The 55972-nt window shown below is 70.9% G+C and carries 52 protein-coding genes, 1 tRNA gene, 1 other RNA gene and 1 pseudogene (2 of these 55 only partly in view); 12 read left to right on the top strand and 43 right to left on the bottom strand.

The features are described 5' to 3' along the window. Positions 1 to 766: the beginning of an immune inhibitor A domain-containing protein gene (locus ACWD3E_RS00480; RefSeq protein ID WP_451385335.1), read on the bottom strand. The gene continues 1586 nt to the left of window position 1, outside the view; the window shows 766 of its 2352 coding nt (coding positions 1-766); it begins with the start codon at positions 764 to 766; its stop codon lies off the left edge, out of view. Between the two features lie 372 nt (positions 767 to 1138). On the opposite strand from ACWD3E_RS00480, the gene ACWD3E_RS00475 reads away from it, so the two are divergent. Continuing rightward, complete coding sequence (locus tag ACWD3E_RS00475; protein WP_451385334.1) at positions 1139 to 1375, top strand: hypothetical protein; 237 nt, start codon at positions 1139 to 1141, stop codon at positions 1373 to 1375. Positions 1376 to 1407: 32 nt separating this feature from the next. On the opposite strand, the gene ACWD3E_RS00470 is transcribed toward ACWD3E_RS00475, so the two are convergent. After that, positions 1408 to 2121, bottom strand: coding sequence for an RDD family protein (locus ACWD3E_RS00470; protein WP_451385333.1), 714 nt, complete (start codon positions 2119 to 2121; stop codon positions 1408 to 1410). Between the two features lie 74 nt (positions 2122 to 2195). Next, positions 2196 to 3593, bottom strand: coding sequence for an RDD family protein (locus tag ACWD3E_RS00465; RefSeq protein ID WP_451385332.1), 1398 nt, complete (start codon positions 3591 to 3593; stop codon positions 2196 to 2198). Between the two features lie 234 nt (positions 3594 to 3827). Here ACWD3E_RS00465 and ACWD3E_RS00460 point away from each other — a divergent pair, with 234 nt between their 5' ends. Beyond that, positions 3828 to 4241, top strand: a complete 414-nt coding sequence (locus ACWD3E_RS00460) for an SsgA family sporulation/cell division regulator (protein ID WP_451385331.1) — start codon at positions 3828 to 3830, stop codon at positions 4239 to 4241. Positions 4242 to 4297: 56 nt separating this feature from the next. Here ACWD3E_RS00460 and ACWD3E_RS00455 read toward each other — a convergent pair whose 3' ends face one another. Beyond that, positions 4298 to 5719, bottom strand: a complete 1422-nt coding sequence (locus tag ACWD3E_RS00455) for an FAD-binding oxidoreductase (protein ID WP_451385330.1) — start codon at positions 5717 to 5719, stop codon at positions 4298 to 4300. Positions 5720 to 5822: 103 nt separating this feature from the next. On the opposite strand from ACWD3E_RS00455, the gene ACWD3E_RS00450 reads away from it, so the two are divergent. Then, positions 5823 to 7343 (top strand): tetratricopeptide repeat protein, encoded by a 1521-nt coding sequence (locus tag ACWD3E_RS00450; protein WP_451385329.1) that lies wholly within the window; start codon positions 5823 to 5825, stop codon positions 7341 to 7343. Between the two features lie 4 nt (positions 7344 to 7347). On the opposite strand, the gene hppD is transcribed toward ACWD3E_RS00450, so the two are convergent. Next, a complete protein-coding gene (hppD, locus tag ACWD3E_RS00445) occupies positions 7348 to 8493 on the bottom strand; it encodes a 4-hydroxyphenylpyruvate dioxygenase (RefSeq protein WP_451385328.1) in 1146 nt (381 codons plus the stop codon). A 122-nt stretch (positions 8494 to 8615) separates the two neighbouring features. On the opposite strand from hppD, the gene ACWD3E_RS00440 reads away from it, so the two are divergent. The 3 genes from ACWD3E_RS00440 to ACWD3E_RS00430 all read left to right on the top strand — a co-directional run bounded on the left by ACWD3E_RS00440 (position 8616) and on the right by ACWD3E_RS00430 (position 9944). After that, positions 8616 to 9092, top strand: a complete 477-nt coding sequence (locus tag ACWD3E_RS00440) for an Lrp/AsnC family transcriptional regulator (protein WP_451385327.1) — start codon at positions 8616 to 8618, stop codon at positions 9090 to 9092. A gap of 70 nt (positions 9093 to 9162) precedes the next feature. Continuing rightward, a complete protein-coding gene (locus tag ACWD3E_RS00435) occupies positions 9163 to 9750 on the top strand; it encodes an ArsR/SmtB family transcription factor (RefSeq protein WP_451385326.1) in 588 nt (195 codons plus the stop codon). An 11-nt stretch (positions 9751 to 9761) separates the two neighbouring features. Continuing rightward, the gene (locus ACWD3E_RS00430) at positions 9762 to 9944 is read left to right on the top strand and encodes a hypothetical protein (RefSeq protein WP_451385325.1); all 183 of its coding nucleotides are present in this window, start codon (positions 9762 to 9764) and stop codon (positions 9942 to 9944) included. Positions 9945 to 10021: 77 nt separating this feature from the next. On the opposite strand, the gene ACWD3E_RS00425 is transcribed toward ACWD3E_RS00430, so the two are convergent. The 6 genes from ACWD3E_RS00425 to ACWD3E_RS00400 form a co-directional block, all read right to left on the bottom strand. After that, positions 10022 to 10813, bottom strand: a complete 792-nt coding sequence (locus ACWD3E_RS00425; protein WP_451385324.1) for a S16 family serine protease — start codon at positions 10811 to 10813, stop codon at positions 10022 to 10024. A 126-nt stretch (positions 10814 to 10939) separates the two neighbouring features. Further along, a complete protein-coding gene (locus ACWD3E_RS00420; RefSeq protein ID WP_451385323.1) occupies positions 10940 to 11581 on the bottom strand; it encodes an IclR family transcriptional regulator in 642 nt (213 codons plus the stop codon). A gap of 288 nt (positions 11582 to 11869) precedes the next feature. Beyond that, complete coding sequence (locus ACWD3E_RS00415; RefSeq protein ID WP_451385322.1) at positions 11870 to 13663, bottom strand: DEAD/DEAH box helicase; 1794 nt, start codon at positions 13661 to 13663, stop codon at positions 11870 to 11872. Between the two features lie 120 nt (positions 13664 to 13783). Beyond that, a complete protein-coding gene (locus ACWD3E_RS00410) occupies positions 13784 to 14167 on the bottom strand; it encodes a type II toxin-antitoxin system death-on-curing family toxin (RefSeq protein WP_451385321.1) in 384 nt (127 codons plus the stop codon). Positions 14168 to 14170: 3 nt separating this feature from the next. After that, the gene (locus ACWD3E_RS00405; RefSeq protein ID WP_451386465.1) at positions 14171 to 14368 is read right to left on the bottom strand and encodes an Arc family DNA-binding protein; all 198 of its coding nucleotides are present in this window, start codon (positions 14366 to 14368) and stop codon (positions 14171 to 14173) included. A gap of 22 nt (positions 14369 to 14390) precedes the next feature. Then, positions 14391 to 15842 carry an MFS transporter gene (locus tag ACWD3E_RS00400; RefSeq protein WP_451385320.1) on the bottom strand — a complete coding sequence of 484 codons (1452 nt, stop codon included), beginning with the start codon at positions 15840 to 15842 and terminating at the stop codon, positions 14391 to 14393. A gap of 218 nt (positions 15843 to 16060) precedes the next feature. Between ACWD3E_RS00400 and ACWD3E_RS00395 the strand changes: the two genes are divergently transcribed. After that, positions 16061 to 16135, top strand: a tRNA-Cys gene (locus ACWD3E_RS00395). A 24-nt stretch (positions 16136 to 16159) separates the two neighbouring features. Here the strand turns inward: ACWD3E_RS00395 and ACWD3E_RS00390 are convergent. The 8 genes from ACWD3E_RS00390 to ACWD3E_RS00355 all read right to left on the bottom strand — a co-directional run bounded on the left by ACWD3E_RS00390 (position 16160) and on the right by ACWD3E_RS00355 (position 25369). Further along, a complete protein-coding gene (locus ACWD3E_RS00390; RefSeq protein ID WP_451385319.1) occupies positions 16160 to 17323 on the bottom strand; it encodes an SUKH-4 family immunity protein in 1164 nt (387 codons plus the stop codon). Between the two features lie 142 nt (positions 17324 to 17465). Next, positions 17466 to 17600 (bottom strand): hypothetical protein, encoded by a 135-nt coding sequence (locus ACWD3E_RS00385; RefSeq protein WP_451385318.1) that lies wholly within the window; start codon positions 17598 to 17600, stop codon positions 17466 to 17468. After that, positions 17597 to 19900 (bottom strand): xanthine dehydrogenase family protein molybdopterin-binding subunit, encoded by a 2304-nt coding sequence (locus ACWD3E_RS00380; protein WP_451385317.1) that lies wholly within the window; start codon positions 19898 to 19900, stop codon positions 17597 to 17599. Before ACWD3E_RS00380 ends, ACWD3E_RS00385 begins: the two co-directional genes overlap by 4 nt. Then, the gene (locus ACWD3E_RS00375; RefSeq protein ID WP_451385316.1) at positions 19897 to 21564 is read right to left on the bottom strand and encodes a 2Fe-2S iron-sulfur cluster-binding protein; all 1668 of its coding nucleotides are present in this window, start codon (positions 21562 to 21564) and stop codon (positions 19897 to 19899) included. Before ACWD3E_RS00375 ends, ACWD3E_RS00380 begins: the two co-directional genes overlap by 4 nt. Continuing rightward, complete coding sequence (locus ACWD3E_RS00370; protein ID WP_451385315.1) at positions 21561 to 22454, bottom strand: FAD binding domain-containing protein; 894 nt, start codon at positions 22452 to 22454, stop codon at positions 21561 to 21563. The genes ACWD3E_RS00375 and ACWD3E_RS00370 overlap by 4 nt, the downstream gene beginning before the upstream one ends. Before the next feature lie 252 nt (positions 22455 to 22706). After that, a complete protein-coding gene (locus ACWD3E_RS00365) occupies positions 22707 to 24332 on the bottom strand; it encodes a beta-N-acetylhexosaminidase (RefSeq protein WP_451385314.1) in 1626 nt (541 codons plus the stop codon). A gap of 153 nt (positions 24333 to 24485) precedes the next feature. Further along, entirely contained in the window at positions 24486 to 24767 is a 282-nt protein-coding gene (locus ACWD3E_RS00360) for a DUF3039 domain-containing protein (protein ID WP_451385313.1), read from the bottom strand. 29 nt (positions 24768 to 24796) lie between these two features. Next, a complete protein-coding gene (locus ACWD3E_RS00355) occupies positions 24797 to 25369 on the bottom strand; it encodes a YqgE/AlgH family protein (protein ID WP_451386464.1) in 573 nt (190 codons plus the stop codon). A gap of 230 nt (positions 25370 to 25599) precedes the next feature. Here ACWD3E_RS00355 and murA point away from each other — a divergent pair, with 230 nt between their 5' ends. Further along, positions 25600 to 26940 (top strand): UDP-N-acetylglucosamine 1-carboxyvinyltransferase, encoded by a 1341-nt coding sequence (gene murA, locus ACWD3E_RS00350; protein ID WP_451350354.1) that lies wholly within the window; start codon positions 25600 to 25602, stop codon positions 26938 to 26940. Positions 26941 to 27091: 151 nt separating this feature from the next. Here murA and ACWD3E_RS00345 read toward each other — a convergent pair whose 3' ends face one another. From ACWD3E_RS00345 to ACWD3E_RS00290, 12 genes are all read right to left on the bottom strand, one after another. Beyond that, entirely contained in the window at positions 27092 to 27373 is a 282-nt protein-coding gene (locus tag ACWD3E_RS00345) for an HU family DNA-binding protein (RefSeq protein ID WP_018549700.1), read from the bottom strand. 291 nt (positions 27374 to 27664) lie between these two features. Then, positions 27665 to 29092 (bottom strand): malic enzyme-like NAD(P)-binding protein, encoded by a 1428-nt coding sequence (locus ACWD3E_RS00340; protein WP_451385312.1) that lies wholly within the window; start codon positions 29090 to 29092, stop codon positions 27665 to 27667. Between the two features lie 367 nt (positions 29093 to 29459). Next, positions 29460 to 31763, bottom strand: a complete 2304-nt coding sequence (locus tag ACWD3E_RS00335) for a HelD family protein (RefSeq protein ID WP_451385311.1) — start codon at positions 31761 to 31763, stop codon at positions 29460 to 29462. Between the two features lie 118 nt (positions 31764 to 31881). After that, entirely contained in the window at positions 31882 to 32661 is a 780-nt protein-coding gene (locus ACWD3E_RS00330; protein WP_451385310.1) for an anti-sigma factor family protein, read from the bottom strand. A 47-nt stretch (positions 32662 to 32708) separates the two neighbouring features. After that, a complete protein-coding gene (locus ACWD3E_RS00325) occupies positions 32709 to 33293 on the bottom strand; it encodes a sigma-70 family RNA polymerase sigma factor (protein ID WP_451350358.1) in 585 nt (194 codons plus the stop codon). Between the two features lie 199 nt (positions 33294 to 33492). After that, the gene (locus ACWD3E_RS00320) at positions 33493 to 34086 is read right to left on the bottom strand and encodes a CGNR zinc finger domain-containing protein (RefSeq protein WP_451385309.1); all 594 of its coding nucleotides are present in this window, start codon (positions 34084 to 34086) and stop codon (positions 33493 to 33495) included. Positions 34087 to 34190: 104 nt separating this feature from the next. Next, the gene (locus tag ACWD3E_RS00315; protein WP_451385308.1) at positions 34191 to 34832 is read right to left on the bottom strand and encodes a hypothetical protein; all 642 of its coding nucleotides are present in this window, start codon (positions 34830 to 34832) and stop codon (positions 34191 to 34193) included. A gap of 4 nt (positions 34833 to 34836) precedes the next feature. Next, positions 34837 to 37083, bottom strand: a complete 2247-nt coding sequence (locus ACWD3E_RS00310) for a hypothetical protein (RefSeq protein WP_451385307.1) — start codon at positions 37081 to 37083, stop codon at positions 34837 to 34839. 2 nt (positions 37084 to 37085) lie between these two features. After that, positions 37086 to 37544 carry a hypothetical protein gene (locus tag ACWD3E_RS00305; protein ID WP_451385306.1) on the bottom strand — a complete coding sequence of 153 codons (459 nt, stop codon included), beginning with the start codon at positions 37542 to 37544 and terminating at the stop codon, positions 37086 to 37088. Positions 37545 to 37841: 297 nt separating this feature from the next. Further along, entirely contained in the window at positions 37842 to 38462 is a 621-nt protein-coding gene (locus tag ACWD3E_RS00300; RefSeq protein WP_451385305.1) for a TetR/AcrR family transcriptional regulator, read from the bottom strand. A 40-nt stretch (positions 38463 to 38502) separates the two neighbouring features. After that, positions 38503 to 39612, bottom strand: coding sequence for a redoxin domain-containing protein (locus ACWD3E_RS00295; RefSeq protein ID WP_451385304.1), 1110 nt, complete (start codon positions 39610 to 39612; stop codon positions 38503 to 38505). Between the two features lie 28 nt (positions 39613 to 39640). Further along, positions 39641 to 40858 (bottom strand): MFS transporter, encoded by a 1218-nt coding sequence (locus ACWD3E_RS00290; protein ID WP_451385303.1) that lies wholly within the window; start codon positions 40856 to 40858, stop codon positions 39641 to 39643. 91 nt (positions 40859 to 40949) lie between these two features. Between ACWD3E_RS00290 and ACWD3E_RS00285 the strand changes: the two genes are divergently transcribed. Then, complete coding sequence (locus ACWD3E_RS00285) at positions 40950 to 41501, top strand: CGNR zinc finger domain-containing protein (RefSeq protein ID WP_451385302.1); 552 nt, start codon at positions 40950 to 40952, stop codon at positions 41499 to 41501. Positions 41502 to 41558: 57 nt separating this feature from the next. After that, a pseudogene (locus tag ACWD3E_RS00280) lies at positions 41559 to 41678 on the top strand (helix-turn-helix domain-containing protein); the annotation flags it as partial. Positions 41679 to 41897: 219 nt separating this feature from the next. Here the strand turns inward: ACWD3E_RS00280 and ACWD3E_RS00275 are convergent. The 3 genes from ACWD3E_RS00275 to ACWD3E_RS00265 form a co-directional block, all read right to left on the bottom strand. Further along, complete coding sequence (locus tag ACWD3E_RS00275; protein ID WP_451385301.1) at positions 41898 to 43049, bottom strand: uroporphyrinogen-III synthase; 1152 nt, start codon at positions 43047 to 43049, stop codon at positions 41898 to 41900. A gap of 130 nt (positions 43050 to 43179) precedes the next feature. Beyond that, positions 43180 to 44553, bottom strand: coding sequence for a nitrate/nitrite transporter (locus ACWD3E_RS00270; RefSeq protein WP_451385300.1), 1374 nt, complete (start codon positions 44551 to 44553; stop codon positions 43180 to 43182). Between the two features lie 178 nt (positions 44554 to 44731). Further along, positions 44732 to 45712 (bottom strand): LysR family transcriptional regulator, encoded by a 981-nt coding sequence (locus ACWD3E_RS00265; RefSeq protein ID WP_451385299.1) that lies wholly within the window; start codon positions 45710 to 45712, stop codon positions 44732 to 44734. An 84-nt stretch (positions 45713 to 45796) separates the two neighbouring features. Between ACWD3E_RS00265 and ACWD3E_RS00260 the strand changes: the two genes are divergently transcribed. Further along, positions 45797 to 47029 carry an MFS transporter gene (locus ACWD3E_RS00260; protein ID WP_451385298.1) on the top strand — a complete coding sequence of 411 codons (1233 nt, stop codon included), beginning with the start codon at positions 45797 to 45799 and terminating at the stop codon, positions 47027 to 47029. 44 nt (positions 47030 to 47073) lie between these two features. Here ACWD3E_RS00260 and ssrA read toward each other — a convergent pair. The 5 genes from ssrA to ftsE all read right to left on the bottom strand — a co-directional run bounded on the left by ssrA (position 47074) and on the right by ftsE (position 51095). Next, positions 47074 to 47442, bottom strand: a transfer-messenger RNA (tmRNA) gene (ssrA, locus tag ACWD3E_RS00255). 111 nt (positions 47443 to 47553) lie between these two features. Then, entirely contained in the window at positions 47554 to 48096 is a 543-nt protein-coding gene (smpB, locus tag ACWD3E_RS00250) for an SsrA-binding protein SmpB (protein ID WP_451386463.1), read from the bottom strand. Positions 48097 to 48200: 104 nt separating this feature from the next. After that, positions 48201 to 49370, bottom strand: a complete 1170-nt coding sequence (locus ACWD3E_RS00245) for a S41 family peptidase (protein ID WP_451385297.1) — start codon at positions 49368 to 49370, stop codon at positions 48201 to 48203. A gap of 67 nt (positions 49371 to 49437) precedes the next feature. After that, the gene (gene ftsX, locus ACWD3E_RS00240; RefSeq protein ID WP_451350379.1) at positions 49438 to 50355 is read right to left on the bottom strand and encodes a permease-like cell division protein FtsX; all 918 of its coding nucleotides are present in this window, start codon (positions 50353 to 50355) and stop codon (positions 49438 to 49440) included. 50 nt (positions 50356 to 50405) lie between these two features. Next, the gene (gene ftsE, locus ACWD3E_RS00235) at positions 50406 to 51095 is read right to left on the bottom strand and encodes a cell division ATP-binding protein FtsE (protein ID WP_451350380.1); all 690 of its coding nucleotides are present in this window, start codon (positions 51093 to 51095) and stop codon (positions 50406 to 50408) included. 257 nt (positions 51096 to 51352) lie between these two features. On the opposite strand from ftsE, the gene ACWD3E_RS00230 reads away from it, so the two are divergent. Beyond that, positions 51353 to 51544: a hypothetical protein gene (locus ACWD3E_RS00230; RefSeq protein ID WP_067001570.1), complete on the top strand. Its 192-nt coding sequence runs from the start codon at positions 51353 to 51355 to the stop codon at positions 51542 to 51544. A 112-nt stretch (positions 51545 to 51656) separates the two neighbouring features. On the opposite strand, the gene ACWD3E_RS00225 is transcribed toward ACWD3E_RS00230, so the two are convergent. From ACWD3E_RS00225 to ACWD3E_RS00210, 4 genes are all read right to left on the bottom strand, one after another. Beyond that, positions 51657 to 52547 carry a hypothetical protein gene (locus ACWD3E_RS00225; protein WP_451385296.1) on the bottom strand — a complete coding sequence of 297 codons (891 nt, stop codon included), beginning with the start codon at positions 52545 to 52547 and terminating at the stop codon, positions 51657 to 51659. A 306-nt stretch (positions 52548 to 52853) separates the two neighbouring features. Then, on the bottom strand, positions 52854 to 53960 hold the full coding sequence (gene prfB / locus ACWD3E_RS00220; protein WP_451385295.1) for a peptide chain release factor 2: 1107 nt from the start codon (positions 53958 to 53960) through the stop codon (positions 52854 to 52856). A gap of 87 nt (positions 53961 to 54047) precedes the next feature. After that, positions 54048 to 55283 carry a serine/threonine-protein kinase gene (locus ACWD3E_RS00215; RefSeq protein ID WP_451385294.1) on the bottom strand — a complete coding sequence of 412 codons (1236 nt, stop codon included), beginning with the start codon at positions 55281 to 55283 and terminating at the stop codon, positions 54048 to 54050. Between the two features lie 112 nt (positions 55284 to 55395). Further along, positions 55396 to 55972, bottom strand: partial view of a serine/threonine-protein kinase gene (locus ACWD3E_RS00210; protein WP_451385293.1) — the end only. The gene runs 1073 nt beyond the window's last position; the window shows 577 of its 1650 coding nt (coding positions 1074-1650); its start codon lies off the right edge, out of view; the stop codon is at positions 55396 to 55398.

Genomic DNA, 55972 nt, shown 5'->3' with positions numbered 1-55972 from the left:
GGTCCCACTGGTCGTACTTGGCCAGGTCCGCCTTGATGTCGGCGTCGGACTTGCCGGCCGCCTTCTGCTTGGCGACCCAGGCGTTCAGGCCGTCGCTGACGACGTTCCACACGCTCGGGCAGTTGGTGGAGCCGCAGGCGTTGTTGCCGTAACGGGCCTCGTTGTAGGGGACCTTGACCCAGTCCGTGACCTCGCCGTCGACCGAGTAGCGGCCCGAGGACTGCTTCTCGTAGTACTTCTTCAGCGACTGCGTCTTGCTGCCGGTGCCGAAGTAGAGGTCCTGGTAGTGCTTCTGGTTGTAGTCCGCCTGCCAGGCGGTGCTGTTGTTGTTGGTGCGGTCCGGCGCGGCGATCTGGTTGTGCAGCGGGCCGGGGGTGCCGCCGTACTTCGGGTCGGTCTGGTCGCCGAACTCCACCAGGATCGTGAAGATCTTGTCGGTCCGCTCGCGGCTCAGCTCGACGTACTTGCTGTCGCCCTTGCGGCCCTTGAGCTGGACGACCTTGGAGCCGTTGCGCTCCTGCGCCTTGGCCTTGCCCGATATGAGCTGGTTCAGCGCCTCCTGGCGCTGGGCCCGCTGGGTCTTGCTCATCGGACCGTCGAGTTCGTCCGACTTCTGCTTCACCGCGGCCGGGTCATGCCGGTTCTCGGCTGCGGACCGGGCGGTGGTGCTCGCCTCCGCGACAGCGAAGGTCGCGAAACCGGCGGAGGCCGCGGCGAGCGCCACACCGATCGCCGCAGCCCTGAACGTCCAGGTTCTACTGGTCACTTGAGATCCTCCCCCGCGCCGCGCGCACGGACAGGGGGTCCTGGTCAATGGAGGGTCCGCGCACGCACGAACAGCGCGTGTTCAAGTGACGTCATTTGACTAGAGGTTTAGAAGAAAAGACAGACCTTGACTTGAGCAGGACAAGTGCACTATGCGGAGGTGAAGTTCGTTTTACGAACAACCTTGTGTCTCGCTCAACGGGCGCAGGAGTCCGGCCGCTTGCCGGATGCGATGACTCCGTGCGCCCCCCGTGCACCTGTACCCTGGGTTAGGTCAGGCTTACCGGGCGTCCGGCTCGGGCATGCACGCGAAGAAGAGTCCCTTGGCACCCGCCCCCCGCAACTGCCGAAATCTTCCGAGGACACGATTGCCATGCCTCGTCCGACCGCCGCACAGCTCGCCTACGGTTCGTGCACCGTGACCTTCTCGACACTCGCCATGCTGCTGCTGTCCCAGACGAGTTCAGCCCTCGGCATCACCGTCATCGCCCTCGCCGCGCTCGCGCTGGGGCTACTGGTCGCCATGACGGCGTCCCTGCCGAGATCCCGCACGGCCGAAGCGCCGGCGGAGGCCCCGGCCGGTGAGGAACGGGTTCCGACGACGCTGTGACCGAATGCCCCCTTTGTGTCAGCCGAGGCTGATCAACTGGTGCTGACCACCACCGTCTTGGCCGCCTTGTCGTGCAGACCCTGCTTGTACGGCTTGTCGAAGAAGCTCCAGCCGCCCGAGATCGCGGTCCAGATGCAGGCGCAGCAGAAGGCGAACGGCACCCACAGCACCAGGGCGCGGATCAGCGAGGTCTGCACGGAGGGGGTGGCGCCGTTGTCCAGGTTGGCCACCCGCATGCTGAGCCACTTCTTGCCCAGGGTCTGGCCCGTCTTGGCGATCATGATGGTGTCGTAGCCGACATAGAGGACGGCCGCGGTGAAGGACTGCGCGACCGATCTGCCGACCTCGACGCGGTCGCCGTTCACCGTGTACTCGCGGACCCCGAACGCCCAGGTGAGCAGCCAGACGACGATGCCGACGAGGATCATGTCGATGATGCGCGCGAGGGTGCGCTTGGCGCTGTCGGCGAGCGGGGGCATCCCGGCGAGGGGGTCGGTGGGATAGCCGCCGGCGCCGTAGGGGCCGCCGCCGTAGGGGGGTTGGCCTCCGCCATGGGGCGGCTGACCGCCGTACGGGGGCTGGGCGCCGCCGGGGGGCGGGGGCTGCTGGCCGCCGTAGGGGGGCTGGGCGCCGCCGGGGGGCGTGTCGTACGGCGAGCCCGACCCCTGGTCCGACGGGGGCCGTTTCTTGAACGGGTCGTCTTCCGGAGGCTGCGGTCCGGAGCCGGGGGGCGGTTCGCTGCTCATGGCCCGAGTGGATCGCGAACGCCCCGGCTCCGCACGCCGCGGACGGCCGGACGGGTGTACGGCCGGCCGTCGCCTCAGTCCGCGACGAAGGTGTGGGCCGCCTTGTCGTGCCAGCACTGGCGCCAGGGCCGGTCGAACAGGCACCACAGGACACCGACGAGCCCGATGCCGAGCAGGCCGGGGACGACGTACACCAGCCAGCGGCGCAGGGCGCGGCCGAAGGTCGGGGGCTCGTGCCCCTCGATGTCCCGCACCTCCAGACCGCACAGCTTCTTGCCCAGGGTGCGGCCCCACTTGGCGGTGGGCAGCGCCTCGTACAGGACGCCGAAGACGAGGAGGACGGCGAGCACGATGCCGAGGCCGGCGCCGGTCGTGCCGTCGAGCAGCCAGACGGTGACGGTACGGCCGGACAGCTTGGCCTGGTCGATCTTGTCCTGGATGTGGTCGGCGGCCCGGATGCCGAGCGGGACCGCGGCGGCGGCGGTCACGGCGCCGACGACCAGAGTGTCGATCAGCCGGGCGGCGAGCCGCTTGCCCAGTCCGGCCGGGCGGGCGGCGGCCTGCCGGCGCGCGGCGGCCTGGAACACGTCCTCCACCGGCGGCTTCCACGGAGCCACCGGCTGCTCGTCCCCGGCCCCGGCCAGCTGGTGCACCTGCTGCGCCCACGAGGCCTGACCACCACCGGGGCCGCTGGTCACCGGGGTGACGGGGGCGGCACCTTGCGGCGGCACGGACTGCGCCGGGGTGGCCTGCGGGGGCATGGCCTGCGGGGGCACGCCTGGCTGAGGCCCGCTGGGCTGCGGCACGTTCGGCTGAGGGCCGAGGTGCTGGGGTCCGCCCTGCCGCGGTCCTCCCTGCTGGGGCACCGAAGGGGCCACGGCGGCCTGGTGGGCCTGCGCGGCAGCTGCCTGCGCGGCCGAGGTGGGCGTCCCCACCGGCCCCTGGGCCCTGACCCCGGACGCGCCGGAGCCCTGGGCCTGGGCCGGCACGGAGGCCTGACCCTGCGGGCCGTTGCCCGGTTCCACCTTGCGGAAGGTCATCGTGCCGTCGTCCGGCTGGGACGCCGGGCCGGGGGTGGGGCGGCGGAAGACGAAGGTGCCGCCGGTGTCGGGGGTGGTGCCCTCCTCCGCGGCCGGAGTGTCCGCGGGGATACGCGGGTCCGTGCCCCAAGGGGCCTGGGCCTGGGCCTGGTTGGCGGAGGCCCGGGAGCCCGGAGTCTCCTGCCCGGAGGGTCCGGGCTCCGGTTGCGGGTCCTCGTCGAAGAAGTGCGGGCCCGTCTCCTCCACGGCCGGCACCGCGGGGCGGACGCCGGGCGGCGGGGTGAGCGGCTCGCCGTCCTTCGGCGCGGGGCGGCTGGTGCCGGGCACCCAGGAGGCGCCGTTCCAGTACCGGACGTAGCCGGGGATGGACGGATCCGGGTAGTAGCCCTCGCGGGGCCTGTCGTCACCTGGGGCCGGGGTTGGGGCGCTCATGTCCGTCGTCCCGTATCTGCTCGGGGGTGGGATGGGGGCCTCCACATCTATCAGACCGGGGCATGCCACGGCGCCAGTCCCGCCGGACCGACTCCTTTCCGGGCAACGCCGCGCGCGGCTCTCACAGGTCCGCGGAAAAAATTTCTCCGAACCCGCGTAATGCCCGCGCCCCTGCCCTCTCTCTCCTGGCACGGGCCCACCCGAGGCGGCCCCGAACGGAAAGGAACGCAGGTCATGCATCACACCGTGGTGGAGCGGGAGCTGGAGCTGAAGCTCATCCTGTCGCCGGAGCACAGCATCCCGGTCCCGGCGCTCCTCAGCTACCGCTCCGACGACCCGTACGCCGTCCACATCACCTTCCACATCAACTCCGAGCACCCCGTCGACTGGACGTTCGCCCGCGAACTCCTGGTGGAGGGCGTGTTCCGGCCGTGCGGGCACGGGGACGTGCGGGTGTGGCCGACCAAGGTCGAGGGCCGCAGCGTCGTGCTGATGGCGCTCGGTTCGCCCGACGGCGACGCCCTGCTGGAGGCGCCGACCCCCCAGGTGTCGGCCTGGCTGGAGCGGACGCTGCGGGTGGTGCCTCCGGGGACCGAGGGCGGGCAGCTGGGCATCGACGACGCGCTCGACCAGCTGCTCGCCCAGTGAGGCCGGGAAGGGAGAAGGCGAAGGAGTCGGAAGAGGGCGAGCCGGAAGAGAGGGAGTCAGAAGAGCTTGCCGGGGTTGAGGATGCCCAGCGGGTCGAAGGCCTGTTTCACGGCCCGCTGCATCTCCATCCCGACCGGGCCGAGCTCCCGGGCCAGCCACTCCTTCTTCAGGACACCCACGCCGTGTTCCCCGGTGATGGTGCCGCCGAGTTCCAGGCCGAGGGCCATGATCTCGTCGAAGGACTCGCGGGCCCGCCGGGACTCGTCGGGGTCGAGGGCGTCGAAGCAGACGGTCGGGTGCGTGTTGCCGTCACCGGCATGCGCGCACACGCCGATGGTCAGGCCGTACTTCTCGGCGATCCGCTCGACGCCCGCCAGCATCGCGCCGAGCCGCGAGCGGGGTACGCACACGTCGTCGATCATCGTCGTGCCCTTGACCGCCTCCAGCGCGGTCAGCGAGAGCCGCCGGGCCTGGAGGAGGAGTTCGGACTCGGCGGCGTCCTCGGCGGGGACGACCTGGGTGGCGCCGGCGGCCTCGCACAGCGCGCCCACCGCGGCGAGGTCGGCGGCCGGGTCCGGGGTGTCGAAGGCGGCCAGCAGCAGGGCCTCGGTGGTCTCGGGCAGCCCCATGTGGGCGAGGTCGTTGACGGCCTTGACGGTCGTACGGTCCATCAGTTCGAGGAGGGACGGCACATGGCCGCTCTCCATGATCCGGCAGACGGCGGCGCAGGCGTCGGCGGCGGAGGCGAACTCGGCGGCCAGCACGAGCTGCTGGGGCGGCTTGGGCTTCAGGGCGAGGACGGCGCGCACCACGATGCCGAGCGAGCCCTCGGAGCCGACGAACAGGCGGGTGAGGTCGTAGCCCGCGACGCCCTTCGCGGTGCGGCGGCCGGTGGACATCAGGCGGCCGTCGGCGAGGACGACGTCGAGTCCGAGCACGTACTCGGCGGTCACTCCGTACTTGACGCAGCACAGGCCGCCGGAGGCCGTGCCGATGTTGCCGCCGATGGTGCAGCTCTCCCAGCTGGAGGGGTCCGGCGGATAGTACAGGCCGTGTTCCTCGACGGCGCGGGAGAGGGCGGCGTTGACGACGCCCGGTTCTACCACGGCGATCCGGTCGACGGGGCTGATCTCCAGGATGCGGTCCATCTTGGTGAGGGACAGCACGATGCAGCCGTCGGTGGCGTTGGCGCCGCCGGACAGGCCGGTGCGGGCGCCCTGCGGGACGACCGGGACGCGCAGTTCGGTGGCGGTGCGCAGGACGTGCTGCACCTGTTCGACCGTGCGCGGCAGCACGACCACGGCCGGGGCGCCGGCCGGGCAGAAGCTGGCCATGTCGTTGGCGTAGGAGGCGGTGACGTCGGGGTCGGTCAGGACGGCCTCGGCGGGCAGGCCGGCCAGGAGCCGGTCGGTGAGGTTGCCGGCCGCCTGCTCGCTGGGTGCTTGGTCGCTGGGCGCTTCGATGCGGCTCATGATCACAGCGTGGCACCCGGGGCCATCGGTGTGAACCCGTCGGCCGCACCCTTGGGCCACCCGGCCGTGCTCGTCGTATCTACGGGTCGTACGACGCACAGTGAGCGGCATGGAGAACCGACCGAACGGGCAGTCCGCGCCGGGCACGTCCCTGGTGGCCGAGCCGCCCGCGCCGCAGCGTCGCCGCCGATGGCCACGGCGGGTGCTGGTCGCCACGCTGGTCACCGCAGCGGCGGGCGGGGCCGCGGCGGGCGCGCTGCTGTTGCTGCCGTCGCACGGGCCGCGCCGGACGAATCCGCCCGCTGCCGGTCCCCAGGCGCAGGCGCAGGCGCAGGCGCAGGCGCGGGCGCGGGCGCAGGAGCTGACGCTGGCGGCGGTCACCTCCGGGGTGCCGGCCGCGCTGCCCGAGGTGACGGCGCTCATCGGACGGCAGGAGAGCAGGGTGCGGGCCCGGCCGCAGGACGCGCGGGCGTGGGCCGTGCTGGGGGCCGCCTACGTGGAGCGGGGGCGCCGGACGGCCGGCGCGGAGGACTATCCGAAGGCCGAGCAGGCCCTGCGCAAGGCTTCGCAGCTGGCCGGCGACAGGGACGCGGCGGCCCTGGACGGGCTGGCCGCGCTGGCGAACGCGCGCCGGGACTTCCCGACGGCGAAACAGTACGGCGAGCAGGCGCTGAAGCTGGCCCCGAAGCAGTGGACGGCGTATCCGCCGCTGCTCGACGCCTACACCGGCCTGGGCGACTACAAGGCGGCCCAGCAGATCCTGGACAAGCTGCTGGCCCTGCACCCCGGAGCGGCGGCCCGGCCCGCGGTGATGGCGCAGGCCTCGGCGGCGTACCGGGACCGGGGCTGGCGCGAGGACGCGGTGGCCCAGCTGACCGAGGCGGCGGCAGCCGCCCGTACGCCCGCCGAGCAGGCCGCGTATCTGACCGGGGTGGGGCAGCTGGCCTGGGAGCGGGGCGACCGGGAGGACGCGCTGCGGCACTTCGAGGCGGCCGTACGTCTCGACCCCGACCAGCGGGCGGCGTACGCCGGGCAGGGGCGGGCGCTGGCCGCGCTGGACCGTACGACCGAGGCGCTGGCCGCGTACCAGCGGGCCCAGACGAAGCAGCCGAGTCCCGAAATCGCCTTGGAGCTGGGCGAGTTGTACGAGTCGCTGGGCATGGCCCGGTCCGCCCGGGAGCAGTTCGACCGGATGCAGGAACTGGTCCGGCAGGCTGTGGCGGCCGGAGTCGACGAGGAGCTGCTGCTCGGGCGGTTCGAGGCGGACCACGGGAAGGCCGAGGAGGCGGTGGACCGGTTGCAGGCGGAGTGGCGGCGCCAGCCGGGCATCGAGGTGGCCGACGCGCTCGGCTGGGCGCTGCACAAGGTCGGTGACGACGAGGCGGCGCTGAAGTACGCCTCGGCCGCGACGGACAAGGAGAAGGGCGGCGGGGTGCGCAGCGCCCTCCACGCATTCCACCGCGGGGTGATCGAGAAGGGCCTGGACCGGACGGCACCCGCGCGCCGGCATCTTCAGGAGGCGCTGCGGATCAACCCGTACTTCTCGCCGCTGCGGGTGCCTGCGGCCGAGGCGGCGCTGCGGGGGCTGGGGGACGTACCGAACAAACCCCTGCCCCCGCAGATCCCCTGAGACCTCAGAGGTTGCCCCGCTTCTCCTGCTCGCGCTCGATCGCCTCGAACAGGGCCTTGAAGTTGCCCTTGCCGAAGCCCATGGAGCCGTGCCGCTCGATGAGTTCGAAGAACACGGTCGGGCGGTCCTGGACCGGCTTGGTGAAGATCTGCAGCAGGTAGCCGTCCTCGTCGCGGTCGGCGAGGATCTTCAGCTCGCGCAGGGTGTCGACCGGCACGCGGGTGTCGCCGACCCACTCGCCGAGGGTGTCGTAGTAGGAGTCCGGGGTGTCGAGGAACTGGACTCCGGCCGCGCGCATGGTGCGGACGGTCTGCACGATGTCGTTGGTGTTCAGCGCGATGTGCTGGACGCCGGCGCCGCCGTAGAACTCCAGGTACTCGTCGATCTGGGACTTCTTCTTGGCGATCGCGGGCTCGTTGATCGGGAACTTGACCTTGAGGGTGCCGTCCGCGACGACCTTCGACATCAGGGCGCTGTACTCGGTGGCGATGTCGTCGCCCACGAACTCCTTCATGTTCGTGAAGCCCATGACCTTGTTGTAGAACGCCACCCACTCGTTCATGTGGCCGAGTTCGACGTTGCCGACGCAGTGGTCGATGGCCTGGAAGGTGCGCTGGGCGGGGGGTTCGACCATCGGGGCCGCGGCGACGAAGCCGGGCAGGTACGGGCCCTCGTAGCCGGTGCGTTCGACCAGGGTGTGGCGGGTCTCGCCGTAGGTGGCGATCGCGGCGAGGACGACGGTGCCGTGCTCGTCCTTCACCTCGTACGGCTCGGTGACCGGCTGAGCGCCGTGCTCGACGGCGTAGGCGAAGGCGCGGCGCGCGTCCGGGACCTCGATGGCCAGGTCGATGACGCCGTCGCCGTGCTCGGCGACGTGCCGGGCCAGGAAGTGGCCCCAGTCGGTGCTGGGCTTGATCACCGAGGTGAGGACGAACCGGGCGGAGCCGTTCTCCAGCACGTAGCTGGCGGTCTCGCGGCTGCCGTTCTCCGGTCCGGAGTAGGCGACCAGCCGCATGCCGAAGGCGGTCGAGTAGTAGTGCGCCGCCTGCTTGGCGTTGCCCACGGCGAAGACGACCGCGTCCATTCCCTTGACCGGGAAGGGGTCGGCCGCCCGGGCGGTGTCGGGAGTGTGGTGTGTGGTCTGCGTCATAAGCGAAGCGTGGACCCGGCCTGCAAGGTGCGCAATAGTTGCCGTAAGCGCTGGACAATCTGCTCAGTGATCCAGCCGCTTCAGCCCTTGATCTGTACAGGATGACCATCTCTGGAGGTCCCGTGGCGATCGATCATCTGGACGGCCGCATCATCGTGCTGCTCGCCCGGGAGCCGCGCATCGGCGTACTGGAGATGTCCCGGCGGCTCGGGGTCGCGCGGGGCACGGTGCAGGCGCGGTTGGACCGGCTTCAGTCGAACGGAGTCATCCACGGATTCGGCCCGCAGGTGGACCCGGCGGCCCTCGGCTACCCGGTCACCGCGTTCGCCACGCTGCAGATCCAGCAAGGCCAAGGGGCCGACGTACGGGCGCACTTGGTGACCGTGCCGGAGGTGCTGGAGCTACTGACGACCACCGGCACCGGGGACATGCTGTGCCGCCTGGTGGCCCGCTCGAACGCCGATCTCCAGCGGGTGATCGACCTGGTTGTCGGTTTCGACGGCATCGTCCGGGCCTCCACGACGATCGTCATGGAGACCCCCGTTCCGCTGCGGGTCATCCCGCTGGTGGAGCAGGCGGCCCGGGACAACGAAGGGTGACGGGACTTACAAAGAAGTTCTTGCAAAGGACTGCTTGCAAAGAGGTCTTTGCATAGCTATCTTTGTACGCATGACGGAGGAACCACAGCAGCCCAAGGTCCGCGAGCTGGACGCCCGTTCGCTGAAGGGGCTGGCTCACCCGCTGCGCATGGAGCTGCTCAACGCCCTGCGCCGCGGCGGACCGGCCACGGCTTCCCAACTCGCCGAGAAACTGGGCGAGTCGAGCGGGGCGACCAGCTACCACCTGCGGCAGCTCGCGGTGTACGGCTTCGTCGAGGACGCCCCCGAGCAGGGCAAGGGGCGCGAACGCTGGTGGCAGGCGGCCGACCAGGGCCTGAGCATGAGCGACGACCTGATCAGCAGCCCCGACCCGGCGGTGCGCGGCGCGGCCGACTTCTTCCTGCACGAGGCGCTGGCCGCCCACCACCGCGAGCTGTCCACCTTCATGGCCACGCGCCAGGACTGGCTCCCGAAGTGGTCCGACGCCTCCGACATGAGCGACATGACGCTCCGGCTCACGCCCGAACTGGCCGCCGAGCTGATCCAGAAGATGCACGCCCTGATCGACGGCTACCGCGACCGCGTCACCGACGCGGACACGCCCGACGCCGAGCAAGTACGCGTCCACACGCACCTGTTCCCCATCGATACGGACTGAGAGGCACCCTCATGAACGCCACGACCCAGCTCGCCGCGTCCCACAGCGCCGACCTGCACACCCAGGCCGCCGCCCACCGCCTCGCCACCGAGGCGAAGCCCCCGGTCGAACTGCGCGCCCGCGTCGGCTGGACCCTGGTGGAACTCGGCCTGCGCCTCGCCTCCACCCCCCGGCCCGTCGCGGCGGTGGCCTAGGGTCCTTCTTCCGGATCAGGCCGGCTCCAGCCCACCGGGCTTCCCGGCCGACCCCGGCAAGATCCGGAAGACAGGCCCTAGCAGCTCGGTACCGAGCCCTTCCCCTTCTCCAGCGCCACCAGGGAGTTCACCGCGCCCTTCAGCGTGGTGACCGGCACCAGCCGCAGCCCCTTGGGCAGCTCGGCCTTGGCATCGGCGCACTCGGCCTTCGGGACCAGGAAGACGGTCGCCCCGTCCCGCCGGGCGGCCTGCGTCTTGAGGCCGACCCCGCCGACCGCGCCGACCTTCCCGGCCGCGTCGATCGTCCCCGTACCGGCGATGGTGCGGCCACCGGTCAGGTCGCCGCCGCTGCCGTCGCCGTCCAGCTTGTCGATGATCCCCAGGGTGAACAGCAGCCCGGCGCTCGGCCCGCCCACGTCGGCGAGCCTGAGCGAGACCTTCACCTTGTCGGGGCTCAGGTCGAGGTACTTCAGCGCGGCCACGGCCGCGGCGTCCTGGGACTGCCGCATCTGCGCCGCGTTGTGCTTCTCGATCTCCTTCACGCTGTTGCCGCTCGGGTAGACCGAGTCGCGCGGCATGACGGCGCGGTCGGTGCGGAACCAGCCGTCGATCACGTCCCCGAGCGAGACCCGGGTGTTCGGACCGGTCGCCACGATGGTCACCATCCGCAGCTGCCCGCTGGTCCGCCGGACCGGGGCGCCGGAGACGGTGATCACCTCGGTGCCCTTGTTCTTCCCGAGCACGTTCGCCGTCATCCCGGGCTGCGCCACCGAGAACGGCAGCGGCGCGAACGCCGCGATGGCGAGCAGCGCCGCGACGGGCACGGCGCTGACGGCGATGGCCTGGAGGCGTGTGAGACGTGAGAGCACGCAATCAATCTAACGACAACGTGCGAACACTGCGGACCGAGGCCTCCCTCTCACCCTGCAGCGGGCACCCCGCAAGCGCGGGCGAGCGAAGCCGGCCCCTGGCCGGCGCCAACGCCGGGTGCCTTGTCAGCGCAGGGCCTCCGCGACTTCCTTGGCCGCCTCCACCACCCTGGTTCCCACCCGCTCCGGCACCGAGTCCGCCAGCATCACCACGCCCACGCTCCCCTCGACCCCCGTCACCCCGACCAGCGGCGCCGCCGCCCCGCTCGCGCCCGCCTCCAGTTCTCCGTGCGTGAGGGTGTAGCCGGGCTCGGCCGACGGGGAGTGCCGGGCCGTGAGGATCGCCCTGCCGGCCGCCCCCCGGTCCAGCGGATGCCGGAAGCCGGCCCGGTACGCCACGTGGTAGTCGGTCCAGGTCGGCTCGACGACCGCGACGGCCAGCGCCTCCGTACCGTCGACCAGGGTCAGGTGCGCCGTCGCCCCGATGTCCTCGGCGAGCGAGCGCAACGCGGGCAGCGCGGCCTCGCGTACCAGCGGATGCACCTGGCGGCCGAGGCGCAGCACCCCGAGCCCGACACGGGCTCGCCCGCCCAGGTCACGTCGTACGAGCGCGTGCTGCTCCAGCGTGGCGAGCAACCGGTACACCACGGTCCGGTTCACGCCCAGTTTGGTGGATAGCTCGGTGACGGTCAGCCCGTGGTCCGTGTCGGCCAGCAGCTTGAGGACACGCAGTCCCCGGTCGAGCGTCTGAGAGGTCTCCGCGGTCACGACGCCCACTCCTTTGGTGGTGAGGTCGGCAGCCTCCGAGCACGAACCGCGTCACCGAGTCCCGTCGGCGACGCGCCTCAGAGGCCGCCGATCGGCAGGACGGCCCGGCGGCTCCGGACCGTGTCGCTTCACGGCTGCGCTCCGCGGCGGCGCTGCCACGGGGCGTGTGCGTAGCGGGACAGTAGCGAAGCCGGTTCGCTGAGCGGAAGCCTTCGTCCAGAATCCGGGCAAGGCCCGATCCGGCCTGCCTGCATTCGTCCGGATACGCACACCGAGGCCGAACCGGCCTCACCGCATGCGGGTCGCCCACTCCTGCACCTTGGCGATGCGCTGCCGCAGCTGCCCCGCCGTCGCCTCCGCGCTCGGCGGTCCGCCGCACACCCGGCGCAGTTCGGTGTGGATGACGCCGTGCGGCTTGCCGCTCTGGTGGACGTACGCGCTCACCATGGTGTTGAGCTGCTTGCGCAGCTCCATCATCTCCTTGTGGCTGACCACGGGACGCCGCTCGGCGGGCAGCTCCAGCAGGTCGGCCTCCGCGTCCGGCTTCTTGCGGCTGTGCGCGATCTGCCGGGCCTGCCGCTTCTGGAGCAGCATCTGCACCTGCTCGGGTTCGAGGAGCCCGGGAATCCCCAGGTAGTCCTGCTCCTCCTCGCTTCCCGGGTGGGCCTGCATGCCGAACTCGGCGCCGTCGTAGAGGACCCGGTCGAAGACGGCGTCGGACTCCAGCGCCTCGAAGGGCAGCATGTCCTGCTCGCCGGTGTCCTCGTCCTGCTGCTTGTTCGCCTCGTCCATCTCCTTCTCGGACTCGGCGTACGGGTCCTCCTCACCCTCCTTCTTCGGCTTGTCGAGGGCGTGGTCGCGTTCCTTCTCCATCTCATTGGCGAAGGTCAGCAGGTCGGGGACGGTCGGCAGGAACACGGACGCGGTCTCGCCGCGCCGCCGGGAGCGCACGAAGCGTCCGACGGCCTGCGCGAAGAAGAGGGGGGTGGAGATGGTGGTGGCGTACACCCCGACCGCGAGCCGGGGCACGTCGACGCCCTCGGACACCATGCGCACCGCGACCATCCAGCGGTCGTTGTTCTCGCTGAACTCGTCGATCCTCTTCGAGGCGCCGGCGTCGTCGGACAGGACGAGGGTCGCCTTGTTGCCGGTGATCTCGCGGATCAGCTTGGCGTAGGCGCGCGCGGAGTCCTGGTCGGAGGCGATGACGAGGGCGCCCGCGTCCGGGATGGCCTTCCTGACCTCGGTGAGCCGCTGGTCGGCGGCGCGCAGCACGCTGGGCATCCAGTCGCCGCGCGGGTCGAGCGCGGTGCGCCAGGCCTGGCTGATCGCGTCCTTGGTCATGGGCTCGCCGAGCCTGGCGGCGACCTCGTCACCGGCCTTCGTGCGCCAGCGCATGTTGCCGCTGTAGGAGAGGAAGATGACAGGCCGGACGACGTGGTCGGCGAGGGCGTTGCCGTAGCCGTAGGTGTAGTCGGCGGCGGACCGCCGGATCCCGTCCTGCCCCTCCTCGTACGTCACGAAGGGGATGGGGTTGGTGTCGGACCGGAACGGCGTACCGGTCAGCGCGAGCCGCCGGGTCGCGGGCTCGAAGGCCTCCAGGCACGCCTCGCCCCAGGACTTGGAGTCACCGGCGTGGTGGATCTCGTCGAGGATGACGAGGGTCTTGCGCTGCTCGACGCGGTTGCGGTGCAGCATGGGGCGCACGCCGACACCGGCGTACGTGACGGCGACCCCGTCGTAGTCCTTGCCGAGCGGGCCGGCACTGTACTCGGGGTCGAGCTTGATGCCTATCCGGGCCGCGGCCTCGGCCCACTGCTTCTTCAGGTGCTCGGTGGGCGCGACCACGGTCACCTGCTGCACGACGTGGTGGTGCAGCAGCCAGGAGGCCAGCGTCAGCGCGAAGGTCGTCTTGCCGGCGCCGGGCGTGGCGACGGCGAGGAAGTCGCGCGGCTGTTCCTGGACGTACTTCTCCATCGCCCCCTGCTGCCAGGCACGCAGCTTGCTGGCGGTACCCCAGGGCGCACGGCCCGGGAAGGCGGGGGAAAGGTGATGGGAGGCGGTGGCGGCGGTGGTAGTCACGGTCTCCGTGGTCAGTGGGTAGGGGCGGCTCGGCTACGTATGACAACCGGGCCACCCTACCGGCGCCCCACCCCCGTCAACGCGCGAACGAGGCCGCACCGCCCGCGGGTGGGACCCAGTTCACATCGCCTCGTGCAGCGCCCTCAAACGCCGGGCGATCATCCCCACGTCCTCGAGGCTGCCCGACGCCACCTCGATGACGAGCTTGTAGGCCTCGTCCTGGTCGACACCGACCATGTCCGTGCCGTTGAGGTCGAGATGGACGACGGTGGACATCCACGCCATGCGCTTGTTGCCGTCCACCAGGGGATGATTGATGGCCTGCGAGTGCAGCAGTGCGGCGGCCTTCTCGAACGGATCGGTGTACGCCTCGACGCCGAACATCTGCGACTGGGGGCGGTGCACGGCCGAGCTGAGCAGACCCGGATCGCGCACGGCGACCTCCTGTCCCCCGCACGCCAGCTCCGCCAGTTCCAGGACCTCCGGGACCGTGAGGTACTTCATCCGCTACTCCCCCAGCCTCCGAAGCAGGTCGGCGTGCGCCGCCGCGTACTTCGCCCCGAGGCGACGCACCGTTTCCCGGTCCGTCTCCTGCTCCAGATACCGGTCGACGGCCTGGAGCACTATGGCGTGCATGCTGCGCCCCTCCGTCTCGGCCCGCAGCCTGAGCGCCTCCTGCTGGTCGTCACGCAGACGAAGGTTCATAGCCATATCAGGACGGTACCGATCATGGCGCCACCGTGGTACCGAATTCGGACACCCCCCGCAAGCGCGTCGTCACCCAGGCCCCCGCCAACGCCACCCCCACCATCGGCAGGAACACCGCGGCGAAGGCGACCGGATGGCTGCCGTCCGCTGTCGTGGCTGTGGTGCTGCCGCCGCCCAGGGCCGCGAAGGCCGCACCGGTAGCCGCCAGGAGGACGACGTTGGAGAGGGCGTCGGAGATCTGGAGGGCCGCGGAGTTGGTGCCGGCCTCCTCCGGGGGCGACAGCTTGAGCAGGAGCACGCTGGCGGAGGCGAGCACGAGGCCCATGCCGAAGCAGCCGAAGCCCCAGGCGACCGCCACGGTCCAGACGGGCACCGCATCCACGAGCACACTCGGCACGGCGGCGATCGAGGCGGCGACCAGCACCATCCCGAACGTCATCAGCCGCTCCCGGTACGGCTCAAGGCGTGGCCGGGACTGCACCCACGAACCCAGCGCCCAGGTGGCGCCGCCCGCCGCCAGCGAGAACCCGGCGAGCGTCGGCGACAGCCCCCGCTGGGTGACCAGCATCAGCGGCACGAACGACTCGGCGGCGATGAAGGCCCCGTCGGCCAGCCCGCGCAGCAGCACGACGGAGGGCAGACCGCGGGCGGCCCGGTAGGTGCCGCGCGGCAGGAGACCGAGGACGGCGGGCACGAGGAGGGCCGCGCCGGCCAGCCCGGGCAGGAGGGAGAGGAGGCGGAGGTCCTGGGCGGCGTACTGGAGGAGCCCGGCGCCGAGCGAGATGCCGAGGGCGAGGCGGATCCGGCGCCGGTCGAAGGCCGCGGCACCGGCCTCCGGGTCCAGCGGTCCCGCCGCCCTCCGCCGTATCTGCGGCAGCGCGAGGGCGAGCGGGAGCACCACGAGGACCGGGATGCCAAGGAACACCCAGCGCCAGCCGATCCGCTCGGTCACGGCACCGGCGGCGAGGGGGCCGACGATGGACGGCACCACCCAGCCGGCGGCGAAGGCGGCCATGATGGCGGGCCGCAGCCGCTCCGGGTAGGCGCGGCCGACGACGACGTACAGGGCGACGATGACCAGCCCGCCGCCGAGTCCCTGTACGGCCCGGCCGAGGATGAACACCCACATCACCTGGGCGGTCCCGGCCACCACCAGCCCCGCCGCGAAGGCCGCGATGCCCGTGGTCAGCGGCGCGAGCGGACCGCGCCGGTCCGACCACTGACCGGAGAGCACCATGCCGAACAGGCTGGTGGTGAAGTACCCCGAGAACGCGAACGCGTACAGCGCCACACCGTGCAGCTCCCGGGCCGCGACCGGCATCGCGGTGCCGATGGCGGTGGCCTCGAAGGCGATGAGGAAGATCACGGAGACGAGGCCGATGCTGAGCGCCCGGTACGACCGGCTCAGCACGCTGTCGTCGTCTCTCTCGGCGTCCACGACGGCAGCGTCGCGGGGTTCCAGGGCGGTCATGGTCGTCAGAGTAAGGCGCACAACGTGGTTTGACCCCTGTCGGTGGTCGCACTCCCGCTCCGACCATGGTCGTACGCCCCAGGCGTTTCATGAACGCCGCATGGCAGCCTTGTTGCAGCCCCGCCCGTTGCCTTGAACGCCGCTCCGGCGGGCCCGTACGTTCGTTTCCGAGAACGAGAACGAGCAAGAACAAGAACAAGAACAACCAGCAAGAACACGGCCGTGTGCCCGAGTGGCCCAGGGGCTCCCCTGCAAAGGGAGATACGCGGGTTCGAATCCCGCCACGGCCTCCAGAACACCCGCCCTGGTTCCGGGTGTCAGAGAACCCCGCCCGCCTCGTCCTGGAACAGCTCCGTCCAGTAGTGCCAGTCGGTGAGCGGGGACATCCCCGTCGGGTCGACGGTGTTCAGGGTGTGGATCATTGCGGCGGCGAGCTGGTCGTAGGCCTCGGTGCTCAGTTCGTTGCCCAGATGCTCGTCGATGGTGCGCTCGTGGTGGAGGAGCCAGAGCGTGAAGGCGAGGGTGGAGACGTCGGTGTTCAGCGGGTAGAGGGTCGCCTCCGGCTCGCTGAACGTCAGCACCGCGCCCGTTCTGCCGTCGATCACCAGGCTGTTGTCCTCGACCAGGTGGCCGACCCTGATCAAGTGGTCGGCGTGGGCGGGGAGTTCGTGCAGCGGGTAGTCGCCGTCCGTGCGCTCGTCGGTGAAGTACTCGCGCAGGGTCGGCAGGGGCACGTCCGTGTCGGCGTCGAAGAGGACCGTCTCCTCCGGCAGCCCGGTCTCGCGCAGGAAGCGGCGGGTCGGCTCGTGGGTGAGCGTCGCCGGGAAGTCGACCTCCTCGAAGCGGACCACGCGGCCGTGGCCGAACTCCTGGTCCAGGAGGCGGGCGGGGACATCCAGGGTGAGGCCTCCGGCCGTGCCGGGGCCGGTGACGAGGGCGAGCGGGCGGATCAGCGCCGCCGCCTTCCAGTACGGCGGGACGTCGCCGTCCGTGCCCTCCGCGAAGAGCGCGAGGAGGAGCCGGGACGCCTCGGTCGCCGTCTGGGGGCCGTACTGGCCCGCCAGGGCGGCGAACCGGCCGCGCAGGCCCGCCAGTTCCTCGGTGACCGCGGCGAAGCGCAGCAGGGTCGCCAGGGAGGGCGCGAAGGGGCGGGGGTCGGACGGGGCGAAGAGGTAGGCCGTCGTCAGCTCGCCGGTGTCGCCGTCGAGCAGGATCGACTCGCGCTCCATGCCTGCCGGGTTGAGGAGTTCGCCGATCACCAGGCGGTCCCGCAGCTCCTCCGCGAGGTGCAGAGGGCCGTCGGTGGCGTCGGCGAGGGTGCGCAGGCCGCTCGTGCGCAGCGGGGAGAAGGTCAACAGGCCGGTGTCGGCGGGCAGTCCGGGGCCGGTGAGCAGGCCGCGGGTCGGGGCGTGCGTGACGTAGCGGTCCAGCTCCGCCTCGGTCAGCGTGATCGCCGGAACCCCGGCGTCGGTCGTGCTCATCGCTCCCCCGCGATCCGGTCCTGGTGCGTCGGGAACGGCCGTCCCCCACTGCTCGGAACACTACGCCGCCCCACTGACAACGCCCTCCACCTGGGAGGACGTCAGACGGTGCAGCCGCGTTCCGTTCCAGCCGAACACGAATTCACGTGAAGTAGACGCCGCCCAGGACAACGGCCAGCGCCGCCACGACGAACAGCAGGATCCAGAGGAACAACTTGCCGAGCGCGGGCGGAGGTTCGTAGCGCGGCTCTTCGGGAGGGTTCGGAGGAGTGGTCATCGGTCCGTCACCACCGCGGCCTGCGGGCGGATGGGCAGGCGGTTGACCGGGCGGCCGGTGGCCGCGCGGACGGCCGAGGCGATCGCCGCGGGGGCCGTCACGACCGGGACCGCGCTGACCGACTTGGCGCCGAAGGGGGCGACCACGTCCCGTTCCTCGACCAGTTTCACGATCCGGATGTCCGGCGCGTCCAGGGCGGTCGGCAGGGCGTATCCGGTCAGGTCGGGGTGGCGGATCAGGCCGCGCGGGGTGCGGAGGTTCTCGGTGAGGGCGATGCCGATGCCCTGCGTGACGCCCGCCTCGATCCGGGCCTCCAGCTGCGCCGGGTTGAGGATGCGGCCCACGTCCTGGGCGAGGGCCAGCTCCACCACCCGGACCGAGCCCAGCTCGACGTCCACGTCCACCACCGCGCGGATCGCGCAGAAGGCGAGCCCGACGAAGGCGTCGCCCTGGCCGGACTCGTTCAGCGGCTCGGTGGGGTGCGGGCGGCACTGGGCCGTGGCCCACAGCTCCTTGCCCTCCATCGCCTCGGTGACGGTCGTCGACAGCACGCCGTCGTACGAGGTGATCTTGCCGTCGGTGATCTGGAGCAGTTCGGTGGACATGCCGAACTTGTGCGCCAGGGGCTGGAGGAGCTGGGTGCGGACCATCTTGGCCGCCCGTTCCACCGCGCCGCCCGACACCCAGGTGTGCCGGCCCCGGCAGCCGCCGCCGGCCGGGGGCTGGTCGGTGTCGACCGGGGCCACGTGGACCTCGTCGATGCCGAGCGTCTCCTGGACGATCTGCCGGGCCAGCGTGGTGAAGCCCTGGCCGGTCTCCACGGCCGCGCACAGCACGGTCGCGACGCCGTCGTGGACCTTCACGGTCGCCGTGGACACCTCGTCGGTGCCCTCCGCGCCGAGCATGTGCACCATGCCCAGGCCGTAGCCGACGCCCCGGCGCACCGCGCCCGGCTCGCCCGCGCCCTCGGGGCCGCCGGGCAGCAGCCACTCCTCCTCGGGCGTGTCCTTGGGCAGCGCGGGCAGCGGGAAGTCCCGTACCGCCTGCAGGAGTTCGGCCACCGGCGCCGGGCAGGTCACCGTCTGGCCGATGGGCAGGACGTCGCCGGTCGCGAGCGCGTTGCGCAGGCGCAGCTCGGCCGGGTCCAGGCCGAGCCTCTTCGCGAGCTTGTCCATCTGCGCCTCGTAGGCGGCGCACACCTGCATGGCGCCCTCGCCGCGCACGTGCCCGGAGGGCGGGTTGTTGGTGCGCACGGCCCAGCCTTCGATGAAGGCGTTCGGGACGACGTACGGGCCGCAGGCGAAGGAGACGGCGGCGGCCAGGGCCTCGGCGGAGGTGTCGGCGTACGCGCCCGCGTCCAGCAGCACCTGCGCCTCGACCTTCACCAGCTTGCCCTCGGCGTCGGCGTGGTGGCGGTAGCGCAGGAGGGTGGGGTGGCGGTGGACGTGGCCGAGGAAGGACTCCTCGCGCGTGGCCGTGAGCTTCACCGGGCAGCCGGTCTTCAGGGCGAGCAGGCCGAGCGGGAGCTGGAAGCCCTGGTCCTCGCGGTCGGCGGTGGCGCCGGGCACCCCGGTGACGACGATCTTCACCCGATCAGGGGACAGGCCGTAGCAGGCCGCGGCCGTGTTGCGGTCGGCGTGCGGGTCGGTGGAGGCCAGGTACAGCTCCACGCCGCCGTCGGGGCGGGGCACGGCGAGGCCGGCCTCGGCGCCGATGGGGGCCGGGTCCTGGCGGCCGATGCGGTACAGGCCCTCGACCACGATCTCGCCGACCGCCTCCGGGTCGCCGTGGCGCAGCGGGATGTGCCGGATCAGGTTGCCGTCCGGGTGCAGCGGTTCGGCCTCGAAGGCGTGCTCCGGGTCGGTGACCGGGTCGAGTACCTCGTACTCGACGATGATCGCCGCGGCGGCCATCCGCGCGGTGTCCGGGTGGTCGGCGGCGACGGCCGCGATGGGCTCGCCGTGGTGCCGTACGACCTCGGAGGCGAACACCGGGCGGTCGGGCGTGCCCCGGCCGTGGCGCGGGGTGCCGGGCACGTCCTCGTGGGTGACGACGGCCCGTACGCCGGGCATCTCGCGCGCGTGGGTGGTGTCGACGGAGACGATGCGCGCGTGCGCGTGCGGGGAGCGCAGCACGGCCGCCCACAGCAGGCCCTCGGCCCACAGGTCGGCCGCGTACGGGAAGGTGCCCTCGGTCTTGGCGCAGGCGTCGGCGTGCGGCAGGGAGGCGCCGAGGCCGTGCTGCGGCTCGGCGGCGGGAGCGGGTTCCGCGGTGGTGGTCGCGGCGGCTTCGTTGCTCACGCCTGGCCTCCGTCCTGGCCGTAGTGCTGCTCGTGCGGTGCCGGCACACCGAAGGTGCCGGGGCTGTCGAAGACGCTGGGCGCCTCGAACGCCGACGGGTTGACGCCTCCGGAGCCGGGGCCCGCCTGGTGCGGAATACGTGCCTCGTCGGCGTCCGTCCCGGCGTCCGCGGCGGTGAGCGCCTCGCGCTCGGCGACGACCTCCTTGACGGCCTGGACGACGCCCCGGTAGCCGGAGCAGCGGCACAGGTTGCCGCACAGGGCCTGCCGGGTCTCCAGCTCGGTCGGGGCGGGGTTGCCCTCCAGCAGGTCGTGCACGGTCATCGCCATGCCGGGCACGCAGAAGCCGCACTGCACGGCACCGCACCGGGCGAGCGCGCGCTGCACGTCGGAGGGCTGTCCGTCGACGGCGAGGCCCTCGACGGTGCGCACCTCGGCGCCGGCCGCGGTGACCGCCGGGACCAGGCAGGAGGCCACCAGCCGCCCGTCGACCTGCACGTTGCAGGCCCCGCACTCGCCCTGCGAGCAGCCGTCCTTGGCGCCCGCGAGACCGAGCCGCTCACGCAGGACGTACAGCAGCGACTCGCCGATCCAGGCGTCGGTGACGGGCCGGTCGGCGCCGTTGACGCGCAGGACGAATGAGGCGAGGGGGTGGTCGTCGAGCGGGGGCAGGGGCGTGGGCTCGGGGTCCTCCGGGGCGCCGTCCTGCTCCGGGTCGGCCGGGGCCGCCGGGGCGGACGCCTCAGGCTCCCCGGGCTCGGCCGCCGGCGCCGGGGGTTCCTCCTGCGCGGGCGCGGAGTCAGCGAGGTCCGCGGGGCTTTCGGGCGTGTCGGCCGGGGCCGCGGGTGCGACGGATTCGGCGGCTACGGCCGCTTCGGCCGTGTCCGGCGTTTCCACGGCCTTCGGTGCGGTTGCCGGGGCGCCGGAGGTCTCAAGGTGCGCGGGGCTGTCAGCGGGCCGCTCAGAGGCTTCCTCGGGCGCGTGGGCGCCGGGGCTCTCCGGGTACGGCTCGTCGTACTGCGGGGCGTACGGCTCGGCAGGCGCGTGCCCCTCGGGCGCCGGGATCCCGTGCGCGGGCGTCTCGGTGGCCTGCGCGAGGGACTCGGCGGCCTGCGCGAGCGCCTCCTGCTGGCCCCACGTCTGGCCGGCGCCGTCCGTCGCCCAGGGCGCGGGCGCGCCGCCGGGGAGCGTGGCGGGCGGGGTGCCGCCCCACTGCTCGACCAGCGAGGACGTGGTGAACTCGCCCGATTCGTCCGGGAGGTCGCCGCCGGCGACGGGGATGGACCACTGCCCGGTGACGTCGTGGCCGGACGCAGGCGGGGCGGCGGGCTCCTCGAACGTCCACTGCTGCGTGGCACCGGGGTGGTACGTGAACCGGTCGTCGGCGACCGTCTCCTGGGGCACGGCGTTCGGGTCGGGCCACTGGGCGCCCTCGGCCGCCGGCCAGGTCCCGGTGGTGACGTCGGCGGGCGCCGCCGTTATGGGCGGCGGCACATAGCCGTGTCCGGGTGCGGCCAGCGGGCTGTCGCCGGACAGCAGGGCGTCGATGCCGCCCTCGGGGAGCTTGACGAAGGCGGTGGCGCCGTCGTCGTAGTCGCCCTGGGGCAGCGGGTCCCAGCGCCCGCCGCTTCGGGGCGTGCCCTCTCCGTGCTGGTCGTCGGTCACGACAGTGCCCTCCCCAGTGCTCGTCGGGCCAGCGCGGCGACGGTGCGCCGCAGGTGCAGTACGGCGGGCGGAAGCGGCGGGACGATGCCGTCCGCCTCCGGTGCCGGGTCGGGGATGCAGGCCGCGGCGACGTACTCCCCGAAGGCCTCCAGGGCCTCCGGGACGAGCGCGCGGTCGTTGTCCCAGTCGATGAGCTGCGCCACCCACTGCTCGGCCTCCAGGGGCCTGAGCGGCATCGGCGCTATGGCCCCGACGGCGCAGCGCACGCCGCGCCGGGCGGGGTCGAGGACGAGGGCCACGGAGGCCAGCGCGCGGCCCGGCCCGGTGCGTCCCGTCGCCTTCAGGAAGACCTGCGGGGCGTGCAGCAGCGGTACGCGCACGAAGCCGATGAGTTCGCCGCCGCGCAGCATCTCCACGCCGGCCAGCAGGTGCGACACCGGGACCTCGCGGCGGGCGCCGCCCGGGCCCGCGACGATCAGGGTCGCCTCCAGGGCGGCCAGCACCGGCAGCGCGTCCCCGGTGGGAGCCGCGGAGGCGATGTTGCCGCCCAGGGTGCCGGCGTTGCGGATGTGCGGCGGGCCCGCGGCGCGCGCGGCGGCGGCGAGCGCCGGGATCAGGGCCGCGAAGTCGGGGCGGCCCATGCGCGCGTGTGTGAGGCCCGCGCCGAGCAGCGCGTGGCCGTCCTGGTACTGCCAGCCGCGGATCTCGCTGATCCGCCCGAGGCCCACCAGGGCCGCGGGCCGGAGCTGGCCGGAGTTGACGGTGGCCATCAGGTCGGTGCCGCCCGCCACGGGGACGGCCGTGGGCAGGGCGGTGAGGGCCGCCACCGCCTCGTCCAGAGTCGTGGGCAGCGTGACGGCCTGCGCCGCCTGCGGTGCGTGCGTGGTCAAACCGGCTGCCCCTTCCCGCTGCCCCACCTGGTCCCGCCTGTGCGCCGTACGGTACGTGCTGACAGGGCGGACGTGGCAACTCTGGCACATCTTCGCAACACCCGAACGCGGGGGTCCGCCAGGAGGCATTCGCGCATCTCATCGGGGGGATGGTCCGTTTTCGCACGGCAGCACCGGTGCGCACGAATTGCCACTCTTCGGTGATAGTGCCGGGGTTTTTCCGTTGTCTGTTCGGGGCGGCCGGCTGTTCGACTATCTGTTCGGAGGCGGTCCCTCGATCGGTCGGCCGAGGACACCGGGGCGCCGCTGCCAGGGCCGGGGACCGGCGGGTGGCCGGTATGCGACCCCCAGGGCGTCAAGTCGCCCGTAGTGGGCGGCCATACGGCGTTCGAAGTCCGCGAAGTCCCGTTCCGCCGGGGCGGGCAGCCGGCTCCAGGCGACCTCGGCGAAGGCGGCGAGCCTCGGGAAGGTCTGGTAGTCCACGCGCGCGGCGTCCTCCAGCACCTCGGTCCACACGTTGGCCTGGGTGCCCAGCACATGCCCGGCTTCCTCGGGGGTGAGCTGGGGCGGAACGGGCTCGAACCGGTAGACGTCCTCCAGGGTGCGCACGAAGCCGATCGGCACGGGTTCGTCCTCGCCCGGAGCCTGGCGGTGGTCCAGGTAGACGTACTGCTCCGGGCACATGACGACGTCGTGCCCGGCCTGCGCCGCCGCGACGCCGCCGCCGTAGCCGCGCCAGGAGGAGACCGCCGCGCCGGGTGCGAGACCGCCCTCCAGGATCTCGTCCCAGCCGATGAGCCGGCGCCCGCGCGCGGACAGCCACCGGTCGAAGTGGCCGATGAACCACGACTGCAGCTCGTCCTCGTCGGCCAGCCCGAGATCCGCGATACGGGTCTTGGCGGCCACCGACTCGCGCCACTGCTCCTTTCGGCACTCGTCGCCGCCGATGTGCACGAACTCTCCGGGGAACAGTTCCAGGACCTCCTCCAACACTCCCTCGTAGAAGCGCAGAGTGGTCTCGGTGGGAGCCAGTACGTTCGAGGAGATCCCCCAGTTGTCCAGAACGGTGAGGGCGGTCGTGTCGATGACGTCGGTGTTGCCGAGTTCCGGGTACGCGGCGATGGCGGCCTGCGAGTGGCCCGGTACGTCGATCTCCGGGACGACGGTGATGTGCCGCTCGGCGGCGTAGGCGACGATCTCCCGGATGTCGTCCTGGGTGTAGTAACCGCCGTGCGGCTTCTCCTCCCACAGCGGCGAGGCACGGTGACCGATTTTCGACCGCGCCCGCCAGGAGGCGACCTCGGTCAGCTTCGGGTACCGCCTGATCTCGATCCGCCAGCCCTGATCGTCCGTCAAGTGGAAGTGGAAGACGTTGAGTTTGTGCGCGGCCATCAGATCCAGGTAGCGCAGCACCCCTTCCTTGGGCATGAAGTGCCGTGCGACGTCGAGCAGCAGACCGCGCCAGCCGAACCGCGGCGCGTCCTCGACGGTGACCCGCGGCAGCTCCCAGTCCCACCCCGGCCGCACCGGCGCCCGGCGGAAGGCGTCGGCACCGAGCAGCTGCCGGAAGGTCTGCGCCCCCCAGAAGACACCGGCCGCGCTGCCGCCCTGGATGCGGTACGGCCTCTCGCCGCCGACGAGCCGGTAGCCCTCCGGGGGCAGGTCCGGCTCGATGCCGAGCACGATGCGGTTGCCGGGGTCGGCGGGATCGGCCGCCTCCGGGAACGGCAGCCCGGTCGCCGCGCCGACCGTCGCCCGCAGCCAGCGCGCGACCCCCTCCGTACCGGGCCGCGCCTCCAACGCCGTACTGCGATCGAGCCTCGCGCGTCCGACGACGTCCTCGGAACAACGAACCGGAACCGGAATCAGATCCACCATGCCCGGAGGCTAGGAGCCCGGGGACAAGCCGACAAGAGGTCTCGACCACTTCGCGCCGGCGGCACACGAAAGCCCCCGGGGTGCACCGAGCCGCACACCCCGGGGGCCTCGCACCGAACGGACGTACGTCAGACGTACATCAGGCGGGAGGGGCTACTTTCCGCCGTCCTTGCCCTCGTCGCCGCCGGCGCCCATGGACTCGTAGATCTCCTTGCACATGGGGCACACCGGGTACTTCTTCGGGTCACGGCCCGGCACCCACACCTTGCCGCACAGCGCCACGACGGGCGTGCCGTCCAGGGCGCTCGCCATGATCTTGTCCTTCTGGACGTAGTGGGCGAAGCGCTCGTGGTCACCGTCGCCGTGGGACACCTGCGGCGTCGGCTCGACGAGGGTCCCCGTACCAGTCCCGCGCTCGGGCTCAAGAGTGCTCATATCGCCAAGGGTACTGAAGCTCACACGCATCAGTTGAGCGACGGGTCGTCCGGGTACGTGGCCACCATCGCCAGTTCGCTGCGCTGGCGGCGGAGCACTCCGCGCCAGAGTCTTTCCGGGGCCGGGCAGGAGACGTCCCCGGGTTCCGATTCCACGACGTACCAGGCGCCCTCCGCCAGCTCGTCCTCCAGCTGGCCCGGGCCCCAGCCGGCGTATCCGGCGAAGATGCGCAGGGAGCCGAGGGCCGAGGCGAGGAGTTCCGGCGGGGCCTCCAGGTCGACCAGGCCGATCGCGCCGTGCACCCGCCGCCAGCCGAGCGGGGCGGTGTCGCCGCCCGCACCGCCCGGGATGACCGCGACGCCGAGCGCGGAGTCCAGCGAGACGGGGCCGCCCTGGAAGACGACACCGGGCTCGCCCGCGAGGTCGGCCCAGCCCTCCAGGATGTCGCCGACGCCCACCGGTGTGGGACGGTTGAGGACGACACCGAGGGAGCCCTCCTCGTCGTGGTCGAGAAGGAGCACGACCGCACGGTCGAAGTTCGGGTCCGCCAGGGCGGGGGTGGCCACGAGCAGCCGCCCTGTGAGCGAGGACACCTCGGTCATGGCAGACATGATCCCGCATCTTCCGCCGGTGTGGGGAGCCAATCGCCGTTCCCCGCGTGCGGTGACCCCATGTGCCCGCCGGGGAACCGTTCGTGTTGTGACACAGCTTTGACGTGGCTGGGTCGTACTCGGGCTTACGAACGAGGGGTCATCGGCGATTAGTCTGTCTTCCCGGCCCCCGCCAAGAGTGATCGGCCGGCCCCTGTCCAACCAATCGGAACGCGAGATTCATGACCGTCAACGACGATGTCCTGCTTGTCCACGGCGGAACCCCGCTGGAAGGCGAGATCCGGGTCCGCGGTGCGAAGAACCTCGTGCCGAAGGCCATGGTCGCCGCGCTGCTGGGCAGTGCGCCGAGCCGGCTGCGCAACGTTCCGGACATTCGTGACGTGCGCGTCGTGCGCGGCCTGCTCCAGCTGCACGGGGTGACGGTCCGTCCGGGCGAGGAGCCCGGCGAGCTGGTGCTCGACCCGACGCACGTGGAAAGTGCGAACGTCGCTGACATCGATGCCCACGCGGGTTCCAGCCGTATCCCGATCCTGTTCTGCGGTCCGCTGCTGCACCGTCTCGGCCACGCGTTCATCCCGGGCCTGGGCGGCTGCGACATCGGCGGCCGGCCCATCGACTTCCACTTCGACGTGCTGCGGCAGTTCGGCGCGACGATCGAGAAGCGGGCGGACGGCCAGTACCTGGAGGCGCCGCAGCGGCTGCGCGGCACGAAGATCCGGCTGCCGTACCCGTCCGTCGGCGCGACCGAGCAGGTGCTGCTGACTGCGGTACTCGCCGAGGGCGTCACGGAGTTGTCCAACGCGGCCGTCGAGCCGGAGATCGAGGACCTCATCTGCGTTCTGCAGAAGATGGGCGCGATCATCGCGATGGACACCGACCGCACGATCCGCATCACCGGTGTGGACAAGCTCGGCGGCTACACCCACCGCGCCCTGTCGGACCGCCTGGAGGCGGCGTCCTGGGCCTCGGCGGCCCTCGCGACCGGCGGCAACATCTACGTCCGCGGCGCCCAGCAGCGCTCGATGATGACGTTCCTGAACACCTACCGCAAGGTCGGCGGCGCCTTCGAGATCGACGACGAGGGCATCCGTTTCTGGCACCCCGGCGGCCGGCTGAAGTCCATCGCGCTGGAGACGGACGTGCACCCCGGCTTCCAGACCGACTGGCAGCAGCCGCTGGTGGTGGCCCTGACGCAGGCCTCGGGCCTGTCCATCGTCCACGAGACGGTGTACGAGTCCCGCCTCGGCTTCACCTCCGCGCTGAACCAGATGGGCGCGCACATCCAGCTCTACCGCGAGTGCCTGGGCGGCTCCGACTGCCGCTTCGGCCAGCGCAACTTCCTGCACTCCGCGGTCGTCTCCGGCCCGACGAAGCTCCAGGGCGCCGACCTGGTCATCCCCGACCTGCGCGGCGGCTTCTCCTACCTCATCGCCGCCCTCGCGGCCGAGGGCACCTCGCGCGTCCACGGCATCGACCTGATCAACCGCGGCTACGAGAACTTCATGGAAAAGCTGGTCGAACTGGGCGCGAAGGTCGAGCTGCCCGGCAAGGCGCTCGGCTGACGGCTGGTTAACGGCTCGCGAAGCCTGCGCGAAGGCCGCACGAAGCCCGTACGACGATGGGGCGGCCCTCCAGTGAAGGAGGGCCGCCCCATTGGCGTCACAGCGCTTCAGAGCGCCTCGTACGCCGTCCCGTGGCGTACGAGCGGCAGGCTCACTTGCCCTTGGCGGCTTCCTTGAGCTTCGAGCCCGCGGAGACCTTCACGCTGAAACCGGCCGGGATGTTGATGGGCTCACCGGTCTGCGGGTTACGCGCGGTACGAGCGGCGCGGTGGGTGCGCTCGAAGGTCAGGAAGCCAGGGATGGTGACCTTCTCGTCGCCCTTGGAGACGATGTCGCCGACGACCTCGGCGAAAGCGGCCAGCACGGCGTCGGCGTCCTTGCGCGTCACCTCGGCACGGTCGGCCAGCGCGGCCACCAGCTCACTGCGGTTCATGTTGTTACTCCCGTGTTTTTCTTACCGTTGGGGTGTGCCACGCGGCGGAGCCGAAGAGGCACTGCGATGCCGATGCGCTCGCGCCCAGGGACGCATCCTGCCCCTACCTGCGGCGGGAAAGCCAATCCGGCACCCGTAGGAGTCGTGAGAACACCCTGGGGAGTCACACGAAAAACGCCTGCTCGGCCGTCACCCTAGAGCGCGCCCGGCATCAGGTGGTTCCACGACGCGCCGGGGCGGGGGGCTGCCGTGGCGATGCTCACAGCCCCCGCACAACGGCGCGCGCAGCTACTAGACGGTCTCGGCGGCCGTCACGCCGGCCGCCTTCGCGGCCTCGCGGACCGCGCCGGCGACGGCGCCCGCGACCTTGTCGTTGAAGACGCTCGGGACGATGTAGTTCGGGTTCAGCTCGTCCTCGGTCACCACGGCGGCGAGGGCCTTCGCGGCAGCGAGCATCATCTCGGTGTTGACGGTGCGGGACTGCGCGTCCAGCAGGCCGCGGAAGACACCCGGGAAGACCAGCACGTTGTTGATCTGGTTCGGGAAGTCGGAGCGGCCGGTGGCCACAACGGCCGCCGTCTGCCGGGCGATTGCCGGGTCGACCTCGGGGTCGGGGTTCGCGAGCGCGAACACGATGGCGCCGTCGGCCATCGCGGCCACGTCGTCGCCGTCGAGGACGTTCGGGGCGGAGACGCCGATGAAGACGTCGGCGCCGCGCACGGCCTCCTTGAGGGTGCCGGTCAGGCCCTCGGGGTTGGTGTTCTCGGCGATCCAGCGCAGCGGGGAGTCGGCCGGGGCCTCCACCAGGTCCTCACGGCCGGCGTGCACCACACCCTTGATGTCGGCGACGACGGCGTTCTTCACGCCCGCCGCGATCAGCAGCTTGAGGATGGCCGTACCGGCCGCGCCGGCGCCGGACATGACGACGCGGATGTTCTCGATCGCCTTGCCGGTGACGCGCAGGGCGTTGGTCAGGGCGGCGAGGACGACGATCGCGGTGCCGTGCTGGTCGTCGTGGAAGACGGGGATGTCGAGGGCCTCGCGCAGCCGGGCCTCGATCTCGAAGCAGCGCGGCGCGGAGATGTCCTCCAGGTTGATGCCGGCGAAGCCCGGGGCGATCGCCTTGACGATCTCCACGATCGCGTCGCTGTCCTGGGTGTCCAGGCAGATCGGCCAGGCGTCGATGCCGGCGAAGCGCTTGAACAGGGCCGCCTTGCCCTCCATGACCGGCAGCGCGGCCTTGGGGCCGATGTTGCCGAGGCCCAGCACGGCGGAACCGTCCGTCACGACCGCAACGGAGTTGCGCTTGATGGTGAGGCGGCGGGCGTCCTCGGGGTTCTCAGCGATGGCCATGCAGACGCGGGCCACACCCGGCGTGTAGACCATGGAGAGGTCGTCACGGTTGCGGATGGGGTGCTTGGACTGCATCTCGATCTTGCCGCCGAGGTGCATGAGGAACGTACGGTCGGAGACCTTGCCGAGGGTGACGCCCTCGATGCCGCGCAGCTTCTCGACGATCTCCTCGGCGTGTGCCGTGGAGGTGGCCGCGATGGTGACGTCGATACGGAGCTTCTCGTGGCCGGACGCGGTGACGTCGAGGCCCGTGACCGAGCCTCCGGAGGACTCCACGGCGGTGGTGAGCTGCGAGACGGCGGTTCCGCTCGCGGGCACCTCCAGCCGGATGGTCATCGAGTAGGAGACGCTGGGCGCCGTTGCCATGGCCGACTTCCTCTGCTTTCACCGTGTCGCGAGTTGTGCCGTCCGATCGTCGCACCTACCGATCAGTACGTGGTAGTCGCCCTGGATTGCGGACGTTTTGTTCACGCGGTCGTACGGTCGGTGCATGATTTCGGAAAACCTCTTCCACCATACGAGAGACGATCAGACAAAGAAAGAGACCCACGCCACACCCGTGACGTGGGTCTCTCTCACGTTCATGACACCGACCCGCCATGCTCGCCTCGCGGCAAGTGGTCCCTCGCAGGGACAAAGGTTGGGCCCGGGGGCTTGGATCGAGCCGGTGTCACACCCAGGCTAACAAACCGGCGAGGCGCAGCCATTCCCGTACGTGGATGTTCTCCGGAAGTCAGTCCCGGAGCAGGTCGGGCACCCCGGCCGCGTCCGGCTCGTCCCGCTCCCCCGACACCAGCGTCAGCTGCTGGGTGGCCCGGGTCAGCGCCACGTACAGCACGCGCAGCCCGGCCGGGGACTCGTCGGCGATCTCGGCCGGGGAGACGACGACCGTGGCGTCGTACTCCAGGCCCTTGGCCTCCAGGCTGCCGAGAGCGACGACCCGGTCGCCGAGCCCGGCCAGCCAGCGCCGGGCCTCCTCGCGCCGGTTCATCGCGACGACCACGCCGACCGTGCCGTCCACCAGGCGCAGCAGCCGCTCGGCCTCCGCGCGCACGGTCTTCTCCAGCGAGTCCCCGACGACCACGAAGCGGGGCTCGACCCCGGTGGACCGTACGGCGGACGGCGACTCGGAGCCGGGCATGGCCAGGGCGAGGACCTTGGCTGCCAGCTCGGCGATCTCGGCCGGGTTGCGGTAGTTCACGGTGAGCCGGAAGCGGCGCCGCGGGCGGGTGCCGAGGGCCTCGTCGCGGGCCTCGGCCGCCTCGTCCGGGTCGGACCAGGAGGACTGGGCGGGGTCGCCCACCACCGTCCAGGTGGCGTGCCGGCCGCGGCGGCCGACCATGCGCCACTGCATCGGCGTGAGGTCCTGTGCCTCGTCGACGATGACGTGCGTGTACTCGGTGCGCTCCTGCGCGAGCCGCTCGGCGCGCTCGCGCTGCGTCTCCTCGCGCACCGGCATCAGCTCGTCCAGGCCGGTGAGCTGGTCCAGCGGGTCCAGCTCACGCTTCTTCTTCGGCCGGGCCGGGGCGCCGAGGATCGCCTGGAGCTCGTCCAGCATGGCGATGTCGTGCACGGAGTAGCCGTCCCGCTTCAGCGCGCGGGCGACCCTGCGGACCTCACCGGGGTTGAAGATCCGGCGGGCCCAGCGGCCGAGCCGCTTCTCGTCGGCCATGGCGGCCAGCACGCCCTTCGGGGTCAGCTCGGGCCACCAGGCGTCGAGGAAGGCCAGGAAGGCGTCCTCGGTGCTGACGTCCTCGTCGAAGGAGGAGCGCAGCTCGGCGGCCAGCTCCGGGTCGCTGTGCCGGCCGGCGGCGCCGGATGTGGCCCACAGGGCGTCCAGCAGCAGCTTGCGGGCGCGCGGGCGCAGCAGGTTGACGGGGGCGGTGCCGCCGAGCGCGTTACGGCGGATACGTTCCAGCTCCTGCGCCTCCAGCTCCAGGCGGCGCCCGAAGGCGACCACGCGCAGCCGCTCCGGGGAGCCGTTCAGCTCCAGTGCACCGCGGGCGGCCTTGCGCAGCACCTTCAGCATCCGGTACGAGCCCTTGGCCCGGGCCACGGACGGGGAGTCGTAGAGCGTGGCCTCCACGCCGTCGACCAGGGAGCCGATCGCGCGGATCGCGACCTGGCCCTCCTCGCCGAGGGAGGGCAGCACGCCCTCGGTGTAGGCCACCAGCAGCGGGGTCGGCGAGACGATCAGGATGCCGCCCGCGTAGCGTCTGCGGTCCTGGTAGAGCAGGTAGGCGGCGCGGTGCAGCGCGACGGCGGTCTTGCCGGTCCCCGGCCCGCCCTCCACGTACGTGATGGAGGCGGCGGGGGCGCGGATCACCAGGTCCTGCTCGGCCTGGATGGAGGAGACGATGTCCCGCATGGTGTGGCTGCGGGCCTGGCCGAGGGCGGCCATCAGGGCGCCGTCGCCGATGGCGGGCAGCTCGCGGCCGTCGAGGAAGGCCGTCAGCTCGGGCCGCATGAGGTCGTCCTCGACGCCGAGCACGCGACGCCCCTTCGACCGGATGACGCGTCGCCGCACGACCCGTCCCGGGTCCACGGGGGTGGCCCGGTAGAAGGGTGCGGCGGCGGGGGCGCGCCAGTCGATGACCAGCGGCGCGTAGTCCTCGTCGAGTACGCCGATGCGCCCGATGTGCAGGGTCTCGGCGATGTCGGCCGTGTTGTCGCCCCGCACGGCTCCTTCGGCGGGTTCGACGGCGGTGTAAGCCCCGTCGGGCCCCTTCTTCCCGTCTTTGCCCAGCAGCAGATCGATCCGCCCGAAGAGGAAGTCCTCGAACTCGTTGTTGAGCCGGTTCAGGTGGATGCCGGCCCGGAAGACCTGCGCGTCCCGCTCGGCGAGCGCGCCAGGGGTGCCGACCTGGCCGCGCTGGGCCGCGTCGTTCATCAGGAACTCGGCTTCGTGGATCTTCTCCTCGAGCCGCCGGTACACCCGGTCCAGGTGTTCCTGTTCGACGCTGATCTCTCGGTCACGCACGGACTCGTGTGCGTCGCGTACCGATCCGACCGCGGACTGCTGAACCTGAGCGGCCACCGGGCCCCCTTCTGACGTGCTGGGCAGCCGTCAACCGTACGCGAAGGGGACCGGTGGAAGCTACGGCACCGCTACGGACCGGTTACCACGGCCGTGCTCTCGACCCCACTCCCCCACCTCACTCTCCGACCTCCACGAGCTTCTTGCCCTCGAAGGTCATGACCTCGAAGTGGTCGATCTGGTTGGGGCTGAAGGCGGCGCCGCCGTGGACGTAGAGCGGCTTCTTCGCCTCGTCGGACTTGGCGTTCGAAACGCCGTAGCCCCAGTCCGGGACGGACCAGGAGGTCACCGTCTCGCGTTCGCCGTTCTTGCCGACGGCGACGAGCGAGCACCGCTTCGGGCCGGTGACGTTCTTCAGCTCCAGCACCGCGTGGGTGCCCCACTCCCTCTTCTCCGTCGCGACGGTCGCGGTGACATGGGTCGCAGCATCCGTGGCCGTCCTCTTGTCGGACATGGTCTGGAAGGCGGACTGGGCCGGCCCCATGGCCTGCATGCCGCCGTTGTCCGAACCGCCGCTCGTGGTGAGCACGACGAGCGGCCCCCCGACGATCAGCGCAGCCGCGGCGGCGACGAGATAGAACCCGCGCCGGCGCTTCTGCGCACGCTTCTGGGCGACCTCGTCGACGAGCCGCTCCGCGAGGCGCGGACTGGGCCTGGCCGACAGGGACTCGCCGATCGAGGGAGTGCTGCCGGAACCGGGCAGGTCCGCGAGGGCGGCCAGCATCGGCTCCATCCCGGCCAGCTCGTCCAGCTGCTGGGCGCACCAGTCGCAGCCGGCGAGGTGGACCTCGAAAGCGGTTGCCTCGGCGTCGTCGAGGATCCCGAGAGCGTAGGCGCCGACGGCCTCGTGCTCGTTAGGCACCGAAGATCCCTCACCCGGGTTCATGGGGCCAGTCATACCCGTACCACCTGCACCAAATCCCAGATTCCCCCCGTACCCGCTCATCACGCCGTCACCCCCCGCTCCTCCAGTGCCAGCTTCATGGACCGCAGGGCGTAGAACACCCGAGAACGCACCGTGCCGCTGGGAATACCCAGCGTTTCGGCCGCCTCGTTGACCGTACGTCCTTTGAAGTACGTCTCGACGAGCACCTCCCGGTGGGCCGGGGTCAGGTCGTCGAGCGCGTCGGACAGCGTCATCAGCCACAGCGCCTTGTCGATCTCGTCCTCCGCGGGGATGACCTCCAGCGGCGACGGATCGACCTCCTGCGGCCGGGCCTGCCGGCTGCGGTGGCCGTCGATGACGATGCGGCGCGCGACCGTCACCAGCCAGGGGCGTACCGATCCGGTCGCCCGGTTGAGCTGACCGGCGTTCTTCCAGGCACGGATGAGCGTTTCCTGTACGACGTCCTCGGCGCGCTGCCGATCACCGGCGACCAGCCGCAGGACATAGGCGAGCAGGGGCCCCGCGTGCTCCCGGTACAGGGCACGCATCAGCTCCTCGTCCGGCTCCGAGGGTTGGGAGGGCATGCGATGTCGGGCCCTCGGTCCTCGTTCATTGGCCACGGCCGCATCCTTGCGCACGCCCACCTCCGGTGTCCGGGGGTTCCCCCAGTCGGTCGCTCGCCCACCCTTACGGACGGAGGTGGCGGGGTGTTCAAAGGGGGTGGCGGTTTTTCTGCCGGCCGAAGGCGGGAGCGGGGCGTTTCCACACATTCTCACCACATGTTGTTCATGCCTCCGACGCGTGAGCAGCGTCGGGCGGGCAGCACATCGCCCCCCCGGGCTCTCAAGCCCGTGCGAGGGCGGCCCGCCGCCGATGCCGGGCGACCCTCTCCCGATTCCCGCAGACCTCACTGGAGCACCAGCGCCTCCGGCGCCCGCGGGAGGTGTCGAGATAGACGATGGGACAGTTGTCCCCTTCACACTCCCTGAGGGCCGCGCGCGCGACGGGATCGGTGAGCAGCTCGACGGCGTCCCGGGCAACGGCACCGAGCAGCGCGGCACACTCCACGGGTGCAACCAACTCCCGTATCAATACGCCGCCTTCACCGGGTACGGCACGTGGCGCGGGCGGTGCGGCACGGGCAACGTCGTTGAGCCGGGCGAGCGAGCGCGCATACGACGGAGTGCTCACACCACCCCCGACGCGCACCAACCGCCCTACGCACCCCCGCAGTTCCCGGAACCCGACCAGCCAGGAGGCATCGACATGCCCCAGCCCCGTACCGGCCGGAACCAGCCCGGCACCGACGATCCAGGCACACAACGTCTCGACGGCATCGAGCCGTTCGGCCGGGTGGGTGCTCGCGAGAAGATCCAGACAGATCCGCCCGGCATCGAACCGCAGCTCGTACGGGGGCGTGGCCGTACCCAGTGCCATGTGCCTGTCACCGCCTAGGCAGGAACCGTGCAGGGAACTGTTCCGTCGGTCCCCTTCACAGTGCCCGGCCGGGCGGGCTGCCGGAAGCCCTCGTACCGACCCGGCTATGTGGACGGACTGGGAACCGTCTCCGGCAGGCGAGCTTCGGAGAGACAGCCGAGCTCTTTGGCGAACTTTCGCGCGGCGGAGTTGAGGATGGTCATGCGGCCCCTGCTTGTATCACCTAGGGGGATTTGATCTACATTGCTGAACATGGAGGCGCTGACGAAGGGCAAGGCACCTGCCCCTTTCGCTTCGCGGCACGGGAAGTCAATGGAGGTGGTGTTCCTTCCTGCCGTGTAAGCGAGAGCACCAAGCGGATAGAACACATGGTCTTTCGCATGGGCGGCGTCTCCAAGGCTTTCTCGTGTCGGCTCGTACTTCTCCTTTGTGAAATCGATCTCGAGGATCGGATGCCCGCTCTTGTCGGAACTCTTGAAGATCGTGCATCGGGTCCGTTGCGAGATGTCCGCGCCCAGGTACCTGCGAGCTCGCGAGAGGGAGAAGGCACTGGGTTCCCCGAAGTCGTTCTTTCCTGGCATCTCTTCGAACTCGTCAGCGCCGGAGATCTTTTCGAGCGCGGCCACCGCATGCGCGTCGAACGACTTATCGCAAAGCTGAGCGGCGGGAACACCCGAGGGCTCCTTCGGCTTCTCACCAGAGCAGGCGGATACCATCAGCGCCCCCGCCAGCACTCCAACCGTCAAGACCCTAGCCCTTGTATGGAGCGCGACCACGAAAATCGTCCTCGTTCGAACCGGTAGAAGTATATGTTCCCTTGATATCCCGGACCGTCTGCTGCTGGTCGGCGTCTCCCTCAGCTTTCTTGTAGTTATGGAAATAATGCTCGTAGCTCGCCCCCAGGTCGTCCGCGCCTTTCTCGTAGAACTTCGCGCTCGTAAGCTGTGCCTTCTGGGCGGGGTCCTGCTCGGCGTCGTCCACGCCCTTGTCGATCTCGTGCCCGATGAACGTATTAAGCGCCTCACCGGCCGTATCCGCAGCGATCGGGGCGACGACAAGGGCCGCCGCGGTGGAGCCAGGAAGAGGGATGGCGGCGATGCCTCCGCCGACAACCGTCCCGGCACCAAGCTTCCACCAGTCCGCAGAGCGCCCCAAGGACTTGTTGGCCTCGTCCGAAGCAGCGCCGTAGTCGGCGGCTGCCTGCTGCACGCGCGAGTGGTCCAGGATTCCGCGCGCTTCTGCCTCCATGGTCAGGGCGTCCACACCATGGTCGTAGTTGGCCTGAGTCGTCGGTGGATGGGCGTCGAGAAGGCTCAGCGTGTACATGTGCTGTGCTGCCGTCAACACCTTGTGGGACGTCTCGTTCTGCCCCATGACGCTGAGGAAGTTGATGGCGCCCTGGTTGCCGAAGTCCGCCCGCCCGGCGTACCTGGCGGGGAAGTCGCCGGCGTCTCGTGCGTGGTTGCCGAGACCGGAAAGGCTGTAGTCGATGTCGTCGATGTAGGCGCCGCCCATCTTGCCAAGGCTGGCGGCCATTTCCGGCTGGTCGTGCAGCAGCTTCGGCCCGTCCTCGCTGCCATAGATGTAGGCGATCTGTTCCATGACACCGGCGGTTGCGGCCGTACGGCGATCTCCGGCCTGCATGTCCTTGGCATCGGCGTCGTACGGATAACCGATGGTCGCCGCCTCCAAGGCATGGCCGAGCGCGGTACGCCCTGCCACAACCTTGCCGTCGCCCTCGTAAGTGGGGTCGGCAATCCAGATGCGGTTCTGGGTGAGGTACTTGAGGTGCTGGTTCACCTCGGAGTCCTTGTCGACCCTTACGCCCGTGCCGTCAGGCTGGGCGAAGAACTGAGTTGACGCGTCCGGGTTGTGGCCGAGCGCCTGGAGGAAGCCGGTCATCGGGTCCCGGCCGCGGTCGTTCTTGTCCCAGAAGTTGAGGTCGCCCTGGTTCCAGTTGTTGATCCAGGGGTTCATGCCCTTGACGTTGTGTTCCTTGTCGTAGGCGAGGAGCTTGTCGCCGTAGGCGTCGAGGAACTGGTCGTCGTAGTTGCCGAAGCGCATGAGGTTGCTCATGACCGCGAAGCCGCGTGGGTTGTTCGCGTCGTCGGTGCCGAGTTCGTTCGGCCCTATGCTGACTACCTGCTTCTCCCAGCTACGCATGTTCGCGCTGTCGGAGAGGGTGGCGGTGCCCAGGGTGATGCCCAGGTTTCTCTGAAGCTGCTTGGCCTCTTTCCCGCGTTTGGGGTCGTAGGCGACCCCGTACGGATCGGCGATGCCGGCGTAGAAGGTCATCACCTTCTTCGGCCCGGCATCGACGGCGAACTCCTCTGCGAAGAGGGGGTCGTTCCTGTACTTCGCCAGGCTGGCGTTGAGCGAGGCCAACTCGGTGGTGGACACGTCGTGCGGGTCCTTGCGTACGGTCCTGGCTGCCTGCTCGGCGGCCTTGATCGCGTCGGCGGCCTCGTCACGGTCCTTGTAGCTGGCGTCGGAGAAACCGTACTGGGCGTGGTCGACGATCAGGCGTAATGCCTTGGCCGCGGTGCTGTCGCTCTCACTGGCCTTCGTGAGGATCGGCTCGATCTGGTCCCGCAGATCGGCGGCGGCCGTCTTGGCTCCGGCCGGATCGGTTGTGGGGTGGGGAACCACGTCGAACGAGCCGTTCCCCGTGTCCACCACCGTCATGTGCGGTGCCGACTCGATCAGGGTGTTCAATCGCTGCTTGTACGTGCCCAGTTCACCGCGGGTGTCTTTGATGATCCTGGTGACGGTGTCGGCCTGGGTATGGGCGTCATCGAATTCGCCTGCGGTCTTGCCGACGAACTCACGGGTGACGGTGGCGTTGATGCCAGCCCAGTTCGCCGTGTCCGCCTTCTTCTTCAGGTTGTCACGAGCGTCACCAGCAAGCTTCTTCAGGTTCTTCGTCATCTTCTCCCAGCGGTCGATGGCCTCGTCGAGCCTGGAGAAGTCGAGGTAGCGGAGCGCGTCGAGATCCATGACTACTTGCCCGTGGTCCTCTCGTCGAAGCCTTTGTCCAGAGTCGCGATGCTGCTGATCGCGCCCGCGATGTAGACCTCGTCCTTGGCATGGATGCTCTGGGTGACGTGGAGATGGTTGGCGATGTGAGCCGTGGCGTCGAGGAGCGACTGCACCTGGTCCACCCAGTGCACTGCGACATGGTCGATGGCCTCGCCCAGCTCGAAGCCGTCGCTCTTCTTCATGCTGTCCACGACGCTCATGGACGAGAGCCGGGCTCTGTCGCTGACGTCGCCGAAGTCCTCGTGCAACTCGCGGGCCGCATTCCCCACGGCGGCAAGGTCCCTGATGCTGGCCTTGAGGTCGCCGTACGTGCCCGTTCCACCACCGCCCGGCTCCACTGGGATTCCGTTGAGCTGCATGCGGGCCGATTGCCGTGATACCGCGTCGGCCTTGAGCTGCTCCCACTCGTCCCAAGCCATGAGCGACTACCTTCCCCGTGCGTTTGGTTGCATTCGCGACCTTCGGGTGCCTTCGCGCGGGGCAGGGTATCGCCAACACAGTCAAGAGCGCAGCGGCCGATGACGATCTCAGCTCCACGGCTGGTCAATCAACAGAAAAGGAGGCCAACCTCCTTGTTGACGCAGACCTGTAGGACGGTCACCAACTGGTGGGCGCCATCGGTGTGTCATCGAAGAAGCGAATCGTTGCTTCCCTCTTGCCACTGGTCGGCGATCTCCCGCGTGGCCGCACGCACACGGGGAAGACTCCGCGCGCCCTCAGGGCAGGAACGCCTCCACCACGGCCCGGGTCAGGGTCCGGTACCGCTCCTCGCCCAGACCGTCCGGGAAGTGCCCGCCGAGCTCCAGGCTGATCACCCCGTGGGCCGCCGCCCACAGGGTGTCGGTGATCTCGTCGACGTCGGCGTCCGCGCGCAGTACGCCGCCCTCGACCGCGGCGCGGGCCGCTTCCCGAAGCACGTCCAGGCTGGCCGCGGCTGCGGCGCGGGACTCCTCGTCGGGTACGAAGCCGGGGATGGCCTCGCCGTGCATGACGCGGTAGAAGTTGGGCTCTTCCAGGGCGTTGGCGCGGTAGGCGCGGCCGAGGGCGGCGAGGTACTCGGCCGGATCCTCACCGCGCGGCACGGCGTCGAGGCGGCGGCGCAGCCGGGCGAAGCCTTCGCGGTAGAGCGCCTCCGCGATGCCGTCCTTGGCACCGAACAGGCGGTACAGGACGGTGGTCGAGCAGTCGGCGGCGGTCGCGAGGCGGCGCATGCTCAGCGCGGCCGGGCCCTCGGCGGCCAGCAGCCCGGCGGCGATGTCCAGCATGGTGGCGCGCAGAGCCTCCTTGCCCTGGGCCTGGGCCCGGGCGAAGGCGCCGGTCGGTGATTTGGCGGGCATGGGAACGATTCTCCAGGAGGTGATGTCGTACGGCCGGTCACTACTGCCAGTCCGGCAGCGGCCGGTAGATCGGCACGCCCGCCTCCTCCAGCGCGGTCCGTCGGGCGAAGTACTGGTCTCCCATCGGATCCACTCCCAGGAGCGGCATCGCGCTGCGCCATGTCGTCACGTCCTCCGGTGCCAGCTGCGACGCGGTCTCGAAGTGCCGCTCGGCAGCCTGCTGGTGGCCGTGACGCAGCAGCCAGAGCGCCAGCGCGGCCTCGGTGCGGGCACGCTGCTGCTGCGGGGTGCCCTGCCGGGTCAGCTCCGCGACCGAGCCGGCGTCGAGGCCGCAGTCGCCGGTCGTCACCCACCGCCGTAGGGCGCCGAGGGCCTTCGCGGAGTCCAGACCGCTCATGGAGCGGAACAGATCGGTGGCGAACTGGGTGTCGTTCGGGCGGACGATGCGGCCCTGTTCGTCGATCCAGAGCACGGTCGGGACGTTGAGCAGCTGGTACAGGTCCGCGACCCGGCCGTCGACGTCGATCAGCGCGGGGTGCGTGGGCGCGGCCTCGGCGATCCACGGCGCAGCGTCTTCGATCCTGCGGTCCACGGCGACGCTCAGCACCGTGAGGCCCTCAGAAGCCAACGCGGCGTGCTGGCGCTCCCACTCGGGGAGGTCGTAGCGGCAGCCGCACCACGAGGCCCAGAAGACGAGCGCCACCTTCCGTCCGCGCAGTTCGCCCAGCGAGTGCTCGACACCGTTGACGTCCGGCAGGGTGAAGTCGGGTGCCTGGTCGCCGACCAGGGCTGCCGACCTGTCGGCGGCCGACGCGCCGAGCGCCATGACTCCGGCGTCGGGCTCGATCGCCACCGGCCGGCCCAGCAGTTCGGCGAAGGCGGTGACGTCCAGCATCCCGGCGTCCGCGTCCTCGATCCGCGCGACGGCGGCGGCCGGGACGCAGATGTCGCCCTGGCACCAGCCCTGCGGCTTGCGCGTGAACCCGAGCGTGCGCTCGACGTCCGCGTAGGCGAGCCAGGCATGGGGGCTCGCGCCGTCCTCACCGGCCCGGAACTCGGCCTCGGCGTGGCTCTCGACGTGATCGTCCAGGATCGTCAGCCGGGCGGTGGTCCGGGCACTGCTCTCGGTCGTGATCACGGTGTCGCGCATGATGCTTCCCCCCAGTTGAATAACAGCGTTACTCAACGATAACGCTGTTATCGACAACCGGCAACACCTCCGCGACCTCGCGGAGACCGGGCGACTTCGGTGTCACCCGGAGGTGCAGCGCGGCGAGCAGCACGCAGAGCGCGGCCATCGTCGACCACAACGTGGTCGTCCCCGCGCGGGCGAGCAGTTGGGTGCCGAGGATGGGGGCGAGCGTCGCGGCGACGCCCCAGCTGGTACCGAAGAGGGCCAGGTAACGGCCGCTTCCGCCGGACGGTGCGAGGTCGGTGACGAGCGCGTAGACGCGGCCCATGACCAGCAGGTCGCCCAGACTCCACACGGCGGCCGCGGCGAGCAGCGCCGGCAGAGTGCGGGCGAGGGCGTAACCGGTCAGCCCCGCGGCCAGGAGGAGATGGGCGAAGGAGAGCGCGACGGGCGTGGTGAGCCGGCTCACCCAGGGCAGCCGGACCAGCGGCTGGGCGAGCACGGTGGTGGCCGCGATGGCGGTGAACAACAGCCCGGCGTCGGTGGCGGGCCGACCCTGCCGCGCGAGCGCGAGTGGCAGGGTCATCACGGTCTGCTGGTTGATCAAGGCGTAGGCGGTTCCGGTGGCCAGGACGCTCAGCAGGGCTCGGTCCCTCATCGGTCGCACGGTGGTTTCGTCCGGGTCCGCTGCGGGCGGTACCGGACGGTCATGGGGAAGGGCGAGCCGGATCAGCAGCGCGCAGGCCAGGCACGTCGCGGCGTCGGCGACGAAGAGCCAGCGCAGGTCCCAACGCCCGAGCAGGGCGGCGAGCAGTCCGGCGCCCATGCCGCCCGCCGCGAGCGCGGCGCTGAACAGGCTGAACGCGCGCACCCGTTGCCGCACCGGCACCGACTCGCCGATGATCGCCTGGCTCGGCGGCTCGTAGAGTTCGAAGGCCAGCCCGAGCAGCACCGCCCCGGTGACCGCCCAGGTGAGCGACGCGGAGGCCGCGATCACCAGCTGTGCCACGGCGCATCCACAGAGCCCGAGCATGATGGTCGTGCGCCGGCCGATGCCGTCGGCCAGTCGTCCCCCGGCCAGCCGTGAGGGGATCGTCGCGAGCCCGAAGGCGGCGCTGACCAGCCCGGCGGTGGTCAGGCTCGCGCCGTGGTCGGTGCAGACCAGCGCGGTGAGAAAGGGCAGCGAGAAGGCTCCGAGTCGGTTGACGATCCGGGCGAGCAGCAGCAGGCGGACGGTGCGGGGCAGCGGTTCGGAGCGCAGCACGACGCCTCCCGTCACTGGTCAATCGCCTATTGTCAGTGATGGTCACCGTAGGCGGCGAAAGGTAACTGGTCAAGTGTTGTTCGACAGTCACATGCGTACCCTGCTCGATGCCTCGGTGGCGCTCGTCAACGCGCTGACCGACGGTGAGGCGCGCGGCCGTCGCTACCTCGCCCCTGAGGGCGCCGAGCGGGTCGGAGCGGTCCGCGCGGCACTCTCTGCCGGGGCCGACCTGGGACTCGGCGAGGCCGACCGGTTGGCCGACACCGCCCGCGCCCTGCGTACCGCGTTCGAGGCCGTGGCCGCCGACCGCCTCGACGACGCGGCTTGCGCCCTCAACGCGCTGCTGCGCGAGACAGGCGCCCGCCCCCAGCTCGACCGGGCTCCCGGGGAGCCGTGGCAGGTCCACTTCCACGGCGCCGACGACTCCTATGCCGTCGGCTGGAGCGCCGGCTGCGCCACCGGCCTCGCCATGGCCCTCGGCGGCGACTACGCCGGCCGCCTCGGGGTCTGCGCAGCCCCGCGCTGCGACCGGGTCTATGTGGACACCTCCCGCAACGCCGGCCGCCAGTTCTGCTCGACGGCCTGCCAGAACCGGGTCAAGGCAGCGGCGTTCCGGGCGCGGCGCGCGAGCGACGAGGCGTGAGCGGTGCAGGCCGCCGGCCCGGTGCAGGCGCCGCGCATCAGCCTGGAAGGACGCGCCTTGCCGCCCACCAACAACCCCACCCTGCGTCAACGTCGTCTTGGCGCTGAACTGCGCAAACTCCGAGAGCGGTCCGGCCTCACGGTCACCCAGGGCGCCGCCCTGCTGGGCGTCAACCCGGCGTCCAGGACTTCGGGTCTGCCATGACTGCTGAGTGCCGTCCGTACGGTCATACGTGCGACGCGTGCCGCGCGGGGATCATGGGGCAGGCGAAGGGGGGCCGCTCGACCGCGGTGCCGGGAAGCTGCTGTGGTTCGAGGTGGGCGGGCGGCGGGCCGAGGGGGCGCGGAGGGCCGTTGCGTGACGTACAGGTGAGCAGGGGCCCAGGCCGCCGCCTCCTCACGCGTCCGCGTACTTCGCGTCCGCCGACGGGTCCAGTGCCAGGCGGTACCCCCGCTTCACCACCGTCTGGATCAGCTTCGGCGCCCCAAGGGCCGTACGGAGGCGGGCCATTGCCGTCTCCACCGCGTGTTCGTCGCGGCCGGTGCCCGGGAGGGCGCGGAGGAGGTCGGCTCGGGCGACCACCCAGCCGGGGCGGCGGGACAGGGCTCGGAGGAGGGACATGCCGGCCGGGGGGACCGGGCGCAGTTCGCCGTCGACCAGGACCGCGTGGCCCCTTATCTCCAGCTGGTGGCCTGCCACCGGCAACGCCCTTGCCCGGCCCGGGAGTTCCTGGCAGAGGAGTTGCACGAGAGGGCCGAGACGGAAGCGTTGGGGCTGGACGGTTTCCACGCCGTGTGCCTCCAAAGGCACCGCCGTCACCGGGCCCACGCACGCGGGTACCACGTCGTGGGAGAGGGCGGTCAGCAGCTCGGCCTGCAGGCCGCGCTCCTCGGCGCGCGCGAGCAGAGAGGCCGCGGCCGGTGCGCTCGTGAAGGTGAGTGCGTCCAGACCGCGGGAGACGGCCGCGTCCAGGAGGCGGTCCACCGGGCCTATGTCCTCCGGGGGACGCCAGCGGTACACCGGTACCGGGACCACTTCCGCTCCGGCCGCCGTCAGCGACTCCACGAAGCCCGGCAGTGGCTCCCCGTGCAGCTGTATGGCGATGCGCCGTCCGCAGACGCCCTCCTCCAGGAGTCGGTCGAGCACTTCCGCCATCGAGTCGCTCGACGGCGACCACTCCTCCGTCAGCCCGGCGGCCCGCACGGCACCCTTCACCTTGGGGCCGCGGGCGAGCAGCTCGACTCCGCGCAGCCGTGCGATCAGCGGCTCGCCGAGCCCCCAGCCGTCGGCCGCCTCGATCCAGCCGCGGAAGCCGATGGCGGTGGTGGCCACCACCACGTCGGGCACCTGGTCGATGATCCCCTTGGTCGCGGCGAGCAGTTCGCCGTCGTCGGCGAGGGGCACGATGCGCAGGACGGGCGCGTACAGGACCGTTGCGCCGCGCCGCTGGAGCAGGGCGCCCAGTTCGTCGGCGCGGCGGGCGGCGGTCACGCCCACGGTGAACCCCGCGAGGGGACTGGTTTCCGTTCGCTGCTGTACTGCGGACATGGCTTCGTACATGGCTCTCGTCCCGCATTCGCGTTGTCGTACCGGATGCGGGTAGCGGCACCCGCATGCCGATCGAGCCTGTCAACGGCTCGTGACAGGCTCGGTTCGGCTTCATGTCGCCGGTGTTACGTCACACCTCGGCGTAGCTGAGCTGGGCCTTTGCTTCTGTGGCAGCTGTGGCCTGCGTCCCACCGGCCGGGCGGCGAAGGTATACGGCCCAGGTGACCAGGAAACACGCAGCGTAGAAGGCGAGGAAGGCGACGAAAGCTCCGGTGCCGGAGCCGTAGGACAGGAAGGACTGCCGGAAGGCGAGGTTGATGCCGACGCCGCCGAGCGCGCCCACCGCGCCGATGAGGCCCATGGAGGCCCCGGAGAGGCGTCGGCCGTAGGTCGCCGCCTCCTCACCCGTCAGGCCCTTGGCCAGGGCCTTCGTCTGGAAGATGCCGGGGATCATCTTGTACGTCGACCCGTTGCCGAGCCCGCTGAGCACGAACAGGACGACGAAGACCGTGACGAACAGCGGCAGCGACTTGCGCATGCTGGCTACGACCAGTACGGCGGTGGCGGCGGCCATGCCGACGTAGTTGTAGAGGGTGATCCGGGCCCCGCCGTAGCGGTCCGCGAGCCAGCCGCCGACCGGGCGGATCAGGGAGCCGAGCAGCGGGCCGATGAAGGTGAGGTACGCGGCCTGGAGCGGGGTCCGCCCGAACTGGTTGGTGAGCACCTGCCCGAAGGCGAAGCTGTAGCCGATGAACGAGCCGAAGGTGCCGATGTAGAGGAAGGACATGATCCAGGTGTGGGCGTCCTTGGCCGCGTCCCGCGCGGCCCCGGTGTCGTTCTTCACGGAGGAGAGGTTGTCCATGAAGAGCGCGGCGAGGACGGCGGCGGCCGCGATCAGCGGGATGTAGATCCCGAGCAGCACGCGCGGGCCGCCGTTCGCGCCGATGATGGCGAGCGCGATGAGCTGGATCACGGGTACGCCGATGTTGCCGCCTCCGGCGTTGAGCCCGAGCGCCCACCCCTTCTTCTTCAGCGGGAAGAAGGCGTTGATGTTGGTCATGGAGGAGGCGAAGTTGCCCCCGCCGATGCCCGCGAGCAGCCCGACCAGCAGGAAGGTGTTGAAGGAGGTCCCCGGCTTCATGACCGCGAAGGCGGCGACGGTCGGTATGAGCAGCAGACCGGCGGAGATGATCGTCCAGTTCCGCCCGCCGAAGATGGCGACGGCAAACGTGTAGGGCACGCGGACGACGGCGCCGACCAGTGTGACCACGGACGTGAGCAGGAACTTGTCGGCCGGGGTGAGCCCGTACTCGGGTCCCATGAACAGGACGAGCACGGACCACATGGCCCAGATCGAGAAGCCGATGTGCTCGGAGAGCACGGAGAAGAACAGGTTCCGGCGCGCGACCCGCTCACCGGTCGCCTGCCAGAAGCCCTCGTCCTCCGGGTCCCAGTGTTCGATCCAGCGACCGCCGGTACGACGGGTTGGGGCTGGGGCTGCCATGACGCCTCCGGTTCTCCGGGTACTCGGGTCTGCCATCGTGTGTGACTGAACTCGAAGGTAGGCAGAGCGCGTTTCCTGGCTGTGGCTGTGGGTGACCGGAAGGGAACGTTGCTCTCACTTGCCCGCCGACGGGCCGGTGAGGGCCGGCCAGGGCGAGCCGGGGCCCGGAGAACGCCGGTCACCTCCCCGCCCCCATCACCTCCTCGTCCATGGCCGGAATCCACCCCCCGGCAGGCCGTCGTAGCCAGCCCTCCGTCCGGGCCAGCTCCGTCGCCGCCCGCCGCAGTGCGGTCAGGGCGGGGTGGGTCAGGCCCTTGCGCCAGACCAGGGAGACCGGGGAGAGGGGGACGGGGTCGGTCAGGGGGCGCAGGACTGTGCGGGGCATGGGAGGGAAGTCCTGCACGGCCAGGACGGGGTTGCGGGTCTTGGCCATGATGCGCTCGAACTCCTCGTCCCCGACCGCCAGGGGCAGGGGTGGGGCCACGCGGATGTTCCGGGGCTCGAAGAGCCCCCGGGCCAGGTCGGTCCACTCCCGGGTGCGGGGGTTGCCGGCGCCCGCGTACACCGTCTCCCCGGCCAGCGCGGACAGGGGCACCGTCGGCAGGGCGGCCAGGTGGTGGTCTTCGGGGAGGACCAGGGCCATCGGTTCGTAGCGGACCGGCTGGTGTGCCATGGCCGAGCGCAGGGACGCGTCCAGGCCGGCATAGCGGCCGAAGGAGGCGTCCAGGTGGCCGGCCAGCAGTTCGGCCGCCGCTCCCGTGAGTCCGCTCTCGTAGCGGGCCATCAGCTCGCAGTCCGGGGCGAGTTCGCGGGCCCGGTGCAGCACGCGACGGCCGGTGGCGAGGCCCGGCGAGTTGATGTCGACCAGCAGCGGCCGGGCCTGCCCGGAGGCGAACGCGGCGAGCAGGTCGTCCTGGGCGGCGAGGACCCGGCGGGCGTACGGAAGCAGGCGCTCGCCGTCGGCGGTGAGCGTCACCTGCCGGGTGGTCCGTACGAACAGCTCGGCGCCCAGCTCCCGTTCGAGGCGCCGTACGTCCCGGCTGAGCGCCTGCTGGGCGACGTACAGGCGGGCCGCGGCCCGGGTGAAGTGCAGTTCCTCGGCGACGGCGAGGAACGCGCGCAGCAGGCGGGGGTCCATGTGGGCGGGGGCGGCGGACATGGCGGTCAACTTACAACGAGAGTGCGTGAATCGGCGCGGGGAAGGTGTTGGACGCGGTGATCCACTCGGGGCGAATGTGGAGCCATGCCGCAACAGACCACCGAAGACAGCCGAATACAACACAGACAGGAGCAATTCACCGGATACCTCCGCCTGTTCGCCCTCCCCGGCACCCGTGCCTTCACCGCCGGCAACCTCCTCGCCCGCCTCCCGATGGGCATGTTCTCCGTCAGCGCGGTCGTGATGATCGCCGGGTCCCGGGGCTCGTACGCCCTCGCCGGTGGCGTCACCGCGACCGGTCTCGCGGCGACCGCGGTGGCCGGGCCCTGGCTGGCGCGGCTCGTCGACCGGCACGGGCAGGCGCGGGTCGCCGTACCGGCGACGCTCACCGCGGTGCTGGGCAGCCTCGCGCTGCTGCTGTGCGTGCACTACGGCGCCCCGGACTGGACCCTGTTCGCCGCCTACGCGGCCACGGCGGCCACACCCAATATCGGCGGCCTGTCCCGCGCCCGCTGGGCCCATCTGCTGCGCGACGACCCGGGCGCGCTGCACACCGCGAACTCCTTCGAGCAGGCCGCCGACGAGCTGTGCTTCATGCTCGGGCCGGTGCTGGCCTCTTTCCTGACCGGCACCTTCTTCCCGGAGGCGGGCACGCTCGTGGGGGCCGGGCTGCTGCTGGCGGGGATGCTCGCCTTCTGCGCGCAGCGGGCGACCGAACCGCCACCCCGGGCCCGGTCGAAGGCCCCGTCCCCGCTGCGCAGCCCCGGCATCCCACCGCTGCTGGCCTGCTGCACGGCCACCGGCGCGGTGTTCGGCTCGATGGAGGTCGTCACGATCGCGTACGCCGAGGCTCAGGGCCATCGCGCGGCGGCCGGGGTCGTCCTCGCCCTCCAGGCCGCGGGCTCCTGTGCGGCGGGGCTGCTGTACGGGGCGCTGAAGCCGGCCGGTCTCCGCCTCTCCCACTGCCTGTCGGCCACGGCCGCGCTGCTGTGCCTGCCCTGGCTCGTCGCCGCAACCGCGGGCTCGCTGCCGGTGCTGGCGGGGGCGCTGCTGGTGGCGGGCATGGCGACCGCACCGACGATGGTGACCGCGATGACCCTGGTGCAGCAGCGCACGCCCGCCGACCGCCTCAACGAGGGCATGAGCCTGGTCGTCACCGGCCTGCTCACCGGCATCGCCTGCGGCTCGGCGGCCGGCGGCTGGGCGGCACAGCACCTGTCCCCCGCCACCGCCTTCGCCGTACCGGCCGCGGCGGCGGGTACGGCGGCTGTCATCGACTGGGGTGCCCGGCAGGCATGGCAAAGGCCCCGCCGCTAGAAGCGACGGGGCCTTTGCCCACATGGGGTACCCCCGGAGGGGCGTCGTGGAGATGGCGGGAATCGAACCCGCGTCCAACGGTGCGGAATCAGGGCTTCTCCGTGTGCAGTTCGCTACGAGTTTCTCGGCCCCGGAGATCACGCGAACAAGTCTCCGACGGGCTCAGTCACTGTTAGATTTCCCTTTTCACCCCGTGACCGGGATCAAGGTTTAGTTCCCTAGCTGATGCCAGGATCCGGGTCGGGAACAGCCCCGGGCTGACACTTCGCAAGTCGCTACTTAGGCAGCGAGGGCGAAGGAATCGCGCTTGGTGTTGGCGATTATTTTTTGCGACATATGGTTTACGAGATCATTGCCGCTTCCTCGACACGCTTCCCCTGCTTCGACAGCCGCTGTCGAAACCGATCATCCCCATGTTGATTTTTCAAACCCTCCGAGGAGGGGGCGTGCACCCTCTGTGAGGTGCAGACGCCATCGTACGTGAACAACGCGTGGCTGTGCCAGCGTATTCCCGGCGGGCCCGGCTAGACGCCCCGCTGTCTCCGCTTCGCCGCCGCCATCGCGCGGTCCGACTCCCGCCGGTCCTGCTTCTCCCGCAGGGTCTGCCGCTTGTCGTACTCCTTCTTGCCTCGGGCGAGGGCGATCTCGGCCTTCGCCCGGCCGTCCTTGAAGTACAGCGCGAGGGGCACGATCGTGTGACCCGTCTCCTGGACCTTGGACTCCAGCTTGTCGATCTCCTCGCGGTGCAGGAGCAGCTTGCGCTTGCGGCGCACGGAGTGGTTGGTCCAGGTGCCCTGGTGGTACTCGGGGATGTGGGCGTTGTGCAGCCACGCCTCGCCCCGGTCGATCTGGACGAAGCCGTCGGTCAGCGAGGTCCGCCCCTCGCGCAGCGACTTGACCTCGGTGCCGGTCAGCACGATCCCGGCCTCGTAGGTGTCGACGATCGCGTAGTCGTGCCTGGCCTTCTTGTTCTGGGCGACGATCTTGCGCTTGCCGCCCTTCTCGCCGTCCCTGGCCTTCGCGGCCCCTCCGCCCTGCTTGGGCTGGGACTCCTTCGGTACGTACATTCCCTTGCTCATAGTGACGACATTTTCTCACCACACCAGGGGTGCGAGGGAAGCGTATTTGACGAGGGAAGCCTATTTAAGGGGACTGCGACAGTTCGAGGGGCCTACGACGGGTCGCCGAGGCCCGTCAGCACCGTCTCCGCCCGCTGCAGGGCCCGCGGGCCCGCCTCCAGGTCGGGGGTGATGCCCCGGCCGTCGACCGCGTGCCCGGAGGGCGTGCGGTAGTGGCCCACGGTCAGCTCGGCCACCGAGCCGTCGGGCAGGGCCGTCGGCATCTGGATGGAGCCCTTGCCGAAGGTGCGGGAGCCGATCACGACCGCGCGGCCCCGGTCCTGGAGGGCGCCGGTGAGCAGTTCGGCCGCGCTCATGGTGCCGCCGTCGACCACCGCGACCAGGGGCCGGCCGGTGTCGCCGCCCGGCTCGGCGTGCAGGGCGCGCTGGGCGCCGTCGACGTCGTAGGTGGCGACCAGGCCGCCGTCGAGGAAGGCGGAGGCGGTGTCGACCGCCTCGGTGACCAGCCCGCCGGAGTTCCCGCGCAGGTCGAGCACGACGCCGGCGTCGGCCGGGGCGTGCCGCAGGGCGGTGTGGACGGCGGCGCCGGAGCCCTTGGTGAAGGCGGCGATCTTGATGACGGTGACCCCGCCGGGCAGCCTGCGGACCGTCACGGAGTCGGTGGAGAGCCTCGCCCGGCGCAGCGTCTCGGTCCACGCGCGCCTGCCGCGGTCGAGGCCCAGCGTGACCGTCGTACCGGCGGGCGCGTCGTCCGCGTCGCCGCGCAGCAGGGCGACCACCTCGGTGACCGGGCGCCCGTCGACCTTCGTGCCGTCGACGCTGCGCAGCCGGTCGCCCCTGCGGATCCCGGCGTCCGCGGCGGGCGAGCCGGGCTGCACCTTCGTCACCTCGATACGGCCGTCCCGCTCGCGCCGCGCCCACAGGCCGACGCCGGTGTACTGGCCGTCGAGGGCCTCCTGGAACTCCTGGTACTCGCCCTCGGAGTAGACGGCGCCCCAGCGGTCGCCGCTGCGGCTGACGACCCCCTCGGCGGCCTCCATCGGGGACGTGCCGTCGGCCAGGGCCTCGGCGGCGGCCTTCTGCACGGCCTGGTGCCGGGTGGCCGCGGCTGCCGGGCCGGAGACGGGCCTACGGGCCGGCTGCTCGGATTCCGGGAAGGAACCGGTGGCGGCGCCGGTGACGAGCACACCGGCGAAGACCAATGTCAGGGCAGCCCCGCGGCGGATGCGGCGGGGCTGACAGAACAGGGCTCGGCCTGACATGGCGGTGAGTCTAGGACAACGCGAAGGGCCGTACGGACGGATGCCCGTACGGCCCTCTTGGGATGCGTCACACCTTCAGGTACTTGCGCAGAGCGAAGAACGCGGCAAGAGCCGGCATCAGCACGCTGGTCGCGAGGATCAGCGGAAGCTTGGTGAACACCGCGTCCCAGCCCACGAAGTTGATGAGGGTGAGCTTGTTGGCCAGGGCCATGCCATGGTCGATGGTGAAGTACCGGCCGACCACCAGGAAGACGCAGGCGAGCCCGCCGCCGATCAGGCCGGCCACCGCGGCCTCCATGATGAACGGCGCCTGGATGTAGAAGCCCGAGGCACCGACCAGGCGCATGATCCCGGTTTCGCGGCGGCGGCTGAACGCCGAGACGCGCACGGTGTTGACGATCAGCAGCAGCGCCACGACCAGCATCAGCGCCATCACGCCGAGGGCCGCCCGGTTCATCAGGTTCAGCAGCCCGAAGAGGTTGTCCAGGATGCCCTTCTGGTCCTGCACCGACTGCACGCCGTCACGCCCGTTGAAGGCGGTCGCGATGACCTGGTACTTCTCCGGGTCCTTCAACTTGATCCGGTACGACTCCTGCATCTGGTCGGGCGTCAGGGAGCCGGCCAGCGGGGAGTTGCCGAACTGCTCCTTGTAGTGCTTGTACGCCTCGTCCTGGGACTCGTACGTCACCTTCTGGACGACGGGCATCTTGTGCAGGTCGGCGAGGATCTGCTTCTTCTGGTCCTCGGTGACCGCGCCCTTGGCGCAGTGCGGGTCCGACGTGGCGTCACTCTTGTTGCACAGGAAGATCGAGACGTTGACCTTGTCGTACCAGTAGCCCTTCATGGTGCTCACCTGGTCGCTCATCAGCAGCGAGCCGCCGAAGAGAGCCAGGGACAGGGCGACGGAGACAATGACGGCGAAGGTCATCGTCAGATTGCGGCGGAGACCGACACCGATCTCCGACAGGACGAACTGGGCGCGCATGGCGTCGGGTTAAGCCTTTCCGTGGACGGTCGTCGGGCGGCGGTTACGGCTCAGTGCTGGTAGCCGTAGACACCGCGGGCCTGGTCGCGGACGAGGCGGCCCTTCTCCAGCTCGATGACGCGCTTGCGCATCTGGTCCACGATGTTCTGGTCGTGCGTCGCCATGATCACGGTGGTGCCCGTCCGGTTGATGCGGTCGAGCAGCTTCATGATGCCGACGGAGGTCTGCGGGTCGAGGTTGCCGGTGGGCTCGTCGCAGATGAGCAGCTTGGGCCGGTTGACGAAGGCCCGCGCGATGGCCACGCGCTGCTGCTCACCACCGGAGAGCTCGCCGGGCATCCGGTCCTCCTTGCCGCCGAGCCCGACGAGGTCGAGCACCTGCGGCACGGACTTGCGGATCTCACCGCGGGACTTGCCGATCACCTCCTGCGCGAAGGCCACGTTCTCCGCGACCGTCTTGTTCGGCAGGAGCCGGAAGTCCTGGAAGACCGTTCCGAGCTGGCGGCGGATCTGCGGCACCTTCCAGTTGGAGACGCGCGCGAGGTCCTTGCCCAGAACGTGCACCTGGCCGTGGCTGCACCGCTCCTCGCGGAGGATGAGCCGCAGGAAGGTGGACTTTCCGGAGCCGGAGGACCCCACGAGGAAGCAGAACTCGCCCTTCTCCACCTCCAGGGAGACTTCCCTCAGGGCTGGTCGGGTCTGCTTGGGGTAGACCTTGGAGACATTGTCGAATCGGATCACGGATGCACCACGGGTCGCCGGGGGTAGATGTGCGTGACCATACGCGACCCGGGTGCACGAGTGCAGGGTCCGGTTGCGGTTGCGCGAGACTTGTGCGTTTTTGTATGGGACTGCTCCCGACGTTTTGTACAGGCCTGCTCCTGGCCTTCGCCGGACGCCCGCGCTCTTTCCGGGGGAACCTGGCAGAGTGGGAGGGGAACGTTCTCGTTCCTCGAAGCGTTGTTGTGTGTGATGGCCGGTGCAAGGAGGGCGAGCGCATGACGTACGACCGGTTGGTGTGCGCGAACTGCGCTGCGCCCGTGAGCGAGGGCCGGTGCCCTGTGTGCCGTGCGAACCGCGAGCGACTGCAGCAGGAGGGCTTCTTCGCGGGGCTGAACCCGATGGCGCTGATCGCGCTCCTGGCGGTGCTGATCGCCGCGGTGGCGCTGCTGGCGCACCAGACCGCCTAGAAGGGCCGGAAGGACTGCGAAGGGCCCGGAGCATGCAGCTCCGGGCCCTTCGACTTGGGTTGCGCGTACGCGGTGTGACCTTACGGCCACGACCGGTGCGCTCAGGCGGTCATCAGGCCGCCGCGCCGCCCCGGCCGTTCGCCAGACGCGGCAGGAAGCGGAAGCCGATGCCGCCGGCGATCATCGTCGCGGCACCGATGAGCAGGAACGCGGTCTGACCGGCACCGGTCTCGGCGAGCTTCTTGTCGCCACCCTGGGCCGAGGTGTCGGAACCCGTGTCGGTGAGGGCCGAGGAGCCCTCCTCCTGGGAGGCGTTGTTGTTGCCGCCGTCGGGGGTGGTGTGGTTCCCGCCGGTGCTGGAGCCGCCGCCGGTGGTGCCACCGGTGCTGGAACCGCCGCCGGTGCCGTTGCCGCCCGTGCTTCCGTGGCCTCCGCCGTTGCCGCCGGAGTTGCCGTTGCCACCGTTGCCGTTGCCACCGTTGCCGTTGCCACCGTCGGTGTTGCCCTGGGTGCCGCCCTCGGAGGTGCCCTGGGTCGTACCCTGGCTCGTCCCCTGGGTCGTGCCCTGAGTGTCGCCCTCGGTCGTCCCCTGGGTCGTGCCGACGGAGGTGCCCTGGGTGTTGCCCTCGGTCGTGCCGACGGACGTGCCTTGGGTGTTGCCCTCGGTGGTCCCGACGGACGTGCCCTGGGTGTTGCCCTCGGTGGTCCCGACGGACGTGCCCTGAGTGTTGCCCTCGGTCGTCCCGACGGACGTGCCCTGAGTGTTGCCCTCGGTCACACCCACGGTCGAGCCCTCGGTGTTGCCCTCGGTCACACCCACGGTGGCACCCTCGGTGGTGCCCGCGTCGTCACCGTCGCCGGTGCTCACGCCGATGTTGATCGGGCCCGCCTGGACATCGATGCCCGCGGCCGAAGCGGCTCCCGCGGCGGTCAGCGACGCACCGGCCGCGATCACGGCGCCGGCGGCTATCCGCGCGACCCGGATCCGCGTCTTCTTCGTCATGTGGTTGCTACCCCCAGTAGCTATTCGTCAATGAGGCGGTGCGTGGGGCCGGCCGTGATCGACGGAGGCAGCTGACGAAGCCGGAATTCATGTCCGTGTCATCTCGTTCCCCCGGTCCACATGCGCCCCAGAGACACGCATGCCACGCTTTACCCTTCCGATTTTTCAAAGCAACGTCAAGGCCGTTGCGTGCGCAATGTCCGCATGGGGTGGCGTTTACGGGGAGTTGAGACCTGTGAGTGTGATGTAAAACCCAGACAAATGACAACTGCCGCCACTCGGGCGGCAGTTGTCATGTCGACAAAGTTACTTCTCCTGCTGCTTGCGCCAGCGAATGCCGGCCTCCAGGAACCCGTCGATCTCACCGTTGAAAACGGACTCCGGGTTGCCCACTTCGTGCTCGGTGCGCAGGTCCTTGACCATCTGGTAGGGGTGCAGCACGTACGAACGCATCTGGTTGCCCCAGGAGTTTCCGCCGTCGCCCTTGAGGGCGTCCATCTTGGCCTGCTCCTCCTGGCGGCGCCGCTCCAGCAGCTTGGCCTGGAGGACGTTCATCGCGGTGGCCTTGTTCTGGATCTGCGACCGCTCGTTCTGGCAGGAGACCACGATGCCCGTGGGGAGGTGGGTGAGGCGCACCGCGGAGTCGGTGGTGTTCACGCCCTGACCGCCGGGACCGGAGGACCGGTACACGTCGACGCGCAGCTCGGACTCGTCGATCTCGATGTGGTCGGTCTGCTCGACGACGGGGAGCACCTCGACACCGGCGAAGGAGGTCTGGCGGCGCCCCTGGTTGTCGTAGGGCGAGATACGCACGAGGCGGTGGGTGCCCTGCTCCACGGAGAGGGTGCCGTAGGCGTACGGCGCCTGCACGGAGAAGGTGGTCGACTTGATGCCGGCCTCTTCCGCGTACGACGTCTCGATCAGCTCGGTCTTGTAGCCGCGCTGCTCGGCCCAGCGCAGGTACATGCGCTGAAGCTTCTCGGCGAAGTCGGCGGCGTCGACGCCACCGGCCTCGGCGCGGATGTTCACGAGCGCCTCGCGGGAGTCGTACTCACCGCTGAGGAGCGTCCGGACCTCCATCTCGTCCAGCGCCTTCTTCACGGCGGCCAGCTCGGACTCGGCCTCGGCGCGGGTGTCCGGGTCGTCCTCCTCCTCGGCCATCTCGAAGAGCACGGCGAGATCGTCGATCCGGCCGCGCAGCGCCTCCGCCTTCCTGACCTCGGCCTGGAGGTGGGAGAGCTTGCTGGTGATCTTCTGCGCTTCGTCCGGGTTGTCCCACAGGGACGGCGCCGCCGCCTGCTCCTCGAGCACGGCGACATCTGCCCTCATCGCATCGAGGTCCAGGACGGCCTCGATCGACTCCATGGTCGAGGAGAGGGACTTCAGCTCTTCGGATACATCGACGACTGCCACGCCTCCAGCGTAACGGCTCCGCCGGGCAGCGAGGGCCGGGTATGCCCCAGCTACCAGGGCGCCCAGGGGCGGCGCCCCCTGGGCGGGTCACGGGGTCGACGTGGTGTGGGTGTCCTGGGGTGGGTGGTCGTCGCCGCCGGACGAGGCCAGGTACGCGCCTACGGCCACTACCGCCGCCACGGCCACGCCGGCCACGCCGAGCGTCACCCTGCGGCGTCGTACCGCCACCCGGTGCCGGGCCGAGCCCGGGCGGGGGGCGCCGGCGGCTCGGGGGGCGCGGGCCGTTCCATGGGCGCCGCCGGCCAGCTCGTCCGCTCCCGGCACCCTCATCGACGTATGCGTGTCCCGGTTGGAGTCCGGCTTGGCTCCCGGCACCAGGGACACCGCGCCCCGCCGCCGTACCGGCTCGCCTTCGACGGGAGTCGACGGGGGCCGAACCTCCTCCGCCGTCTCCTCGGCGGGCTCCGCGTCCGGCTCGTCCACGTCCAGCGGCGGCATCCCGGCCAGCAGCGGCAGCTGCTCGCGCAGCCGGGCCGCCAGCTCCGAGGCGCGCAGCCGGGAGGCCGGGGCCTTGGCCAGGCACTGCACGAGCAGCTGCCACAGCTCCTCGGGGATGCCCGGCAGCGGTACGACGGTCTCGGTCACGTGACGGCGCAGCACCGCGCCCGGGTGGCCGCCGCCGAAGGGGGTGAAGCCCGCGAGCAGCTCGTACAGGACCGTCGCCAGGGCGTAGATGTCCACGGCGGCCCGCGGCGGCAGGCCCTCCACGATCTCCGGCGCCAGGTAGTCGGGCGTACCGATGATCTTCGTGGCGCGGGTCCGCTTCGGCGAGTCGATCAGCTTGGCCACGCCGAAGTCCGTCAGCAGCGCGGGGTGCGACCCGCCCGGCCCGAGCGGGCCGCGCATGTCCAGCAGCACGTTCTCGGGCTTGACGTCCCGGTGCACGACCCCGGCCGCGTGGGCCGCCGCCAGCCCGTCGGCGACGTCGGCGACGATCGCCACGGCCGCCTCGGGGGCGAGCCGCCGCTCGCGCTCCAGGCGGGTGCGCAGATCCGTCCCGCGCACCAGGTCCATGACCAGCGCGAGGTCGTTGCCGTCGACCACCAGGTCGCGCACCGACACGATGTGCGGGTGCTCCAGCCCGAGCAGCGCGGTGCGCTCCTGCACGAAGCGTCCGACGAGCTCCTGGTCGGAGGCGAGGTCCTCGCGCAGCAGCTTGATGGCGACGGGGCCGTCCGGTCCCTCGCCCAGCCACACCGTGCCGGCACTCCCCCGGCCGAGGATCTGGTTCGCGGTGTACCGGCTGCCGATATTCCGTGCCAAGACTGCTCCTACCAGACGCGTGTTGCCGCTAAAACTACGCGTCCGACGAGCCGGCCTTCACCACGGGGACCGAAATCACCCGCCAGATGTCGACAAGTCTCCAAGGCGGCGATCAGTTGCCGGAGCCGGCCCTGCCCAGTTCCTTCATCCAGTGGCCGACCTGCCCGGCGAAGTGGGTCACCTCGTGCCAGTAGCCCCGGCCCTGGCCGACCCACGTGTGCAGCGGGGTCAGCTCCCAGATCAGCCAGCTCGCCACCACCAGGATGACGATCGTGAACAGGCAGCCCTTGAGGCAGCCGAGCCCGGGGATCTTCATCGGGTTGGCGCTGCGCTGCCGCGGCGCCCGGGGCTCGGGCGCGGGCGCGGGCCGCTGCGGCGGGGCGTACTGCTGCGGCTGCTGCTGCGGGTAGCCGTAGCCGGCCGGCGCGTGCTGCTGTCCGCGCGGCTGCGGACGCTGCGGGCGCGCCTGCGGGGCCTGGCGGGGCTGCTGCTGGGGCCGGGCCACCTGCCGCTGGGGGCGGCGGCGCAGCGGGTCCTCGTCCGGGTCGAGGTACTGGATCTGCGTCTGCTCGTTGCGGTCCCGCGCGGCGCGCAGCTGGGTCTGCCAGGGGTGCGGCTGCTCGGGCTGCTGCCCCGGCTGCCCCGGCTGGCCCGGCCGGCCCTGGGGCAGGACGGCCGTCGGGTCCGCC

This window comes from Streptomyces sp. NPDC002676 (assembly GCF_053592455.1).
This window is presented reverse-complemented; position numbering and strand designations above follow the sequence as displayed.

Coding starts and splice junctions, on each gene's coding strand:
- ACWD3E_RS00475 (WP_451385334.1), top strand. CDS start 1,139: ATGCCTCGTCCGACCGCCGCACAGCTCGCCTACGGTTCGTGCACCGTG.
- ACWD3E_RS00470 (WP_451385333.1), bottom strand. CDS start 2,121: ATGAGCAGCGAACCGCCCCCCGGCTCCGGACCGCAGCCTCCGGAAGAC.
- ACWD3E_RS00465 (WP_451385332.1), bottom strand. CDS start 3,593: ATGAGCGCCCCAACCCCGGCCCCAGGTGACGACAGGCCCCGCGAGGGC.
- ACWD3E_RS00460 (WP_451385331.1), top strand. CDS start 3,828: ATGCATCACACCGTGGTGGAGCGGGAGCTGGAGCTGAAGCTCATCCTG.
- ACWD3E_RS00450 (WP_451385329.1), top strand. CDS start 5,823: ATGGAGAACCGACCGAACGGGCAGTCCGCGCCGGGCACGTCCCTGGTG.
- hppD (WP_451385328.1), bottom strand. CDS start 8,493: ATGACGCAGACCACACACCACACTCCCGACACCGCCCGGGCGGCCGAC.
- ACWD3E_RS00435 (WP_451385326.1), top strand. CDS start 9,163: ATGACGGAGGAACCACAGCAGCCCAAGGTCCGCGAGCTGGACGCCCGT.
- ACWD3E_RS00430 (WP_451385325.1), top strand. CDS start 9,762: ATGAACGCCACGACCCAGCTCGCCGCGTCCCACAGCGCCGACCTGCAC.
- ACWD3E_RS00410 (WP_451385321.1), bottom strand. CDS start 14,167: ATGAAGTACCTCACGGTCCCGGAGGTCCTGGAACTGGCGGAGCTGGCG.
- ACWD3E_RS00405 (WP_451386465.1), bottom strand. CDS start 14,368: ATGAACCTTCGTCTGCGTGACGACCAGCAGGAGGCGCTCAGGCTGCGG.
- ACWD3E_RS00400 (WP_451385320.1), bottom strand. CDS start 15,842: ATGACCGCCCTGGAACCCCGCGACGCTGCCGTCGTGGACGCCGAGAGA.
- ACWD3E_RS00390 (WP_451385319.1), bottom strand. CDS start 17,323: ATGAGCACGACCGACGCCGGGGTTCCGGCGATCACGCTGACCGAGGCG.
- ACWD3E_RS00385 (WP_451385318.1), bottom strand. CDS start 17,600: ATGACCACTCCTCCGAACCCTCCCGAAGAGCCGCGCTACGAACCTCCG.
- ACWD3E_RS00365 (WP_451385314.1), bottom strand. CDS start 24,332: ATGGTGGATCTGATTCCGGTTCCGGTTCGTTGTTCCGAGGACGTCGTC.
- ACWD3E_RS00360 (WP_451385313.1), bottom strand. CDS start 24,767: ATGAGCACTCTTGAGCCCGAGCGCGGGACTGGTACGGGGACCCTCGTC.
- ACWD3E_RS00355 (WP_451386464.1), bottom strand. CDS start 25,369: ATGACCGAGGTGTCCTCGCTCACAGGGCGGCTGCTCGTGGCCACCCCC.
- murA (WP_451350354.1), top strand. CDS start 25,600: ATGACCGTCAACGACGATGTCCTGCTTGTCCACGGCGGAACCCCGCTG.
- ACWD3E_RS00345 (WP_018549700.1), bottom strand. CDS start 27,373: ATGAACCGCAGTGAGCTGGTGGCCGCGCTGGCCGACCGTGCCGAGGTG.
- ACWD3E_RS00340 (WP_451385312.1), bottom strand. CDS start 29,092: ATGGCAACGGCGCCCAGCGTCTCCTACTCGATGACCATCCGGCTGGAG.
- ACWD3E_RS00330 (WP_451385310.1), bottom strand. CDS start 32,661: ATGACTGGCCCCATGAACCCGGGTGAGGGATCTTCGGTGCCTAACGAG.
- ACWD3E_RS00320 (WP_451385309.1), bottom strand. CDS start 34,086: ATGGCACTGGGTACGGCCACGCCCCCGTACGAGCTGCGGTTCGATGCC.
- ACWD3E_RS00310 (WP_451385307.1), bottom strand. CDS start 37,083: ATGGATCTCGACGCGCTCCGCTACCTCGACTTCTCCAGGCTCGACGAG.
- ACWD3E_RS00305 (WP_451385306.1), bottom strand. CDS start 37,544: ATGGCTTGGGACGAGTGGGAGCAGCTCAAGGCCGACGCGGTATCACGG.
- ACWD3E_RS00300 (WP_451385305.1), bottom strand. CDS start 38,462: ATGCCCGCCAAATCACCGACCGGCGCCTTCGCCCGGGCCCAGGCCCAG.
- ACWD3E_RS00295 (WP_451385304.1), bottom strand. CDS start 39,612: ATGCGCGACACCGTGATCACGACCGAGAGCAGTGCCCGGACCACCGCC.
- ACWD3E_RS00285 (WP_451385302.1), top strand. CDS start 40,950: ATGCGTACCCTGCTCGATGCCTCGGTGGCGCTCGTCAACGCGCTGACC.
- ACWD3E_RS00275 (WP_451385301.1), bottom strand. CDS start 43,049: ATGTCCGCAGTACAGCAGCGAACGGAAACCAGTCCCCTCGCGGGGTTC.
- ACWD3E_RS00270 (WP_451385300.1), bottom strand. CDS start 44,553: ATGGCAGCCCCAGCCCCAACCCGTCGTACCGGCGGTCGCTGGATCGAA.
- ACWD3E_RS00265 (WP_451385299.1), bottom strand. CDS start 45,712: ATGTCCGCCGCCCCCGCCCACATGGACCCCCGCCTGCTGCGCGCGTTC.
- ACWD3E_RS00260 (WP_451385298.1), top strand. CDS start 45,797: ATGCCGCAACAGACCACCGAAGACAGCCGAATACAACACAGACAGGAG.
- smpB (WP_451386463.1), bottom strand. CDS start 48,096: ATGTACGTACCGAAGGAGTCCCAGCCCAAGCAGGGCGGAGGGGCCGCG.
- ACWD3E_RS00245 (WP_451385297.1), bottom strand. CDS start 49,370: ATGTCAGGCCGAGCCCTGTTCTGTCAGCCCCGCCGCATCCGCCGCGGG.
- ftsX (WP_451350379.1), bottom strand. CDS start 50,355: ATGCGCGCCCAGTTCGTCCTGTCGGAGATCGGTGTCGGTCTCCGCCGC.
- ACWD3E_RS00230 (WP_067001570.1), top strand. CDS start 51,353: ATGACGTACGACCGGTTGGTGTGCGCGAACTGCGCTGCGCCCGTGAGC.
- ACWD3E_RS00225 (WP_451385296.1), bottom strand. CDS start 52,547: ATGACGAAGAAGACGCGGATCCGGGTCGCGCGGATAGCCGCCGGCGCC.